We start from the raw sequence: 56,874 nt of genomic DNA, 5'->3' as shown, positions 1-56,874 counted from the left end.
CCGGTTCTCATGTGCGGCGGCTCTGGCACCCGTCTATGGCCGATTTCGCGGTCCAGTGAGCCAAAGCAATTTCATGCTCTTTCTGGGGACGAAAGCCTCTTCCAGCAGACGGTTCAGCGCTTCCGCACGGAACAGTACGCCGAACCCCTTATCGTCGTGAACACCAATCACCGCGATCTTGCATTGCGTGAGATTGGGCAGTTGAGCAAGGGGGCGGCACGGCTCCTGGTCGAGCCATGCGTTCGCAGCACAGGGCCGGCCATCGCTGCGGCTGCGGCTCTGATTGCGGAAGAGGATCCGGATCGGCTGATGCTCGTTGCACCGAGCGATCATCTCATCGAGCAGACAGAGGTGTTCACAAAGGCTGTGTCGCAGGCCGCGATGGCCGCACGTCAGGGGCAGATTGTTCTTTTCGGTATCCGTCCGACCCATCCTGAGACCGGCTTCGGTTACATCGAGGTTGGTGAGGCTTTCGATGGTGCCAGCTTCAAGGTCGCAGGTTTCGTCGAGAAGCCTAAGCGGGACGCGGCTGAGACATTGGTGGCCGGTGGCCGCCATCTTTGGAACAGCGGGATCTTCATGTTCACCGCCCGTACTATTCTGGAGGAGCTTGAACGTTACGCGCCGGATGTCCTAGCCTGTGCCCGCCGGGCTCTTTCAACAGCCCATCGTGGCAACGATACGATCCGTCTCGCCGCTGACTTCGATACGGCCCCAGTCATCTCCATCGACTATGCCGTCATGGAACGGAGCGACCGGCTGGTCTGCATTCCCGTAGCGCCTGAATGGCGCGACCTTGGTTCATGGTCAGCCCTGTGGGATGTGGGGAGCAAGGACGGCGACGGGAATGTCTCCCGCGGAGACACGCTCCTTCAGGATGTGCGGGACAGCTATGTTCTTGGCAACTCCAGGCTCGTTGCCGTCATGGGCGTCGAGAAGGTCGTCGTGATCGACACGGCCGATGCTGTCCTCGTGAGCTCCCTGGACCAAGCCCAGAATGTCGGCCGCCTCGCAGCCGAGCTTGCTGCAGCGAAGCGTCCGGAAGCGAACCTGCACAAGAGGGTACGGCGTCCATGGGGCTCCTACGAGTCCCTGCGCGTCGGCGAGACTTTCCAAGTAAAGCACATCGTCGTCGATGTGGCAGGACAGCTGTCGCTTCAGTATCATCACCATCGCTCCGAGCACTGGACTGTCGTTTCCGGCACCGCTCGCGTCACTGTGGGCGAGAAGGTCTTCGTCATGAAGGCTAACGAGTCGGTTTACATCCCCAAAGGCGATGTCCACAGGCTGGAGAACATCGGCGACGATGAGCTTCATCTGATCGAGGTTCAGTGCGGCACGTATCTCGGCGAAGACGACATCGTGCGTCTGGAGGATCAGTATGACCGCATCGTCACGATCTGACGGTCGACGTCGATTGCGTATTGCCTTCCTGTTCATGTCCATGGCGCTGACTTCAGGCGCCATGGCACAGGGCGGCAATGAAGTCTCACGTCTTGCGGAGGAAGCCCGCCAGGCTTTTCTTTCCGCCGAACAGAACGGCGTCAGCCCAAAGCAGAAGGCTGGCTTCTATCAAGTTGCCAGGGCGCGGGTGAAGCTGCTTGAGAAATTTGCCAGTCAAGACAATACAGGCTCGATGGAGCTGCGGGATGGAGCCCGCTCTGAGCTCACGCGGCTTGCGGATGATGGGCTGAGCCACGACATTCTCAGCTCATTCCTTCTGCAATCCTCCCTTGGCGATATCGCGGGCGCCACATCCGCCGCGGACCGTGTGGAAGTTGGCGTATCGCTGCATCAGATTGCTGGCGAGCAGAGGTCGGCCGCCTACCGGTCTGCCGCTTTCGTGGATCTTGCCTATGCCTATTCCAGAGCAGGCTCTCAGGATCGCGCGCTGAGATATGCCTCCCTGGCGATGGATGCGGCCGATCGGATTCCCGAGCAAGGCACACGCGGGGGAGCCTACAAGGCAGCAGCCCGTGTGGCAGCAGCGTTGGGGCCGTTGGGTGTGGATCTGGCTGACCGTGCCATCGCCCGTATCCCTCAATCGCGTGACCGTGCCTTTGCGCGCCATGAACTGGCACGAATCCAGATCAAGGGTAGTGCCTGGGAGAAGGCTCCGGACGTCAAGCTGATGGCAGAGGCCAAGCGCCGGCTGGAAGTTGGGGATCTTCCCGGAAGCACCTTTCTGGCGCTTTCCCTCCTCGACAGCAAAGCAAGAGACGACCTTCTCTCCAGCCTCATCGATGCCGCGATTTCCAAGCAGGAGGACCGGGTTGCCATTATGGCCTCACAGGGCCTTACCAGCTCGAGCAACCAGGACAAAGCCATCGGGTTGCTTGTCAGAAGTTATGTCGACCGTGGCGTCACATTCCAAGCTGCCGAAATACTCAACGCCATGCAGGACAGCCCTGGCAAGGTTGTGATTCAACTGAAACTTGCCGCTGACCTGAAGCAGTCCGGCTATGACGCAATGGCCGGTCACCTTCTGTCTGCAAGCATTCAGCAGATTGAAACATATGGCGAAGCCCAGCAACGCACCGTTCTCCCCGAACTCGTCCGGGCACTCACACAATCCGATCGTCTCGACGAAGTGCTGCGTTATGCCGGTAGGATCGAGGCTGACGCAGAAGGATCGTCCGCTCTCGGCGAGTTGGCGAAGAAACTGGCGGATCACGGCCGCGTTCCCGATGCCGAAGCCTTGCTGCCGCGCCTCGTCGATAAGGATCGTCGCTTGTACGTGCTGAGCGGCATTGCGCGGGCGAAGGCGAAGGCTGGCGACATTGCCGGCGCCATGCAGATCATTCCCGAACTTGTCGGGACGAAGGATGAAGGCCCTGTTCTCGCGTCTGTAGCCAGCGCTCACTCCCGTTCCGGCGATTTCAACCAGGCGATAGCGCTGGCCGGACGTATACAAGGCGCTGACGACCGCCTCGCGGCTCTCTCGGAGGTCTCCCGTCTGGCACGTCAGCAGAACAAGTTGGACATTAGCGACCGTGCGTTGAACGAAGCCGTCCGAGCTGCCGAGGGACTGGACACGCAATCGCGGGACAAGGCATTCCTGGAAATTATCGGCTCTCCGGCGGCAGAGGCCAATAAAGCTCTGGCTGGTCAACTCGCCGGACGCATCACAGACAATGGCATCCGCACGCGCGCCCAGCAGCTGCTCGTTGCGGCCGACGCAAAGGACTTGGTTGGCAAAAGGAGGCGTGGAGAAATCCCTGATGTTCTTCTGCTGCGCGGGATCAAGAAAGTAGAGGCTGATGAGGATAAGGCGGAGCTTGCACTCGACCTCGCCACTTTCCCGGAAGGTCGCATCCATGCTGCCGATCTGATCCGCTCCATCCAGGATAAGCGACTCCGGCAGACGGCTTTCCGGCGTCTGGCCGAACGACAGGTTGATCTTCCGATGAAACCCTCGGATGAAGAGCCCGGCATCGGCGGATCGCAGGATGTGCAGACGGTCGCATCCGTTTCCGAAGAGCCTGAGGAAAGCGCTCAAGAAATCCAGACCCGCAGGGGGCTGGCGCTTATCACGGGAGATTCCGGACAATCCTCCAGCGCAGTGGGCCAACTCCCTCGCAGCTTCGTGACGGCTGCAGACGCCAGAGCCGGTGCGCCATGGCCCACTGATGCAGTCGTCGGAAGCACCTTTGCGAACCACAACCCATACATCGCAAAGTTCTTCGAGGACGATGAGGGAGGGAGCACCCGCCTGGAGCAGGCGATCCGGTATCAAGGCCTGTCCTCGCCGCGGGTTATTGTGGTTCAAAGTGGTGTCGCTACTTTGAGCATGGTTGCGCGCCAGCTGCAGGGTACCGACGCACGGGATCTCATCGAATATGGTGCCGACGCTGTGACGGTGCGTGCACCCATCTTCGTCGCTCCCGGAGCCACGCTCATCCTGTCTCGCCTCGACAGCCTGGTCTATCGGCTCAGTGCCGATGCCGGCGCCTTCATCGTCAATGCCGGCAATGTTCATATCCTCGACGCTGAAGTTGTCGGAATTAGTGAGAAATCGGGGCAGCCGCTCTGGTCTGAGACCGACACATCCACCAAGTTCCGCCCCTTCCTTCTCACCTGGGGGGATGGGCGCATGGATGTGGCTTCGTCCACTCTCGTGGCTCTGGGCTACGATAACGCCAAATCCTTCGGATTGAGCTACTCGTCGGGACCGGAACGGGTGGCGGAACTGCGCGACCAGGCGCGCCCCACAGGCGTGGTCGTCGACAGCGTATTCCATAACCTTCATTTCGGCTTCCATTCCTTCGAGGCGGAACGCATCCAAGTCGTCGGCAACGAGTTTCGCGACAGCGTTGTCTATGCTTTGGACTCCCATGACCGTACGAGGGAGGCCATCATCGCCCTCAATACGATCTACGGCACGAAGCAGCGGCACGGAATCACCATCTCACGCGAAGTGAACGATGGGTTGGTCATTGGCAATGTGACCTTTGACAATGCCGGCTCGGGAATTGTTATCGACCGCGACAGCACGAACAACGTCATCCATGCCAACAGTTCGTTCCGCAATGCGCAGGACGGAGTGAGTGTGTTCGAGAGTTCCTGCAATGTGTTGACCAACAACTATCTCGCGGGCAACAGAAGGGATGGTCTGAAGGTGCGCAACAGCTTCGATGTGGGGGCATATTCCAACCGCATCGAGTCCAACAGCAACTCCGGTGTCAGCGCCTATATCGCCAACATCATGGCGTCGAAAGGTGGTGAGAGCCAGAACACCGATCAGGCCAGCTATCATCCGCTGACCAGCCTGTCTCTCAGGCACAATCGGTTCTCGGCCAATGGCGTCGGCATCAATGCTCAAGGCGTGTCGAGCCTGGCGATGTCATCCAACAGGTTCGTGAAGCAGTCCCGTCGTCTCCTCGGGGGTGATATTCGCGGACTGGAAGGTCAGATCCTGCGGCTTGCATCCCAATCCGATGTTCTCGTTGCAAGCACGTGCCGCCCGGCAAAGCCGGTTTCCGCATGTCGTCTGCGGGATCGGGGATTCTTCGAGGGCGGCAGTGAGTTGCAGGTTTTCAGCGCTCAAGAAGGATCCGATTGCACCGATGTTAATGGAAGCGTCCAGCACCGTGCCTTCTCCAGCACACCTCAAGGCACATAGAGGCAGCATGAAATCGGTTCTCATCGTCCTTCTTCTGAATGCCCTGACGATCGGTTCGTCTTACGCTCAGACCAAGGGGCAGGGGCTCTTCGACGTGGAACTTCGCAGGGCTGCACTGGCGCAGCCGGCTTTCACGAGCGTGCGCGCAGCCTGCCTTGCCATACCACGCGATCCGGCGTGGAGCAGCCTCAAGCCTGTCGAGAGCCTCAAGGCAACTGAAGGTTATGGGACTGACGGGGCTGCCAATAGCTATGCCTGGGCCGTTATGGTGCTTAGCGGTCGGGCTCTTGCAGGCGATGTAGCGTCGGAAGCTTCTCTGCGCGATCTTCTTCTCGCCTGGGCCAGGGCCAAGGCTTTTGCCAATACGGAGGTCGAGCACGACGCCTATTATGCCCTGAAGCGCGTCCTATTGCCCACTGTCGTGGCCTACTCGGTCCTGCAGCGCGGATTGGATGAGGGGCAGAAGCGAGAACTCTCCGAGTGGATCGACCCTCTGGTCCGCAAAACGGATAAAACCTTCGAAGGTATCGTCGACCGCAACAATCATCGTTATCTCGCAGACAGCCTGCTGATGGCATGGGGAGCCGTCATCAAGGACGAAGCGCTTTACGCCAAAGGACATGACCGATACCGCGCAATTCTCGCGGAGGCACGTCCTGATGGAAGCCTTGCCCTGGAGACCAAGCGAGGCGCCAGGGCTCTCTGGTATATGCGCCAGTCTCTGGCGAGTCTGACCGTGATGGCCGAGGTGGCTGCCACGCGGGGCACGGATCTCTACGAGCTTCGAGCGGGAGAGGTAAACTTCGACCGCATCGTGTCATATCTTCTCAACGGCATAGCGGAACCCAACGTCGTTATGGCCTATGCGTCCGAAAACTACATTCCTGGCGGTGAGACAGACCCCCGCCGCCAGGACCTGGGATTCATGACGAAACGCAGTCACGGACGGCACTACATGGCCTGGGTCGAGCCCCTGATGGCACGGGATCGGGCAGGCCTCGCGACGAAAAGGCTGAAAGCATTGTTCGTTCGCAACATTCGTTCGGATCGACCGCTCATCGATGAGTTTGTCGGCGGCAACGCGACATGCTTCTGGGGACGCTGATGACCAAATCTCAACCGCTTCTCGTCAGCACCGTCGCACTCTTCGCTCTTCTGCTGTCCTCCGCAGTTCAAGCTCAGGACCCGGCAAATGCCGAGCTCCAGGCTCGCCATCGTGCCGCAATGGCCAAGATGGAGGAACTGAGGCAGCGGACTGACCCCGCCGCTCTCGTCGAGCGGGCGCAACTGCTCCAGGATGGCATCCCGATCAGCGAAGCCAATCCTCTCAAGGCCCGTCGTCTTGACGAGGCAGAGCGGCTTTACGACCAAGCGCTTGCGGTGCCAGGAGTCCACTGGCCCTCCGCCGGCGTGCGCCAGGCAAAGCTGATTTTGTCGCGCGACAAGGACCAGCCTTCCATCCAGAAGGCGATAGACCTGCTTCGCCGGGCCGCTGCAATGCAGAACCACGAAGCGGCATTCCTTCTGGCCGGTTTGATGGAAGCCGGTATTGGTGGAAAGCGCGATATCGAAGCGGCTAAGAATCTGTACCAGATCGCCCTGCGTTCCGAGCATGGTCCCTCGGGCCTTGCTCTCGCGCGCCTGGAGACCGATCCAGCAAAGGCGACTGTGTTCGCAACGCAAGGATTGCGGCTGCTCTTCCAGGAGGCCAGGCAGGGTTCGGCCGAAGCGGCGAGAACATTGGCCGATCATTACCGCACGACGGGCGATGGACCGGAGCGGCTGAGCGCTGCTATCGAGTGGTATCAGCGAGCCATCGAACTTGGTGATGCGGAGGCCGCCCTGCGACTGGGTCGTCTGCGTGTCGACCCGAAGTCGCCGCTGCGGCAGCCGCAGGAGGCCCGGAACGCATTCGTGAAGGCTGCCGAGCGCGGCTCGATCGAGGCTGCCATGATCCTTGCGGAGGATCCCTACAATGGTGCCGCTCTCGGCGTTCAGAACAGTGTTGCGGAGTTGTGGCTCAACCGTGCCATCGAGACGAAGGCACCGCGCGCATTGGTTCTGGCTGCGGAGATCCGAAGCCAGTACGGTGAAGAGGGCCGCGCGGCTGCCAAGAGCCTCCTTCAGGAGGCTCTGCAGCGAGCTGATGACGATGTGACGGCACTCCTGGCACTTGGTCGCCATGTTCGCGATGGGGTTCTGATCGACCGAGACGTTCCGCTGGCCCTGAAGCTCTTCGACAGGGCATCGATCAGCGACAACACGACGGCCTATTATGAGTACGCCCGCACCGCATTAAGCCACCAGGATGCGATAACAGAGGGAACGCTCCAGTCGGCCATCGACCGTCTCAGGAATGCGGCGGAGCGCGGCCACATCAAGGCGTCCGTCGCCATGGGGGACGCGCTGCTGCGCGGGCAGGGGATCCCTGAATCCCAAGCCGCAGCCATGGAGTGGTACCGGCGAGCCGCCGAAAGCGGGTCTCCCGCCGCTTATATCCGCCTTGGGGATGTTTACGCCGGTCGCTCCGCAGGGCTGGAGGCTCCGCGAGCCCTGGAATGGTACCGCAAGGCAGCAGAAGCCAATAGTTCAATCGCGATGGTTCGCCTTGGCAAGATGTTCAATGAGGGCAGGGGGGTGCCGCAGGATCAGGCGCTCGCCGCCACATGGTTCAGTCGCGCGGCCGCCGCTGGCAGCGGCGCCGCCATGGTCGAGTTGAGTTCTCTCTACTCCCGGGCTGGCGGGCCGGGGCATTTCAACCTGGCTCGGGATGCGCTCGAAAAGGCAATCCGCGCCGGTGATATTCGTGCGCCCATTGCCTTGGCAAAGCTCTATCTCGTCCGTGGAGAGCGTACACTTGCCGAGATGACCCTCAAGAGGTCCGCAGATGGCGGCAGCGCCGAAGCTGCACTGAACTTGGCTGAGCTCTATCTTTCCGGGCAGGCGACGGCGGAGCAGCTGAGCGCCGCGCGCCGATGGCTCGCCTTTGCCGAGAAGTCCATGGCAGGAGATGACGACCAAGCCAGCCGGATTGCTTCGATGTATCTTCGGCTTCCGGATGCGGGATCCATCGAGCATGGCTCTTCCGCGCTGGAAGCCCTGGTCCGGAAGAACAACGCGGACGCGATGACGCTGCTGGCAACCGCCCTTCTGCAGGGATCTGGCATACAGCGAGATCCCATACGGGCCGAGGCATTATTCCGCCGCGCCATTCAGCTCGGGCACGATGGGGCGCGCTTCATTCTCGCCAAGGCCTATCGAGACGGCGAAGGATTGCCGCGCGACCCTGCACGGGCATTCGCACTCTATCGCGAGATCTACAGCGAGGAACCAGGCGATACGAAGATCCAGATTGCTTTAGGCGACGCCTATGCGCGTGGTGAAGGCGTCACTCCAGACAGGCGTCTGGCTGCTGAATTCTACGCGCAAGCAGCCCGCCAGGGAGATCCGGACGGGCAGGTCAGGCTTGGAACCGCATACCTGTATGGCGCGGGCGTGGATCGAGACAGCCAGAAATCGGATCACTGGTTCTCCCGAGCGGGCGACGCCGGGGTGATCGAAGCAAAGGTTCAACTCGGCAACGCGAAATTGTCGGGTCTTGCGGCAAATGTCGATGCCGAGGGGGCGTTCGCATCGTATCTGCGCGCTGCGGAGGCGGGCTCGCAGCCGGCCATGATCGAGGTGGCACGCGCATTGATGAAGGGCTTCGGCACTCTTGCGGACCCAGCTCTGGCGAAAATGTGGCTGGAGCGCGCTGCCGCTCTGGGATCGCCGGACGCGATGTTCGAACTGCACCGTCTTTATGATCTCGGGACGAAGCCCAATGCCCGTGAGGCCGAGCGGTGGCTCAGGCAGGCAGCGCAGAGCGGCCATGCTGCCGCCATGTATCGTCTCGCGATCCGCTCTCAGCAAGGAGCGTCCGAGCAGGACAAGGCAACGGCGCGGGAGTGGTTCGAAAAGGCCGCTCAGGCCGGGCATTCGCAGGCTGCCAAGGCTCTTCAGAGGCTCGTCGCTGCGGCGGCAGAGCCAGAGTGAGAGGCTGACGACGTGACGATGATTACAAGGCAGCGGGCCATAGGACAGATTCAGGCAGAACGGAGCGCAACAATGACGATTCTCATCCGTTCTGCCAGCACGAAAGTAGGAAGCGTCATGGTGCAATCGTTGGCGACTCTTGCCGGCACGGCATTGGCCACGCTCATCGTACTCGCAGGTTCTGCCGAAGCCCAAGTCCCATCATCTCAGTCGCTGGCCCCGACATTCGATTTCAGCAAGATTTGCTCGCCTGCTCCCAAGCCGCTCCTGACGCGGGATTGGAGCAAATGGAACAAGTCTCAGCCGGTTGCCGACCCTGAGGAGATGTATGACGCGGCCATTGCATACGCGGAGGGAAGTTCCACCCTCAACCGCGATCCCGTGACGGCTAAACGCCTGCTCGAGGACTTGACCGATCGGGCATGGCCAGGGCGGGGACGGGCTCATTTTCGCCTCGGCAAGCTGCTGCTGGATCCCGTTGCGGGGCCTGTCGATTCTGAACGCGCCGCGACACACCTTGCGACCGCCTCGTCCATGCTGAACATGGATGCGTCTGTTCTCCTGGCCGAGCTTCATGAGCAGGGCCGGATCAGCGGCGCCAGTCTGGCGGAAGCGGAGCGTCTCCTCCGTGCAGCGTCTACGGCGGGTCATGTAGACGGTCTGATCGGGTTGGCGCGGCTGCAGCGCAGCGGACGCCTCGATTCGGCGCCTCAGGCTGGCGCCAACGACCTCGTCAATCTGGCTTTGCAGACCCTCCAAGGCGAACTGAGCAGAGGGCGGTGCTCCGCTCTCTCTCGCATCGGTCTCATCCTCAGCGACGAAAGCCTCGTTCCGGGTGGCGTGCAGGAGGCTGTCAAATGGTTTGAGGCTGCTGCCCGCCAGGGCGATACCAGCGCCGATCTCGCTCTCGCCGAGATCTATCTGCAGGACCGCGTCAAGGTTGCGCCGGACCGCTTCATCTATCACCTTGAGCGGGCTGCGGAAGGCGGAAGACCCCGTGCCATGACTTTGCTGGGCGAGCGCCTGATGCTGGGAGATAAAGCGCCCAAGGATGTGCCTAAGGCGGTGAAATGGTTGGAGCGTGCCGGTCTCAATGCCGATTCAGAGGCCTATAAGCTTCTTGCGCGACACTATCGTGGAGAGTTCGGGGCTCTCCAGGATCTGCCGAAGGCCGCAGATGCTCTTGCAAAGGCAAGCCGACTTCCTAATCACAGTACAAGCATTCTTGTGGGCCTCGCGCGCCTTTATGCCTTTGGGGTGAATGGCCAGCCTGATATCAAGGCGGCGCTGACCTATTACCGTCAGGCAGCCGACAGGGGCGATGTGGGAGCCCTGACCGACATGGCGAAACTCCTGTTGAACTATCCGCAGGAGGGGCGGCCAGAGGACCCATTGCGGCTGCTCAAGGAAGCGGCTGCCCGCAATCATCCTGAAGCCATGGGTGTTCTTGCGGATCTGTATTTCTGCAGCGCGATCGTTGCCCCCGATGCGTCCCAAGCCCGGGCATGGTTGGACCGCGCAGCGGAAATGGGGCATGTGCGCAGCATTCTGGCGGTCGCGTCCCAGAACGCTTCCGACCAGACGACAGCTCAGAAGAATGCAGCAGCTCTCCTGCGCGCCGCGGAGCGAGGTGACCGAGAGAGCATGGTTCTGCTGTCTCATGCGCTCCGTTCGGGCAATGGTATAAAGCAGGATATTCAGGCTGCCGACCGCTGGCGGGATGCAGCGCTTGCACCAGGAGAGGGACGATCCCGTGCGCTGCTCCTTCTGGCCCGCAGAATTCTGAACGGTGAAGAAGGAAATCGGGATGTCGATGCAGCAAGAGCGCTTCTCGATCACGCCGTGCAGGAAGGTGAGCCGGGCGCTCAGATGGAACTCGGACGTCTTCTGATTGGGCAGAGAGAAGACAAGGAAGGTGTGTTGCGCGGCCTGCGGCTTCTCAAGGCGGCTGCAGTCTCAGGAAACACAGCTGCCATGCTGGCTCTGTCGGAGGCTCCGGCTGATCTGCTTTCTTCGACTGGAAGGACCTCACAAGAGTGGATAAAGACAGCCGCAGAGGCGGGCAGCGCTCGCGCTGCCGTCGCGCTTGCTTCGGCTGCGAAGGAAGAGACGGACAAAGTCGCTTGGCTTTCACGTGCCGAGGCGCTGCCGGTCTGCGCAGCACGGGATATGATCGAACTTGCACAGGCCTATCATAAAGCACCTGTTCCTCAGCGTGCAGAGCGCGCACGGTACTGGATGGAGAAAGCCCTTGGCAATCTTCAGGGCGGCCTGAAGGATCCTGCCGTTTCGTTCATGATGGGCCGAGCCATGATCGATGGCGTCGGTGCAATGGACGATAGAGCGGCGGCTCTCACCCACATCAAGCTTGCTGCCGATGCCGGACGGGCCGATGCAATGCGGTATCTGGGGCGAGGCTACATCTCCGGGCAACTCGGTGAGCGTAACGTGCAGATCGCGGTGAACTGGTTGTCGAAGGCTCTGCGCAACGGTGATGGCAGCGTGGCCGCCGATCTATCTCGCCTTGCTGCCATTCCCGGTGGTGAGGGAGCTGAGGCGATTGCGGTTCTGAAGGAAAGCGCGGAGGGCGGCCTTGCGCCCTCCATGCGTGAATACGGCCGCAGCTTGCAACTTGGTTTGGGAATGGCTCCACAGCCGGAGGTCGGCGCCTCCTGGCTGCGGAAAGCTGCAGAAGCTGGTGATACCGCCGCAATGAAAGAACTTTCGCGCGCCTATGCCTCCGGCTACGGCGTCGAACTTTCAGCGCGCTCCAGCACGGAATGGCTGCAACGGGCCGCACAAGCCGGCGATGCCGAAGCCATGCAGGGCCTGAGCCTCGCCATGACTCTCGGCTTCGGCACGGACGTTGATCCGGTTGCAGCACAGCAATGGCTGAAAACGGCCGAGGGAGCGGCCCGCAAGTGAGTTGAAGTTCGGAACGTGGAGCCGGTGTAACCGTCTTTACAGGGCGGTTAGGAGAGACAGATGATGAGAGCAGCCCAAATTGTAATTCTGAGCTCCCTGGTGGCAGTCACCGCGCCAGCCGCGTTGGCAGCTTCGAATTCCGGCAACGGAGCGCAACCAAGATCATCGCAGGCTGTTGTGCCGGCTTCACCGCCCACTCAGGCGCAACTCCGGGCCATGTCCACCGTCCGCCTTTTGAAGCTCGGTCAGAAGGCGCTGACCGTGGAAATCGACACGCAGGACTTCGTAACCGGACTTGATGCCGTCAAGATTGCGTCCGCGCGCGGAGATCGCGAGGCGACCCGCCTCATGGCCAAGATCATGGCTCGTCATCAGGTTGTTCTTGGAGCAGACGACCGCGCAAAGCTGGAACGGCGTTTCCGCTTCGAGGCTCTGCGAGGCGCATCGAGTTCGGTTCTCGCCGTGGCCAACATGTATGACCAAGGCGACGGTGTTCCGGCAGATACGAAGAAGGCGGCAGAATGGTATCTGTGGGCTGCACGGGTCGGGCACGAACGTGCCATGGCCCATGCGGCCTATGCCTATGGTACGGGACGCGGATTGGAGCGCAACGAGGCGACAGCTCTCAAATGGCTCGACGGCGTCAATGAAGGGCGCCAGCGGAGCACCCTTCTTGAGATCGGGTGGGCTCTTGTCCTGGGTACGGAGGGCGCGAAGGATATGCCGGCTGCTCTCCGGTTCTTCGAACGCGCGGCGCAGATCAAGCCTGGTGCGATCTATCAGGTTGCTCTCGATCTCGAAAGGGGAACACGTGGCGTCCAGGATCGCGAAGCCGCGGGTCATCTGATCCGTATTGCCGCCGAGCGCGGCGATAGTGGCGCTGCGACTCATCTCGCCAACGCGCTCTCCAGCAGCACAAATGTCGAGGATCAGCGTAGAGCGGTGCAATTGTATGGGGTCGCCGCGCAGGATAAAACCAACCTTGCCGCCGGGCAGAGTCTTTCGCGCCTGCTGGCTCTGCGACCCTCGAAGGACCTTGTCTCCGACATCTTCGTGGCGCTGGAAAAGGCAGCTGCCGCGGGCAATACGGAAGCACTCATCGGGCTAGCCTACGCTTACTCGGAAGGGCTCGGATCCGATACCTCGCCAGAGAAGGCCGCCGCCCTGCTGCAGGAGGCCTCGAACGCGGGACATCCAGAGGCCAAATATAAACTAAGCCTCATGTATAAATCGGGTGCAGGCGTCACGACCGATCTCGGCAAGGCGGTTGAACTCATGACAAGCGCACGGGACAGCGGCTATCCTCTCGCGGCCGTCGCGCTCAGCTCCATGACGGAGCCGGCCACGACAAATTCTGTCGAAGAGCCTGCCAAAGCTCCGGGTCAGGCGAGCGAAGCTGCCGTGAAATGACCTGTTGCTAGCCTGTGTTTAGAGGCATGCCCCTAAACGGAGCCACCGATAAAGCAAGAGGGATCGCGGATCACCTGGGTTCAGGCGAATGTTGCTGAATGAAGGTAGCATCTAAGCAAATATTCCGTCTTAGAAAGACTTGTATTGGGTGCTTGGCAGATGATCTTATTGGAGATGGTGTGCGCAGAGTAATGTGAACGATGTATGGGCTGGTATTGTATTTCTACCTCCTAAGCATAGTTCTTTACCTCTTTATCAGGGATGGTTGAAGGAGCGCGATTTTGTACACTTAGAGGTAATCTCTGCGGAAAGGCACATCGCATGTCGAACCTGTTGCCAGTCACTACCGTCTTGAGCTGCAAGAATTCGATGCTCCGCGAAGGCTTGAAGCACATTCTCTCCAGTACACGGTTCAAGCTGCACTCGGAGGGAATGACCCGCGACGAGATCATTCTGGATCAAAATGCGCCGGGTTCGTCTTTCCTGGTCATTCTCGATGCAAATCTCTACCCGGCAATGCTGGCTCATGGGATAGCTTCTATCAAGGAGCAGTATCCTCAGGCGCGCGTTGTGGTTCTCTCCGACAGCTTTAACCTTGATGATATGAAGTCGGCATTCCAGTCGGGAGCGGACGGCTACTGCCTTGCGACGACAGGGTGCGAGGCTCTTATCAAGTACCTCGATCTTGTCATGCTAGGCGAGGTGGTTTTCCCATCAGCGGCATTCCTCAGCGCGATCTCGGACACCCGGGACCAAGCAGAGAATAAGGAACCGTTGGCGATCACGGTTCTCCCCGCTCACCTTCCTCTGGGCCTCGAGTCCCATGACTCGCCCATACGGACGCTCTCAAGCAGGGAGTCCGAGATCCTGCAGTGCCTTATGCAGGGAGCGCCGAACAAGGTGATTGCACGCAAGCTCGATGTCGCAGAGGCAACAGTCAAAGTGCACATCAAGGCCATTCTCCGCAAGATCCGGGTCGCCAACCGAACGCAGGCTGCCATGTGGGCCGTCAATCATCTTTCTGGTGGAAGCGAGGCTCCGTTGCCAGCCTCCAGTGAGAGATTGGCAGCACACGGGTTGCGCTGAACTGCCTCCAAGGCTTGATGACACAGGTTGGGTGTCGCATCGGCGGTTGCCGAATGCGACACCTCTTAGAAGGAGCCTGAGCAAGGTTTCTTCTGGCTCGCCCATGATGGCAGCCACGCATGGCCGAAGATGTCTGGCCATCCAGAGCGCGCATCCTGATTTGTACTGACGCACCTGATGGCCCGCAGTTAAATTAGATCTCCTGACGGCTGCAGAGTATCCATAGAGAGCGAATATAACCTCTCATGATGTCGATACTTAATTATATTGAGTGTCTCTTGCCGCCTGACTAACGCCACAGGCATCCGCACTCTGCTCTTGTAATATTATTTCCATTTTATACCTTTTGATGAACGATTGTTAAAATGTTTTGAATGGGTATTGATTGCTTCTAATAAGATTATAAGCTACATAACTTAAGGGAAATTTTACTTTTTGCTTCACCGAATCAAGACCAGAAAGGCATCTGCGATGCGGAACACCTACGATCTTGATAGTCTTCCGCATCCAGGTGCCTCTTCGGCCAAGGATGTCGCATACTCGAGGTATATGGAACTGGCGCGTTCGGTTGAGCCCTCTTCGGCGGACCATATCGCAACAAGGTCTATCAGGACATTTCTCGTCGAGCCCAACGCCCTGTTGCGAGAGGGCTTGAGAAGAATTCTCTCTGAAACCGTCTATGCTCCCTCGGTTGCAGCTGGAACCTTCGATGAGGTCAGCTCCCAATGCGGGCCGGACAGCGGCACGGTTGTCCTCATCGCGGATGCAAGCCGCGATCATGAGGGGCTTTGCCGCCAGGCGAAGCTGCTGAAAGAGCAGAACCCGAATGCAAAAGTGGTGATGCTGGTCGACCAGTATGACCTGAGCCACGTGCTCACCGCTTTCCGTTCAGGAGCAGATGCCTACCTCAAGAAGTCCATATCCTATGAGGTGCTCGTCAAATCGCTGGATCTCGTTCTCCTGGGGGAGGCCATCTTCCCCGGTGCGATCATCGACCTCCTGCGCGAGCAGGACGCCCGCGTCGAAGAGAGCAGGCAGGCATCGGCCGCGGATGGACCTCAAGAGCTGAGCCCTCCGGCAAAGGGCCTGTCCGTCCGTGAGACGGTTATCCTGCGCTGCCTGATGGATGGCGACTCGAACAAGATCATCGCGCGTAAATACGACATCACGGAAGCCACTGTGAAGGTTCACGTGAAAGCCATCCTGCGTAAGATCCAGGCCAAGAACCGAACTCAGGCGGCGATCTGGGCAGCGAGCCATCTGTCTGCGAGCCGGGGGGCAACCGTCAGCTGATTGGTTCGGTTGCTGGGTTCGTCGTTTAAGGGAGCCAACGGCTCCCTTTCTTTTTGGCACAAGCAACAGAGCTTCGAAGAGCCTAAAGCATTGGACGTGAATTTGAACTCACGTCTGATGCTTTAAGTTTTTGGTCTGGCGCATCTTTTTAAGCAGAACCGGTATCCACTTTTGCGGTCGATGCTCTAGGCCAAGCGGAGCACCTCGACGCGGGTCGGCGCCTGATCCTCCAGAATCATCGCAGCTCCCTTATCGGCAATCATCAGCGTGGGTGAATTCGTATTGCCGCTCGTGATTGTCGGCATGATCGATGCATCGATGACGCGAAGGTTCTCGATGCCGCGGACCCTCAGGCGTGCATCGGTCACGGCCATCGGATCGCTGTCGATACCCATCTTGGCCGTGCCCACAGGGTGGAAGATCGTTGTGCCGATGTCCCTGGCACCCTTAAGGAGTTCCTCGTCGGTCGTGAGTGCCGCACCTGGCTTGTACTCCTCGGGGCGGTACTTCTGAAGCGCCGGCATGGAGACGATCTGCCGGACGAGGCGAAGGGCATCCACGGCCACCCGCTGGTCTTCTTCCGTCGAGAGGTAGTTCGGACGAATGGACGGGGCTTCTCCGGCGGTGCTGCTTCGGATCTGGACGGTGCCGCGGCTGGTGGGCCGCAGGTTGCACACGCTCGCCGTAAAGGCCGGGAAGGGATGCGGATCCTCGCCGAACTTGTCGAGCGACAGCGGTTGGATGTGGAACTGGAGGTTTGGAGTGGCGTAGTCCGGCGAGGAGCGGGTGAACGCTCCCAATTGCGAGGGCGCCATGGTAAGCGGCCCTTTACGGAAGAGGGCATATTCGAGTGCCATCTGTCCCTTCTTGAACAGGGAGCGGTACTCCTCGTTGAGGGTCCGTACGCCGCTGACCTTGTAGATGGGCCTCAGCTGGAGATGATCCTGCAGGTTCTCGCCGACGCCTGGCAGGTGGTGGACGACGTCAATTCCGTGTTCCTTCAGGAGGGCACCGTTGCCGACCCCGGACAGTTGCAGGAGCTGCGGTGACGCAATGGCGCCCGCAGACAGAATGACCTCCTTGCGGGCCAGGATCCGCCGCAGATTGCCGTTCTGCAGGATCTCCACGCCGATGGCGCGCTTCCCCTCGAAGAGAATACGCGTGGCATGGGCGTGCGTCTCGACCTTCAGATTGGGGCGCGACAGGGCCGGCCTGAGGAAGCCGCGGGCGGACGACCAGCGCCGTCCGTTCTTCTGATTGACATGGAAGTAGGAAACGCCCTCGTTGCTGCCCGTGTTGAAGTCGCTCGCTCGGGGGATGCCGGCCTCGACGGCGGCTTCGATGAATGAGTCGAGGATCTGCCACTGCATGCGCGGTGCCTCGACCCGCCATTCTCCGCCCGCGCCGTGATGCTCCCCAACACCGAGGTAATGGTCCAGGTGATGGCGGAAGATTGGCCGCACATCGTCCCAGCCCCATCCTTCGAGTCCCAGTTGGCGCCAATTGTCGTAATCCTCACGCTGGCCGCGCATGTAGATCATGGCATTGATGGCCGAGCAGCCGCCCAGGACCTTGCCGCGCGGGTAGTTGAGGATGCGGCCATTCAGGCCCACTTCCGCCTCTGTCTTGAACATCCAGTCCGCGCGCGGATTGCCTATGGCAAAAAGATAGCCGACCGGAATGTGGAACCAGATCCAGTTGTCCTTGCCGCCGGCCTCGAGGAGGCAGACCGCATTGCCCGCATCCTTGGACAGGCGATTGGCCAGAACGCAGCCGGCCGAGCCGGCACCGATGATGACGTAATCGAATGTTTGGCTGTCTGGCATGATCCAGCTCAATCAAGTGGGCCGGCGCTCACGGCAGGAGCGCCGGCAGGGTTCCGATGCCCCTTGAGTTACGCGGCGCCTTTCTGCCTGCGCTTCATGAGCTCCAGGATTTCGCCGACGATTCCCCGGCGGAACAGCAGCACGCAGATCACGAAGATGATGCCGATCAGCACGGTCACGGGGAAATTCCAGGCCGCAAAATATTTCTGCAAGGCGATCACCAGGCTGGCGCCGACAACCGGGCCGATCAAAGTGCCGATGCCGCCGAGCAAGGTCATGAGAATCACCTCGCCGGACATCTGCCAGTTCACGTCCGTCAGGGTCGCGAACTGGAAGACGATCGCCTTGGTGCCGCCCGCTAGGCCCGCCAGGGCCGCCGACATGACGAAAGCGCCGAGCTTGTACCGGTCGACCCGATAGCCGAGCGAGACCGCCCGCCGTTCGTTCTCGCGAATGGCCTTGAGGATGTTGCCGAAGGGCGAATTGACGATGCGCCAGATGATGAAGAAGCCGAACAGGAAGATCGCCAGGGTGACATAGTACATCGTCAGCGGCTCGTTCAGGTCGAGGATGCCGAGCAGGTATCCGCGCGGCACGCCCTGAATGCCGTCCTCGCCGTGGGTGAAGGGCACCTGCAGGCAGATGAAGGCGAACATCTGCGACAGGGCGAGGGTGATCATGGCGAAGTAGATGCCCTGGCGACGGATGGCCAGGAAGCCCATTAGGAGACCCATGACGGCAGCGCCCGCCACGCCGAGCAGGATGGCGGCCAGGGGCTCCCACCCCCACACCTTGGCCGCATGGGCGGTGAAATAGGCGGCTCCGCCGAAGAAGGCAGCATGGCCGAAGGAGAGCAGCCCCACATAGCCGATGAGCAGGTTGAACGCGCAGGCGAACAGCGCGAAGCAGAGTATGCTCATCAGGAGCACGGGGTAGAAGAAGAACGGCGCCGCCAGCAGGGCCGCAATGGCGATCGCGCCCAGCACCTTGGAGGAGGTGCGCAGCTTCGGTTGCTCTGCGATATATTGGGTACCGACAGCCATGATGTTACTCCTCCCGCCCGAAGAGACCCGCCGGCCTGACGAGCAGAACGATGGCCATGATTACGAAGATAACGATGCTTGAGGCTTCCGGGTAGAACACCTTGGTCAGGCCTTCCAGAATGCCGAGCACATAGCCCGTTATGATGGCGCCCAGGATCGAGCCCATGCCGCCGACCACCACCACGGCAAACACGACGATGATGAGGTTTGTGCCCATGAGTGGGCTGACCTGGTAGATCGGCGCGGCCAGCACGCCGGCAAAAGCGGCAAGCGCGGCTCCCAGGCCGTAGGTGAGCGTCAGAAGCAGCGGCACGTTCACGCCAAAAGCCTGAACGAGTGTGGCATTCTCGGTTGCCGCACGGAGATAGGCGCCAAGCTGGGTCTTCTCGATGAGAAGCCACGTGCCGATACAGATGACAAGGGAGGCGACCACCACCCAGCCGCGGTAGATCGGCAAGAACATGAAGCCCAGGTTGACACCCCCTGACAGTTGCGAGGGCGCGGCATAGGGTTGTCCGGCTGCCCCGAACCAGTGACGGAACGCGCCTTCGAGAATGAGCGCGAGGCCGAAGGTCAGGAGAAGGCCATACAGATGGTCAACACCGTAGAGCCGGCTCAGCATGGTGCGCTCGATGACGACGGCGACCGCCCCGACGACGAGAGGCGCCACGATGAGGGCGAGCCAGTAGTTGATGCCGAGATAGTTCAGGAGCAGGTAGGCCACAAAGGCACCCAGCATGTACTGCGCGCCATGGGCGAAGTTGATGACCCGAAGCAGGCCGAAGATGACCGCCAGGCCGAGGCTTAGCAGGGCATAGAAGGAGCCGTTGATCAAGCCGATGAGGATCTGGCCGTAAAGCGCCGGGGTGGGAATACCGAAGATTGTGCTCATGATGCTCTACACCCCAAGAACTTCGTGAAGCTCGTCCATGCGCGCATCGAGTTCGTGCCCTGGGAACGAGTTCACCATACGCCCATCCTCCATGAGGTAGAAGCGGTCAGCCACCTTCTTGGCGAAGCGGAAATTCTGCTCGACCAGTAGGATGGTCATGCCGCGTTTCTTGAGTGCCATGAGCACGTCGCCGATGCGCTGGACGATCACAGGCGCCAAGCCCTCTGTGGGCTCGTCGAGAAGAATGATCTTCGCGCCCGTGCGCAGGATCCGGGCGATGGCAAGCATCTGCTGCTCGCCGCCGGACAGCTTCGTGCCCTGGCTCGAGCGCCGTTCATGGAGATTAGGGAAGAGGGTGTAGATCTCCTCCACGCTCATGCCGCCGTCCGACACGGTCGGGGGAAGAACCAGGTTCTCGGAAACGCTGAGGCTCGCGAAGATGCCGCGTTCCTCCGGCACATAGCCGATGCCGGCCTGCGCCACCTTGTGCAGCGGCAGGCTGAGGAGATCCTTGCCGCGCAGCCGGATGATACCCTCGCGGCGACGCAGGATGCCCATGATTGCGCGCAGGGTCGTGGTCTTGCCGGCGCCGTTGCGGCCGAGCAGCGTGACGGTTTCGCCCTCGCGGATGTCGAGGTCGACCCCGTGCAGGACATGGCTTTCGCCGTACCAGGCATTAAGCCCGCGGACTTCGAGGAGAGGAGCGCTACTCATGCTCGGTTCCCATATAGGCTTCGCGCACGCGCGGATCCTGGCTGACGGTATCGTAGGACCCGTCGGAGAGGATCTCGCCGCGGGCCAGAACGGTGACGCGGTCGCAGAGATCGGCGACGACGTTCAGGTTGTGCTCGACCATGAGCACGGTGCGGTTCTTGGCAATCCGCCGGATCAGGTCGGAAATACGGCCGATATCCTCATGGCCCATGCCGGCCATCGGCTCGTCGAGCAGCAGCATGGCCGGGTCGAGCGCCAGCGTGGTCGCGATTTCGAGCGCACGCTTGCGGCCGTAGGACAATTCGGAGGCTGTCAGGTCTCTGTAGGATGAGAGGTTCACCGCATCGATCAACTCCATCGCCCGCTCATCGAGGGTCGAAAGGGCGTTGGACGAGCGCCAGAACTGAGTCGCGAGGCCGGACGGGCGCTGCAGCGCAACGCGCACGTTGTCGAGCACGGTCAGATGGGGAAACACCGCCGAAATCTGGAAGGAGCGCACAAGACCCAGGCGGGCGACCTCGGCCGCCTTCAGCCGGGTGATGTCCTCGCCTTTGAACGTGATCTGCCCGCGGGTGGGCGTGAGAAACTTGGTGAGAAGGTTGAAAACCGTCGTCTTGCCCGCGCCGTTGGGGCCGATCAGGGCATGGATCGTGCCCTCGTTGACGGACAGGGTCACGTCCTTCACGGCGAGGAAGCCACGGAACTCCATCGTGAGTCCGGTGGCGCTGAGGATAGGTTGCGTACTGACCATAGGGTTCGGCCGCTACTCTCTGGATAAGGCGATGGTTGGTTCAGACATCATGCGCGATGCCGCCAGCTATCGCCAGACAGCAATAGAGGCAGGGCAGCGTTGCATGCTGCCCTGCCTCGTTCAAGGCGCTTACTGCGTGACCTGGCAGCCGCTGTCGGCAACCTTCATGTAGGCGCTGTCGCCAGGGATTTTGGCGAGCTGCTTGTACATGTCCCAGTCGCTCTTGCTCTCTTCCGGCTTCTTCACCTGGAAGAGGTACATGTCGTAGACCATGCGGCCGTTCGGCAGCACCTTGCCGTTCTTGGCGAAGATGTCCTGAACGGGCATCTCGTGCAGGAGCTTGGCAACCGGCTCGGTCGCATCCGTGCCAGCCTTCTCGACTGCCTTGAGGTACTGCAGCACGGACGAGTAGGTGCCCATGTGGATCATGTTCGGCATGCGGCCGGTCTTGTCCATGAACTTCTTGGCGAAGGCGCGGTTCTCGTCGCTCTGATCCCAGTACCAGCCCTCCGTGAGGGTCAGGCCTTGGGCGGCCTTGAGTCCTAAGCCCTTCACCTCGGCCAGCGTGAAGAGAAGCGCCGCGAGACGCGTGCCGCCCTGGGTGATGCCGAACTCGGCCGCCTGCTTGATGGCATTGGCGGTATCGAGGCCCGCATTGGCCATGCCGATCACGTTCGCGCCGGAGCTCTGCGCCTGGAGCAGGAAGGACGAATAATCGGTCGCCGCCAGCGGATGGCGCACGGCGCCGACCACTTGGCCGCCCTTCGACTTCACGAACTTCGAGGTCTGGTCTTCGAGGGAGTAGCCGAAGGCGTAGTCGGCGGTGAGGAAGAACCACTTGTTGCCGCCGTTCTCCACCAGCGCGCCGCCGGTGCCGACTGCAAGGGCGTGGGTGTCATAGGCCCAATGGAAGCCGTAAGGAGAGCACTGCTTGCCGGTGAGGTCGGTCGTGGCCGCACCGGTCGTCATGGTAATCTTCTTCTTGTCCTTGGACAGGCCCTGAACGGCCAAGGCGACCGAGGAGGTGGTCAGCTCCATGATGGCATCGACCTTTTCGGTGTCGTACCACTGACGGGCGATGCTGGCGGCCACGTCAGGCTTGTTCTGGTGGTCCGCGCTCACGATCTCCACCGGAACGCCGAGAACCTTGCCGCCGTAATCCTGCACCGCCATGCGGGCAGCTTCGACGGAGGACTTGCCCCCGAAATCGGCATAGACGCCGGACTGGTCGTTCAGGATGCCGATCTTGACCACGCCGTCGGAAGCCTGCTGCGCATAGGCCGAGGAGGCCAGGGCGGTGCAGCTGAGGGCAAACAGAAGCTTGTTGAGGATACGCATCGATTTCCTTCCCTTTATTCCCAAGGCAGATTGGTTCTGCCCTTGCTGGAGCCGCAGCATAAGGCCTGCGGGCGATGGTCAGAAAGGTACAGACACTTCGGTCGCGATCAATGAGAAGGGCGTTCATCCTTAAGTCGCAGAAGCTTTTGATCTTTTATCTATGTTCCACGCTGCGATCAGGATGATCCCGGAAACGTGACTGTTCTCGCGGCAACCCGGCTCCGCATTGCCCGCAGTTCCCAAGTCAAGGGGCGGCCCTTATATGACTTTCAACATTTCCGTCGTTCTTTATCAGCTGGAGCTCTGCCATGACTGCGCATGCGAAACCTGTGGACCGTGGTGCCTTGGAATTGCGGGACCCGTCGCTTCTGGTGGACCGGGCCTATGTGGCCGGCGAGTGGGTAGCAGCCCCGGATGGGCGCACCTTCCCGGTCACCGATCCCTTCGACGGAGCGCTGATCGTCAATGTCCCCGATCTCGGCGTGGAGGCTGCCCGCAAGGCCATCGACACCGCGCATACGGTGCAGAAGGAATGGGCCAAGCGCACGGCCAAGGAGCGCAGCGCCATTCTGCGCCGCTGGTACGACCTCATCATCGAGAATGCCGACGATCTGGCTCTCATCCTCACCACCGAACAGGGCAAGCCTCTGGCTGAGGCCAAGGGAGAGGTGATCTCGAACGCGGCCTACATCGAATGGTTTGCCGAGGAAGCCAAGCGCATCGACGGCGACGTCATTCCCGGCGCCAGCCCGAGCCAGCGCATCCTCGTGCTCAAGCAGCCGGTGGGGGTATGTGCGGCCATCACCCCGTGGAACTTTCCCAATGGCATGATCACCCGCAAGGTGGGACCGGCGCTGGCCGCCGGCTGCACCATGGTGCTCAAGCCTGCAGCGCAGACCCCGCTCTCGGCGCTGGCGCTCGCCGTGCTGGCCGAGCGGGCCGGGGTACCGAAGGGCGCCTTCTCGGTGGTCACCACCACGGACGCCAAGCCCATCGGCGAGGAGTTCTGCCACAACCCGAAGGTGGCCAAGATCACCTTCACCGGCTCCACCAATGTGGGCCGTTGGCTGATGAAAGAGGCGGGTGACAGCATCAAGCGCCTGTCGCTGGAACTCGGCGGCAATGCGCCATTCATCGTGTTCGACGATGCGGACCTGGACGCGGCCGTGGAGGGCGCCATGGCGTCCAAGTTCCGCAATGCAGGCCAGACCTGCGTGTGCGCCAACCGGATCTACGTGCAGGAGAGCGTCGCCGAAGCCTTTGCCGCAAAACTCGCCGCGAAGGCCAAGAGCCTCAAGCTCGGTCGGGGCACGGAGGCCGGCGTGGCCATGGGGCCGCTGATCGACGAGCGCGCCGTAACCAAGATGGAGGAGCATGTGGCCGACGCTCTCGCCAAGGGCGGTCAGGTGCTGGTGGGCGGCAAGCGCTCGGATATGGGCAGCACGTTCTTCGAGCCGACCGTGATGACGGGTGTCACGCAGGCGATGAAGGTGACGAAAGAAGAGACGTTTGCGCCCCTGGCGCCGATCATCACGTTTGCCGACGAGGCCGAGGTGATCGGAATGGCCAATGCCACGGAGTTCGGCTTGGCCTCGTACTTCTATGCCAAGGACATGGCTCGCGTGTGGCGCGTGGCGGAGGCCCTGGAGAGCGGCATGGTCGGGGTGAACACGCCTGCGCTCGCCAACGAAATGGCGCCATTCGGCGGCGTGAAGCAGTCGGGCCTGGGCCGCGAGGGCTCCAAGTACGGCATCGAGGGCTTCCTCGAGATCAAGTACATCAACATCGCCGGTCTCTGACGGCAAACAAAAAAGCCCGGCTCAGCCGGGCTTTTTCTTGCCTGGAGGTAGGGAGAGCCTTTTAGCCTTTTGCCTTGAGCAGCAGATCGGCGAGCTCCGCAAAGCCTTCGCCCGAGTGGCCCGCCGTGATGTAAGCGGGTTTGTGGGTCAGCCGGTGCGCGAAAGCCTGGATGTTGGCCACGCCGACGCTGAACGGGAATGCTTCGAACATGGGTTCGTCATTGGGGGAATCGCCCGCGTAGACCACGGCGTTTTTCGCCTGCTCCCAGTCCATACCGAACATGTCGGCCAACAGGGTCTTGGCCATGCTGAGCTTGTTGTACTCGCCGAACCAGCCGTTCACGTGAATCGAGCTCACCTTCGCCTGTGCGCCGGCCTTCTCGAAGATGGACACGATCCGGTTCACTTCCGTTTCCGGCAGAGCGGGCACGTCCTCGCAGAAGTCGATGGCCAGATCCGCCAAGCGGTAGGCCTGGTCGCTGGCAAGCGCGCAGCCCGGTACGGTGCCCAATACCTCTTTCTCGATGGCATCGAGCCTGATCCGGTTCTGCCTCAGCTCCTCGGGGCTGGCCCAGAAGTGCTGCTGCATCTTTTTCCGCTCGCGATCGTAGCGGAAGTAGAAGGCGCCGTTCTCGCCCACCACCGCATCCACCGGCCACATGCGGGCGATGTGATCGCACCAGCCCGCCGGACGACCGGTGACCGGGATGACGATGAAGCCTGCACGATGCAGCTCTTCAAGCGCCCCATAGGCCTTCGCCGTCAGCAGTCCCTCCGTGGTCACCGTATCGTCGATGTCGGTCAGCACCACGCGAATAGAGCGTGCCGCCGCCAGCGGAAGCTGCGAGAGAGGCTTCATGTCACGAGTTCCAGGATAGAGGGGCAGGAGAGCGGCATCGTTAGGGGCATCCTTGTTGAAAGCAGCTGTCATCGGAATGGTGAGACGGCTAACGGTGGTTCTTTAAGCACAAGCGAGGGGCAGCCTCCAAGACCTTTGATCGGTGCTCTCGACAGGCTTCACGGGCGCGATTTCTCACGTAAAGTGACCTCATGCACAATGATCGCGACATCCTCCATGCCTTGTTCGAAGCAGCCCTGCAGGCGGCGCTTCCCGATGGAAAATTCGACGGCCGCCTTCCTGAGAAGCCAAAGGGGCGGACCATCGTGCTCGGGGCCGGCAAAGCGTCGGCCCGTATGGCGGCGGCCTTCGAGGAGGCCTGGGCCCGCACCGGCGGAACCTGCGAGGGGCTTGTGGTCACCCGCTACGGACACGCAGTGCCAACACAATCGATCGAGATCGTGGAGGCGGCCCATCCTGTTCCCGACGAGGCCGGTCTGCAGGCGGCGAAACGAATTCTTGCGCTCGCCCAGGAGGCGGGACCGGACGATCTTGTCGTCTGCCTGATGTCGGGTGGAGCCTCGGCGCTCCTGTCCCTGCCGGCCGAGGGCGTGACGCTCGCCGACAAGCAGGCCCTGAACCGTGCCCTGCTGAAATCCGGTGCGCCCATCGGCGAGATGAATCTCGTGCGCAAGTCGCTCTCGGCCATCAAGGGGGGCAGGCTGGCAGCAGCCGCAGGCCGGGCGCAGCTCGTCACCTACCTGATCTCCGACGTGCCGGGGGATGATCCTGCCAGCATCGGATCGGGCCCGACGATCCCCGAGAGGATCGACCCGGAGGTCGCCCTTGGGATCCTGCTCCGGTACAACATCGATGTGCCGAGCCATGTGGTGCAGACCATCCGAGCGAGTGCTGTCACGGAGCCTGTGGCGGGTGGTGCTGTTCATATGCTGGCGACCCCCAAGATGGCGCTCGATGCAGCAGCCGCCAAGGCGCGTGAGTTGGGCCTGAACACTCTCGTTCTCGGCGATGCCCTGGAAGGAGAAGCGCGCGAGGTCGGGCGCGTCATGGCCGGCATTGCACACTCGGCGCTCATGCATGGAGAACCTGCCCGAGCGCCTTGTGTCCTCCTGTCGGGCGGCGAGACCACCGTGACGGTCCGCGGCCAGGGACGTGGCGGCCGCAACGCCGAATTCCTGCTGTCCCTGGCTCTTTCCCTGAAAGGCGAGAGCGGGATCTCTGCCATTGCGTGCGATACCGATGGCATCGATGGGTCGGAGGAGAATGCAGGCGCCTGGTGCGATGGCAGCCTGATCGAGAGCGCCCGGGCAAAGGGCATCGACCTCACCGCCCATCTCGAGCGGAATGACGCCTACACGGCGTTCGCGCAGCTCGACAGGCTCGTTGTGACAGGGCCGACGCTGACCAACGTGAATGACTTTCGCTGCATTCTCATCCGTCCATAACAGTCGGAATGTCTTCAGATGGAGTAGCTGAGTCCCGTCGTGTTCGTTTCCGGCACGATCAGGCTCACCTTGGTGCCGCGCTTCTCGCGACTGTCCACCTCAAGGTTTCCGCCATGGAGCTTGAGGATGTACCAGGCAAGGCTTAGGCCCAGGCCAGTGCCGGGCAGCTTCTTGGCATTCCGGCCGCGAAAGAAAGGCTGCAGAATGAAAGGCAGATCCCGCTCCGAGATGCCGATGCCACGATCCTTGACGGTGATCCTGACCATGCTGTCTTCCCCACGGGCCGTCACGTCGATCTGCTGATCCGGCCGGGAATACTTCATGGCGTTCGACACGACGATGACGAGCGCCTGTTCCAGCAGAACCTGATCGCCGATGATCACCTCGGGCAGGTCCCTGATATCGAGATGAATGGGCCGGTCGGGTTCCTGACCTCCCTGTTCGCGACAGACCCGCTTGATGAGTTCCAGAGGGTTGAACTCGCTGGGATTGAGCACGATTCCGCCGGCGCTGGCGCTGGCGCTGGCGCTGGCGCTGGCGCGGGTGTAGGATAAGATCGTCTCCACCAGCTCATCGAGCCGCAGGCTCGCCCGCCAGATCTTCTCGGCTCTGGTTTGAACGTCGATGGGGCTGAGCCGGTCGGCCCGTCTTATGAGCCCCTGCGCCAGAGCGTTGATCGTCGACAGGGGCGTCCGGAGCTGATGCGCCAGCAGTGCCAAACGATCCAGTGGAGGCGCCTTCCCACGCGTTCCCGAGCGAGACGCAGCATGACGAAGGGATTTCAGTGACGATTTGGATGGTCGAGCAGCGGACACGAACACGCAACCTATAACTTTATAACGTAATCTTACGAGTCGTTCCGAATTAGAGCGCTAATATCCGATGTCCATCCCCCGACAAGCGTTCCACGGCGCCGATGTGCCGTGGAACACATATCTATGTAATGATTGCACGTGTGAAGGTAAAAGCGTGGCGGTGTCGCTGAGCGCGCAGTAGAAGGAATAGCAAGAGTTTCCCATCTTTCTTCCGCGTTGCGTTTGCTTCGCGTGATGGCAAAGTCAGTTTGCTCGATAAACATTGATGATATCGATATTCTGCAAGAACTATTGGTGTCTATAGGCGTTGATATCTCAGATGGTAACACTGGGAGACAGACATGGATCGCGATCGCAGCGAAGGCAGCATGAAGAACATCAAGGGTCGGGTGAAGGAAGGGCTCGGCAAGGCTCTTGGCGACTCGAAGATGGAAACTGAAGGCAAGATGGATAAGACCGAGGGCAAGATCCAGAACACCATTGGTGGGATCAAGGATTCGCTCCGCAAGGACACCTGATCCTCGGGACGTTGATAAAAGGCCCGGCATTGCCGGGCCTTTGTCATGCCGGCGGGCCGGCCTTGCGGATCACGAAGCTGATCGCGGCGTTCTCCTGCCGTTGATCCTCCAGAATGTCGCCTGTTTCGCGGATCAGGTTCGGAACATCAATGCCGGCCAAGGGGTCCGTGCAGACGACCCTCAGCAGGCTGCCGGGCTGCATGGCATGAAGGGCTTTGCGGGTGCGCAGGACCGGCAGGGGGCATTTCAGGCCGGACAGATCAAGCTCGGTCATTGCCTCGCCTCCTGTAAGGCCAAACTCTCTGCATGGCTCAGGTCCTCGGGCGTGTTGATGTTGAAGAACGGATCGATTGGGTCCACCGGCCACGACACTTCGGCATGCCCATGATCGTTCAGCCATTCCCTGATGCTGCGCATGCCCCTTTCGACAAGAGAATGCCGCAGATCGTGTCGCAATGAGATCGGCCAGAGGCCCACGGCGAAATGGGTCTGTGAACCCGAGGCGGCACAGGCGATGGGCTTGCGGCTTTCCTCGCAACCCTCGTGCAGCCGCAGCACCAGATCCCCCGGGAGGAAGGGCGTGTCGGCCGGTGCGCTTACAACCCAGGCGATGTCCGGCCGATGAGCGGCGCTCCACTCGAGAGCGGCCAAGATTCCGGCAAGCGGCCCCGGATGGCCTAGAATGGAATCTGGGACGACGGGAAGCCCCATCTGAGCGAACAGGTCAGGATCGCAGTTGGCGTTTAGGATCACCCTCCTGCATTGCGGGCCAAGGCGCTCAACCGCGTGCTCCACCAAGGGCCGCCCTGCAAGAGGCAGAAGAGCCTTGTCGTTGCCGCCCATGCGCCGCGAGAGCCCGCCTGCCAGGATGACGCCGAGGGTCGGAGGAGGCAGGCTCATGCCGGGTACGCTCACTCGATGACGATCCGCGGGGCAGGGCGCGCGGCAGCGCCACCCGAGAGGGCGGTCCAGACCTGCTGCGCGATGTCTCGATAGGTTCCGGCATGCGGTCCTTCCGGCTCCGCGACGACCACGGGCCGGCCGGCATCGGACAGCTCACGGATCGTCATGTTGAGCGGGACCTCGCCGAGGAACGGCACGCCGAGACGCGCCGCCTCGTCCCTTGCTCCCCCGTGACCGAAAATATGCGAGCTCTGCCCGCAATGGGGGCAGACGAAGGTCGCCATGTTCTCGACGATGCCAAGGATCGGGATCTCCACCCGCTTGAACATGGACACCCCACGCCGGGCATCAATGAGGGCGAGATCCTGGGGGGTGGACACGATGACAGCACCGGCGAGGGGTGTCGCCTGGGCCATGGTAAGCTGCGCATCGCCCGTGCCCGGCGGCATATCCACCACGAGTACATCGAGATCGCCCCAGGCGACCTCCCGCAGCATCTGGGTGATGGCCGACATCACCATGGGGCCGCGCCAGATCATGGCGGCTTCTTCCTCCACCAGGAACCCGATGGACATGACCTTGATCCCATAGGCCTCCATGGGCTCCAGGATCCGGTTCTCCAAAAGGCGGGGCTTGCCGTGGATGCCAAGCAGCTTCGGCATGGAAGGGCCGTAGATATCCGCATCGAGCAGGCCCACTTTCAACCCGAGCGCCTTCAGGCCGAGGGCGAGGTTGCAGGCGGTGGTGGACTTGCCGACCCCGCCCTTGCCCGATGCCACCGCGATCACGTGTTGCACGCCCGGAATGCGCTGGTTCTTGGGCTGCGCTGCCGAGCGGGGGCGCTGGGGCGCACCAGAGGCGGTTGCCGAGGTGCCCGAACCGGCCGGCCGGTCGGCCGTCAGGCTGGCAAAGACGCCTTTGACTGCCGGCAGGCCTTGGACGGCCGTCACCGCAGCCTGGCGCACGCGCTCCATGTTGGCAGCCTCGGACGGATCGATGGTGATTGAGAACATGACCCGGCCGGCATCGTCCACGACGACGTCGGACAGGCGTCCCGATGCCGCGAGGTCGGTTCCGTTCGCGTCGACTGGGACAGTCGATAGGGCCTGCAGCACATGCTCACGGGTGATTGCCACTTCGTCATCTCCTGGGCCGTTCAAGGCGTGGTTCTAAAGCATCGTGCGGACCCAGCGGGCCGCGCTAGCGAAAAGTGGACCCGGTTTTCCGCTCCGAACGATGCTCTCGATTATAGAGGAAGCATCGGATTGGTCCCAAAAGTGCAAGTCCACTTTTGGGTCCGATGCTTTAGTGACATCTATAGGCTGCCGGGCGGTTCGTTAAGGCATTCCCGCCGAGAAGAGGCGGTATTCCGAACCAAAGCCCACCTTGTCCGTTGTTCACCCGATCCCTCGGGAGCCGGCTCGACCGGCCGAGTGGCTGCCTTCGCCAATCGCATCCCGGGCGTACGACATCAATCGAGGAGACGAGAATGCACCAGCACGGCCATAACGACCCGAATGCTGCGAAGCTTTATGAACTGATCAAGGACGTGAAGATCGCCATGATGACCACCGTCGACACCGACGGCACCCTGCACAGCCGGCCTATGCACAGCCAGGACGCTGATGAGCATGGCGACCTCTGGTTCTTCACCCAGATCCAGTCTCCCAAGATGACGGAGATCTCCCGCGACAACGAGGTCAACCTCGCCTACAGCGACCCGAAGACCCAGACCTATGTGTCGGTGTCGGGCAAGGCCGAGATCGTGCGCGACAAGGCGAAGATCGAGGAGAAGTGGTCCGAGCCCCTGCGCGCCTGGTTCCCGAAAGGCACGGACGATCCGCAGATCGCCCTGATCCGGGTGCATCCCGCCAAGGGCGAGTACTGGGACAGCCCATCCTCGACCTTGGTGCATCTCTACGGCTACGCGAAGGCCGTCGTGACGGGCGAGTCGCCGAAGCCAGGCGATCAGGCAAAAGTCAACTTAAGTTGATCATGCTCGCAAGGCAGTGAGTAGTCGGGGCCGCTTCGCGGCCCCTTTTCTTTGTGTTTACTTCATCTACCTCTACGTCATAAGCTTGAGCTTATTGAAGACCGGCCAATGCCCAAGACGGAAACAATCCGCGCAACGATCATAACAAAGAACTGCAAGGGGGCGCTTATGGGAGGAAACGATGAAGTCCATCCTGCTTGCTGCTGGTTCCATTGTTGCTCTTGCGTCCCCCAGCCTTGCCCAGCCCGCCGCTCAGCCTTCAAGCAATCTTGAGAAGCTGACTTCATTCCAAAGTACGGGAACCGAAGAACCAAGGCCCATCGCTCAGGAGGGCCGCCGCGCGGATGCGCTGCGACGCAATCTTGAGAAAATTCAGCTTCCAGCGGGCTTCAAGATCGAGCTCTACGCTGTCGTGCCTGATGCGCGCCATATGGCTGTGGGTCCTAATGCCAGTGTGGTCTTCGTCGGCACGAGAAAGAACAACGTTTACGTTGTGACGGATCGCGACAAGGATCGCGTTGCCGATGAGGTCAAGCAGTTCGCTCCGTCGATTGCGATGAAGATCCCGAACGGCGTCTGCTTCTCCCGAGACGGCATGCTCTATGTGGTGGAGCAGAACCGGGTGCTGCAGTTCCCCGCTGCGGAATTCTTCTACGAAGGACCGGATGTCGCCGCCTTCGTCGTTGCAAAGCAGGGAGACCTGATTCCGCCTGCAGAGGAAAGCTTCAACCATACGGCGCGGGTCTGTCGGATCGGGCCTGATAACAAGCTCTATGTTGCCCTGGGCCAGCCTTTCAACGTGCCGGCGAAGGAGAAGCTCGATCTCTATAAGCGCACGGGCATCGGCGGCATCATCCGCATGGATCAGGACGGCAAGAACCGCGAAGTTTATGCAACGGGTATCCGCAACTCCGTCGGCATGGATTTCAACCCGGCCGACAAGTCCCTGTGGTTCACCGATAACCAGGTCGACGGCATGGGCGACGATCAGCCTCCCGGCGAGATCAACCGGATTGCAAGCCAGGGGCAGAACTTCGGCTTTCCTTATTACGGCGGCGGCACGGTCCGCACGGTGGAGTACAAGGACGATCAGGTTCCGGCAGGCGTTGTCGGGCCGCAAGCGGAGACGGATCCTCATGCGGCCGATCTCGGCATGATGTTCTATACGGGCCGCATGTTCCCTCAGACCTATCAGGGCGGAATCTTCACGGCCCAGCACGGCTCCTGGAATAGAACTAAGCCGATCGGCGCGCGTGTGATGTTCACCCCGGTTAAGCCGGACGGCACGGCGGACAAGCCGCAGGTCTTCGCGGAGGGGTGGCTCACGGAAAATGGCGAATATCTCGGCAGGCCCGTGGACGTGGCCATGCTGCCTGACGGGTCTCTGCTCGTCTCCGATGACACCGCCGGTGCCGTCTACCGCATTTCTTACGAAGGCCGATAAGACCCCTTTGACAGGCGCGCCTCTGGTGCGCCTGTTCGCCCTGGAGATCATCATGAAGTTTTTTACTGCTCTGGTGGGGCTCGGAGCGTTTCTCTCGATGCTCGGGCCAGTTGGTGCGGAGGCCGGCGATGCGAAGGCAGGGCGCCAGAAGCTTACCACCTGTCAGGGCTGCCATGGGCTCGATGGCCTCTCGAAGAACCCGGAAGCGCCCAACCTCGCAGGCCAAGTCGAAAGCTATCTCGTCAGAAGCCTCGCCGCTTACAAGTCCGGAGAGCGTAAGAACGAGTCGATGAACATTGTAGCAAAGGAGTTGTCCGACGAGGACATCGCCGATGTGGCAGCCTATTACGCCTCGATTCAGGTCGATGTCCTGCCCCCTTAAGCTGTGGCTGCCCCCACCCTTGTCACCGGGCACCCTTTCATCATGGGCAACGCTTCGCTATTGTCCTGCTCCCCGTGAGTGGCAAGGAGCAGGCGATGGTCGACATCGCGACCCGCGTCTACAACCATACCTGGAAGATCGATCCGATCGTCCGGTCGGTTCTGGATACGGATTTCTACAAGTTGCTGATGGCGCAGACGATCTTTCGTCGCCATCGCGACGTGCAGGTGACGTTCGGCATTCACAACCGGACCACGCGCATTCGCCTGGCCGACATCATCGATGCCGGCGAGTTGCGCGAGCAGCTCGATCATGTGCGCAGCCTGCGCCTGACCCGGGGCGAATCCACCTGGCTGCGGGGCAACACCTTCTACGGCAAGCGGCAGATGTTCTCGCCGGAGTTCATGGACTGGCTCGAGACCTTCCGCTTTCCGGAATATCTGCTGGAGAAGGAGGACGGCCAATACGTCCTGACCTTCCACGGACCCTGGATCGAGACCACCATGTGGGAGATCCCGGCGCTAGCGATTCTCAACGAGTTGCGCTCGCGGGGTGTCCTCAGGGGAATGGGCAAGTTCGAGCTTCAGGTGCTCTATGCCCGCGCCATGACCCGGGTGTGGGAGAAGATCGAGCGGCTTAAAGGCCTGCCGGACCTTTCCATCGCGGATTTCGGCACCCGCCGCCGCCATGGCTTTCTCTGGCAGGATTGGTGCGTGCAGGCCATGATGGAAGGGCTCGGGTCGTCCTTTCTCGGAACGTCCAATTGCCTGATCGCCCTGCGCCAGGAGGTGGAGGCTGTGGGCACCAATGCCCACGAGCTTCCCATGGTCTATGCGGCGCTGGCGGAATCCGACGAGGAACTCGCCCGGTCCCCTTACGACGTACTGTCGGACTGGCAGGAGGATTACGAGGGCAATCTGCTCGTCATCCTGCCCGACACCTATGGCACCACGAACTTCCTGCAGAATGCGCCTGACTGGGTACCGTCTTGGACAGGCATTCGCGTCGATTCCAAGGACCCCATCGAGGGCGGCGAGGAGGCCATCGAATGGTGGCGCCAGCGCGGGCAGAACCCGCGCGAGAAGCTCGCGATCTTCTCCGACGGACTCGACGTGGACGTGATCGAACGCATCCACCGGCATTTCCGTGGCCGCATGCGCATCGGCTATGGCTGGGGCACGCTGCTCACGAATGATTTCCGTGGGTTGGCCCCTGAGGGAAAACTCGACCCGATCTCCATCGTCTGCAAGGTCATCTCGGCCGATGAGCGGCCGACGGTGAAGCTCTCCGATAATCCGACGAAGGCCATGGGGCCGAAAGCGGAGGTCGAGCGTTACAAGCGCATCTTCCACGTGGGCGAACAAGCGGCGAAACCGGTTCTGGTGTGACGAGCATGATCATCGATCTCAACTGCGATATGGGCGAAGGCTTCGGCCCCTGGCCGATGGGAGACGACGAGGCGATGCTCGACATCGTGTCCTCCGCCAACATCGCCTGCGGCTTTCATGCGGGCGATCCCTCCATCATGTTCCGCACGGCGGAGATTGCGAAGCGCAAGGGCGTGGCCATCGGGGCGCATCCCGGCTTCAACGATCTGCATGGCTTCGGCCGTCGCATGATCCGTGGCGATTCCCCTGCCGAGATTGAGCGGATGATCGCTTACCAGATCGGTGCCATGCAGGCCGTGGCTTCGCTTGCCGGCCACAAGGTCACGTATGTGAAAGTGCATGGGGCGCTCAACAACATGGCCAATGAAGACGAGGACCTCGCTCTCGCGATTGCCCGCGCCATCAAGGGCGTCGATGCGAGCCTCATCAACATGTGCATGCCGGGCCTTCTGATGGAGAAGGCCTCCCACACCATCGGCATTCCTGTCGTGCGCGAGATTTTCGCCGACCGTACCTACGAGGACAACGGCACCCTCACCAGCCGCAAGAAGCCCGGTTCGGTGCTGCACGATGCCGAATTCGCCGCGGAACGCATTCTGCGTGCTGTCCAGGACAGGGCCATCACGACGGTTTCAGGCAAACGCATCCCGGTCGAGATCGACACGATCTGTGTTCATGGTGATGAGCCGAGCGCGGTCGCCATGGCGCGAACCGTTCGCGCGAAACTGGAAGCGAACGGCGTCAGGATTGCGCCTTTCGCGGCTTCCTGAACCTGATGAAGCGCCGCCTCTTTTAACGCCTGAAAGCTCTGTCAAGGAATGGCTGCAAGGCCGCCAGCGTTTCCTCTGGCGCTTCCTCGGCGAGATAATGGCCGCAATCGATAGCGCGGCCTTCTACGTGATCGGCCCAGTCGCGCCATACGGCTGGCACGTTGTACCATTGGTCGAGACCGTTCTTGCGACCCCAGAGGGCCTGCACCGGACACGTGATCCGCCGGCCCGCCTTCTGGTCTTCTTCGTCGAGACGCATGTCGACGGTCGCGCCGGCACGGTAATCCTCGCACATGGCGTGGATCGTGTCCGGGTTGGTGAAGCAGCGGCGGTATTCTGCAAGCGCTTCGTCATCGAACATCGAGCGCCCGCGGCGAAGATAGATCGCATCCGGATCCGATGCGATCAGGCGTTCCGGGAGCGGATGAGGCTGCGCAAGGAAGAACCAGTGCCAATAGCCCATGGCGAAGGCCATGTCCGTGCGCTGGAAGTGCTCAGCGGTCGGGATGATGTCCAGAACGGACAGGGCCACGATCCGCTCCGGGTGATCGAGCGCCATGCGGTAGGCGCAGCGTCCGCCGCGATCGTGGCCGACAACGGCGAACCGCTCGAAGCCGAGGGCCTGCATGACCTCCACCTGATCGCGCGCCATGACGCGCTTGGAGTAGGGCTCATGCTCATCGTTCGTCGGAGGCTTGGAGCTGTCGCCATAGCCGCGCAGATCGGCGCAGACGATTGTGTAGCTCTCGGCAAGCTTCGGAGCCACCCTGTGCCACATGACATGCGTCTGTGGGTGCCCGTGCAGCAGGAGCACAGGCGGGCCGTTTCCGCCGACCCGCAGGTTGATGACCGCTTCGGATGTCTCGATCCGACGATGGGTAAAGGTCTCGAACATCGGGTGAGTGTCTTACATTTTTCATGTCGAAACCAGAGGGCGCTTGCAAAGCCGCGGGGCTGCGTGCAAGCCGCAGCCCCGTCGTTCAAGGCAGAGATGAAATGGATCGAAGCCTCACCAGGAGCGGCGCTCTCCGTTGTCGATGTGGATGATGCCATTGCCATACATCTTCAGGCCCCCAACCTGCGGGTGAGATCGCAGGTAGGCCATGACCCCCCGCACGCGGGTGCGGACCCTGAAGTCGATGGCCCGGCAGGAGAGGTGAAGAGAGTGGCGGGCGCCGCCGGCGCGCCAGTTGCGTGAGCGGTTGCGATGCGTGGACTCGACGCTAACCGGACCGAACTTCTCCGCGACAGACGCGACGACCTCGCGCAGGTTGCCGGGGACGCAGTTGGTCGGGGCGCTCGCTCGCAGCGTGATCGCGCCATGCGAGACCAGAGAAGCGAAACCGGAAAGGGTTCTCGCACTCGGCAGGCTTCCCGTCGTCTTGGGATCGTTGAGTTCGTTCTGTGAGGGGAGGCTGGCATATTGCGCCGGCGGAACAAGCCCTCCGTCACCGTCTCCAGCTTTGAGCGCAGCTGGCGACAGCCCAGAGAGAAGCGCGCCGGTCACGAGAGCGAATCTGGACGCATGGCGAAAGCGGCAGGTGATGCTCATCGGGTTCTCCCGTTCTGAGCCCCTACAAGAATGTCATGCCGCCGAACTGGTCCTCCCAGCGGCATTCCCTTGTGAGTTTATTGGTCAGCTAACTGACGGTTGCGCGCTAAACGCAGGGAAAGCTACCTAAAGGAAGCTTGGCACTAAGCAAGTGTGCGTGGGTGGTATCGAGAGCTTCGACTGAGGTGCATGGTTGGCAAAGCTTTAACCTGCAAGGAATTCAGCGTGTGGGGAAATTTGGTGTTAGTTCTGAAATAACAGAGCTTTAACACTTGCAGTCTGTAAGTCTGATACACACATTTCGCCCGTTGGACCGAACGAACCTGTGGTCCTCTGGAGACTGGAATGAACGCTGCCCGAAGTGCTGTTTTCGATGCGATCAGGACTGCCGGCCCACGCCGGGAGGATGCGATCGCGCGCATCACGCTGGTTGCAAAATTGATGGACAGCGCCTTTCTGGTTCCGGGCCTGAACCGGCGCGTGGGCTTCGACGCCATGCTCGGCCTCGTGCCGGTCGTCGGCGATGCGCTCTCCGCGGCAATCTCGAGCTATATCATCTGGGAGGCACGCCAGCTCGGCCTGCCACGCTGGAAGATCGTCCGCATGATCGGCAATGTTGCGATGGACACCGCCATCGGCGCCGTTCCGTTCGCAGGCGACGTGTTCGACGTCTTCTTCAAGGCCAACGAGCGCAATCTCCGGATCATCCACGAGCATCTGGGCACGCCCAAGAGGGGGCCGAAAGAGATCGACGGGATCGCGGTCAGGGTCGAGGAGCGCTGAATGAAACGGCTGCTGTGGGTTCTTGCCTGGATTGCCGTGGCGTTCTGGTCCCTGTTCGCCTGGGGCGCCTATGGGCTCCTTGATTTCTTCGGCGGCGTTGCTGCCCGCAATGCCGACATCGTCACGGGACACCCCGAGTCGGTCGAGTGGCTGTCCTGGGCTCTGATGACCCTGAGGGGCTTGGGCCTTGGCGCCATCGTGTTCGTCTGGGGACTCGTGTCGCTGCTCATCCTTGCCGTTCCGGCCGTGCTGGGACTGTTTTTCGGCGGCTCAAGACCTGAGCAATACCGTGACGAATGGCGCGGGCCTCAGGTCGATCCTCGCATCTCGGGCTCATTCCCACCCGCGTCCGGGCAACCTCCGGTCCAGCGGATCGAGAGGCGCTAAAACAAAAGGGCGAAGCGGCATCCGCTTCGCCCTTTCAGTTTGATGGTCTCAGCGATGGCTTGAGATGAACTGCTTGAAGCGCTCGGATTTCGGAGCGCCGAACACCTCCGCCGGTGCGCCTTCCTCCTCCACCACACCCTTGTGCAGGAACACGACCCGGTTCGACACATCGCGGGCAAAGCCCATTTCGTGCGTGACCACCAGCATGGTGCGGCCCTCCTCGGCGAGCGAGCGCATGACGCGCAGCACCTCGCCGACGAGTTCCGGATCGAGCGCCGAGGTCGGCTCGTCGAAAAGCATCACCTTCGGGTGCATGGCGAGCGCCCGTGCGATGGCGGCGCGCTGCTGCTGGCCGCCGGACAGGTGCGAAGGATATTGATTGCGTTTGTCGACGATGCCGACCTTCGCCAGCAACTCCTCGGCCTCGGCAATGCATTCGGCCTTGGGGCGCTTCTGCACATGGATCGGCGCTTCGATCACGTTCTCCAGAACGGTCATGTGTGACCAGAGATTGAAGCTCTGGAACACCATGGCGACGCGTGAGCGGATGCGGTCCACCTGACGCTGATCGGCCGGCTCCATGCCCTTGCGGGTTTTCTTCAACCCGATGGTCTCGCCCCCGATGCGGATCTCGCCGGAATCGGGAATCTCCAGCATGTTGATGCAGCGGAGCATGGTCGACTTGCCGGAGCCGGAGGCACCGAGGATCGAAATCACGTCGCCTTCGCGGGCGCTCAACGATACGCCTTTGAGAACTTCGAGCGATCCGAAGCTCTTGCGGAGATTCTGCACGGAGACGGCCGGGGCCGCCTCGGACGACGCAAGGTGAGACGACAAGGATGCAACTCCGTTAGACATGGGCGGCCTCCAGACGCGGCTCGATGGCCGGAGGACGGCGCAGATGCGGCGAGAGCCACCATTCGATGGCCATGATGATGCGTGTGATGATGAAGTTCAGAACGAGGTAGATCAGGCCGGCGACCACGAAGACCTCAACCGCGCGGAAGCTTTGCGAGATCAGTTTGGCGGCCAATCCGGTCACTTCCATCATGGTGATGATCGAAGCAAGCGACGTGGCCTTCACCATCAGGATGATCTCGCTGCCATAGGCCGGAAGAGCCTGACGGACTGCGATTGGGAATATGACGCGGCGGAAGAGCAGGAAGCCCGACATGCCGCAGGCCCGCGCCGCCTCGACCTGATTGTAGGGAACCGACTGCAGCCCGCCGCGGATGATCTCGCTGGCGTAAGCCGCCGTGTTGAGCGTAAGGGCGAAGACCGCGCACCAGTAGGGCTCGCGGAAGAAGGTCCACAGGCCCCATTCCTGCAAGGCAGGACGGAACTGCCCCAGGCCGTAATAGATCAGGAAGATCTGCACGAGCAGGGGTGTGCCGCGGAACACAAAGACATAGGCCTGCGCCGGCCAGTCGAGCACCTTGAGGCCCGACATGCGCATGAGCGCCAGAAGCATGGCGAGAACGGCGCCGAGGCCCACAGCCATGAAGGCCAGGTTCAGGGTCAGCGGCACGCCGCCGATGAGCGTCAGGAAGGTATCCCGCATGAAGGCGAAATCCATCACGAAGCCCTCCGCATGCCGCGCATCGAGTGGGTCTCCGCGCGTTGGAACAGGTAGGTCGAGACCCAGGTGATGAGCAGGTAGAGGATGGCCGCCGTGAGGTAGAAGTCAAACGGGCGGCGGGTGGAGCCGGCCGCGATGTGAGACTGGCGCAGGAGTTCGACGAGACCGGTGACCGAGATCAGCGCCGATTCCTTCAGCACCAGCTGCCAGGTATTGCCGAGGCCCGGAATGGCGTAGCGCAGCACCTGCGGGGCGATGATGCGGCGGAACATGAGCCAGCGGTGCATGCCCACGGAGCGCGCCGCCTCGATCTCGCCGCGGCTGACCACCTGATAGGCGCCGCGGAAGACCTCGGCCTGATAGGCGCCCGACACGATGCCGATGGCCATGGCACCCGTGGCGAAAGCCGGCACGCCGACGAACCCGTCGGCTCCGAACAGGCTGCCGATGGCGCCGAGCGCCGCGCTGCCGCCGAAATAGAACAGGTAGATCACGAGAAGATCGGGAATGCCGCGCAGGACAGTCGTGTAACCGTCCGCGAGGCTGCGGATCACCAGATTGCCGCCGATCTTGCCCCAGGCCACCAGGGTGCCGACAACGGAGCCCGCGAGAAAGCCGCAGATGGCGACCGCAATCGTCATTCCCGCTGCGGTGAGGAGAGCCCATCCCCATCCATTGGGACCAAACCCGACGAGCTCGAAATAGCTCAATTGCTGCACGCGTCGTAACTTTCTTGAATATGTCTCCCCGCTGTGGAAGGCAGCGGGCGAGACAGCATCTTTAACATCCGGCCGTCGACCGGATCATATCCCGGGTCTGCGGAGCAGGACTCGGGACTGCATTTCCGGCACGCCGTTGTCAGACTTGCGGGGTCGCGTCAATCTTGAACCACTTCTCGGACAGCTTCTTGATCGTGCCGTCCTTGATCGCAGCCTGGATGGCCTCGTCGAAGCCTTTCTTGAGCTCCGTGTCGTCCTTGCGCATGCCCACCGCGACTCCGCGGCCCAGCACGCCGCCGCGCATGCCTGTGCCGACGATGGCCATATCCTTGAACTCGGGCTTCTCCTGCGTGGCCTTCAAGGCTCCATGGCCGGCGAAGATCGCATCGATGCGGCCGGCGGTCAGGTCGAGGTCATGCTGCTCCGTTGTCTTGTATTCGCGGATCTCGACCGTGTCCTTGAGGTACTGCTCCAGGAACTGCGAGTTCACGGTCGAACCCTGAACGCCGATGGTCTTGCCCTTGAGCAGCGGCTTCCAGGCCTCGATGGCCTTCTTGGCGCCCTCGGGGTCCTTCTCGAAGCTCACCGTCGTTCCGGTTCCCGCCAGCTTGGCGAGAGGCGAGTCCTTCATCACGCCGAAGCCATGGGGAGTGGCGGCATAGGGGAGCGAGAAGCTGATCACTTCCAGGCGCTTGTCGGTGATGTTCATGCCCGCCATGATGGCGTCGTACTTCTTGGCATTCAGCGCCGGGATGATGCCGTCCCAATCCTGGGCCACGATCTCGCACTTCACCTTCATGCGACCACAAAGTTCGTTGGCGAGATCGATCTCATAGCCCTCGAGCTTGCCGCCCGCGCCCGTGAAGTTCCACGGGGCGTAAGCGCCCTCCGTGGCAATCTTGACCGTCTTTTCCTGAGCGGCCGCTCCGCCGATGGCGAGAGCGGAGGCCAGAAGCCCGAGACCCAAAGTCTTGAACAGTTTCATCGTCATCCCTCTGGTCAGTTTCGACTGATCCGTTTGTCGGGTGAAAGGCTGCTCCACCGAGCCGAGCCCTTCATCCTGCGCGTCAAAGCTAACATTCAAAAGCCAAGCCGGTGCAAGCCCTAAACATGTTGAATAAGGCGGCCAAGGTGGCAATTTCGGTCGCAGATGGCGTGTGTTCATACAAAAAAGCGCGGCCGGAGCCGCGCTTTCGAAGAGACGTGTCAGAGATCAGACGCGCGGGGTGGTGTCGATCTTGAACCACTTCTCGGATAGCTTCTTGACGGTGCCGTCCTTGATCGCAGCCTGGATGGCCTCGTCGAAGCTCTTCTTGAGCTCGGTCTCGCCCTTGCGCAGGCCGACGCCGACGCCGGCGCCGAGCAGGCCACCGGTGATGGACGGGCCAGCCAGGGTGTAGTCCTTGTTGAACTCGGGCTTCTCGAGGGTGCCGATGATGGCCGTCGCGTCGGCGAGAACGGCGTCGATGCGGCCTGCGGCCAGATCGAGGTCGTGCTGCTCGGTGGTCTTGTACTCGCGAATTTCAGCCGTACCCTTCAGGTACTTGTCGGCGAAGTTGGAGTGGATGGTCGAGCCCTGGACGCCGACCGTCTTGCCCTTCAGGAGCGGCTTGTAGGCCTCGATGGCCTTCTCGGCGGCAGCCTGCTGGGTGCTGAGGTTGAAGGCCTCGCCCATGCCGGGCATCTTGGCCAGCGGCGAGTTCTTCGCCACGAGGAAGCCGTTCGGAGAGTTGGCGTAAGGACCGGCGAAATCGATGGTCTTCTTGCGCTCTTCCGTGATGCTCATGCCGGCCATGACGGCGTCGTACTTCTTCGCCTGAAGGGCCGGGATGATGCCGTCCCAATCCTGGGCGACGATCTCGCACTTCACCTTCATGCGCGCGCACAGGTCATTAGCGAGGTCGATCTCGAAGCCCTCGAGCTTGCCGCCCGCGCCCGTGAAGTTCCAGGGAGCATAGGCGCCTTCCGTGGCGATCTTTACCGTCTTCTCCTGAGCGGCTGCTGCACCGATGGCGAGAGCGGAGCCGAGAAGAGCCAAGCCGACGGTCTTAACGAATTTCATTGTCGTTCCCTTAGTTTTATGGCGCCGGTTTGAGCCGGAGCCTAACTTACCGCAGCCCTCAGGGCCGCGCCGTGACGCAGTAACGGCCAATCCGGCAAAAAAGGCAAGGGGATGCGGGCAGGCCTTACACAACCCGTAGCCGGATCTCGCCCAAGCCCTCGACGGCGCCAATCATGGTCTGTCCTTGCGTCACTGCCCCACCCCATCCGGGGTGCCTGAGAAGATCATATCCGACAGATCGGCCTTCTGCTTAATCCGGCAGTTCCCATAAGAATGCGGCGGGTCCATTGGACCCGCCGCATCGTAAGGTCAGGCTGGAAGCCGATTAGCGGCGACGTGCGGTCGCGCCGGGAAGGCGACGGGAATCCGCAAGGTGATGTTCGATGTGCGGAACCACCGAGGCTGCGAACTGGCGCAGCGACGGGTCGTTGCCGGCCTGAGCATAGCCCGAGTGCAGGGCGAGAGCCTCCTGATGGCCCATACGCTGAGCCTGTCCGTAGAGACGGTCGAACTGCGGACCGGAAGTCGAAGCCATCTGGTTCAGCATGGCCATCTTTTCCGGGGGAAGCGGAACGCCGAGGCGGATCGGGGTCACCGAGCCGGTCGACTGCACGTCAGCCGCACCGCCGGCTGCCGCACCGGTCGTTGCGCCAACGCCGGCGCCGACTGCCGCGCCCACCGGGCCGCCGACCAGGGCACCAACGCCAGCGCCAGCCAGAGCGCCGGTCGCCGTTCCACCAGCCGTGCCAGGGGAGCCGCTCGATGCAGCACCAGCCGTCGCACCGGCCGTTGCGCCGATGCCGGCGCCAACGGCTGCACCCACAGGGCCGCCGACCAGGGCGCCGATGCCGGCGCCAGCCAGGGTGCCGCCGAGCGATCCGCCGATGAACTGACCGTTCTCAGAATAGACCTGACGGCCGCCGTTCAGGGCCTGGCTCGTCATGGAGTGATCTTGGATCATCTGCTGGGCGTAGCGGCGGACGACCGGATTGCGGGAGCGCTCGAGGGCGAGCTGGCTCGTGGCAATCTCGAAAGCATCCGATTGAGCCGCCATCATGCGATAGCTCTGGCTGTCCATGACCATCTGGGCGGAGGCCGGGGCGGCCGAAACGGATGCGAACAACGCCGCGAGGGCAACGTATTTCTTCATGAGATGAACTCCTGTTTTCTCGGGTCGCAGAACACCGTGCGCAGCCCGACAGGCTTGCGAAGTTCATGGGTGGCTGCTGCACCCCTTCAACGAGGAGCGATCTAAGCGGTTCCAGGAAAGTGAGGGATTGCGCGAAGAAAATACGCTGCGAATACTAAAGCTTAGCTCTTTCTACGCTCGTCCCGCATGGGGATTAACTTGTGTTAGTCGAGATTGTCCGGAGATGAGGCTTCTGGTCTAGCCCTGCTCGTGGGGCTGACGAATGCGGGCGAGCGAAAGCATGCCGAGGCCACCGACCGTTCCGTCGGGCTTCAAGCCCCTTCGTTCCGCCATCAGGAGAAAGCCGGTTTCATCCCGGCCGATCGTGAAGAGGTGATAGCCGGCCGTGTGGGTCAGGGTTCCGCCGCGGGCCGAGGCCGAGGGTGCGCCGATCACCGGGATCGGGCCGCGCGGCCCGTCGAGATGGGCCAGCGATCCCACATGGTTGTGGCCGTGGAGCACGAGCTCCGCACCGGCGCGGCAGAGCATCTTCTCGAAGCGTTTGGCATCGGTCAGGTTGCGGCCCGGGTCCGCCCCGCCCACATGCGGCGGGTGATGGATAAGGACGATCCGGAAGCAAGCCGGATCCTGACCCAGATCCTTGAGGATCTCCTCGGTGGCCTTCATCTGCCGGGAGCCGATCCGGCCCGATGCCACGAAGGGCAAGGTCGGGATTGCGGACGACAGGCCGATGATGGCGATGGATCCGTAGCGGCGTAAGTAAGGAAAGCTCGCCTCGCGGCCGTCATCGCCCCGCGTCCATGGGGCGATCTCCTTCATGAGCCCTTCCAGGGAGCCACGAACGTAGGCGTCGTGATTGCCCGGCACGAAGGTCACGCGCGACGGGTCGCCGAGCTCCTCCATGAACACCCGGGAGGTCTTCCACTCGTCCGGCAGGCCGATGTTGCAGGTGTCGCCCGTGCAGGTGATGTGGTCGGGCTTCTGGGCATGAATGTCGGCCACCAGCGCGGCCAGGAGCTCCATGTCGTGCATGTCCTGCCGGCCGCCGCGGTGCCAGTTGTACCAGCCGGTCAGGCGCTTGTTCAGGAGCTGCTTCAGGCGCGGCCGGGGCAGGGGGCCCACATGGGGGTCGGTCAGATGGGCGATGCGGAACATGGCGGCCGGGTTCATGCGAGTGGACATGAGAACTCGCGCGGCCGCCCCGCCCCGTCAAGCGCTGCCGATGAAGATACCGGCGAGGAGCACCAGCACGCCGCCGACGATCACCTGGTAGGTGGCGCTCCAGAACGGCGTCTCCATGTACTTCGTCCGGATCCAGGAGATCGCGACGAGTTCCACCGCCACCACGAGAGCCGCGATGCTCGTGGCCAGGATGAAGGCATTGGGCCAGGAATCCGGCACCAGATAGGGCAGGGTGTGGCCGATGCCGCCGGCCGCCGTCATGAGGCCGCAGATGAGACCGCGCAGCCAGGGCGAGCCGCGTCCGGTGATCTCGCCATCGTCGGAGAGAGCCTCGGTCAGGCCCATGCTGATGCCGGCGCCGACAGACGCTGCGAGCCCCACCAGAAAGGTCTCCCAGTTGTTCTGGGTAGCAAAGGCCGCGGCGAAGAGAGGAGCCAGCGTCGAGACGGAACCGTCGATGAGGCCGGCGAGCCCCGGCTGCACATATTGCAGCACGAAGAGGCGGTGGCGGGCATGCTCCTCGGCGGCCTGCGCATTCTCGGTCAGATGGGCGGCATGGAGTTCGCCGGCTTTGCGCTCGTGTCCGCGCTCGATGTCGGCCAGCTTGGTGAAGAGTTCCCTCAAGGACACGTCGAGGGTCTGCCGGGCGGCCTTCTCGTAGAAGCTCGCCGCCTGCAGTTCCATGACCTCCGCCTCGCGGCGCATCCGGTCCAGATCGAGATGGGGGCTCCACCAGACGGCGCGGCGCTTCAGGAAGCCGCGCACGTCCTCCCGGCGGATGGGGGGCAGATGCTCGCCGAAGCGGGAGCGGTAGAAGCCGTAGAGGGAGTTGCGATGCTCGCGCTCTTCCTCGGCCATGCCGTCGAGGATATCGGCCGAGGCGGGGAAGTCAGGACGAAGGCGATCCGCAAAATGCTGATAGATCCGCGAGTCTTCCTCTTCGCTCGCAATGGCGAGCGCAACGACCTCGCGTTCAGAGAGTTCGGACAGGGACTTCATGGCGGCTCCAAATTAGAAATATTCTAAAAGAGAGCCGCGCCATAGCCAAGTGCCCTGTCATTGCAGACAGAGGCCCGTCCGAACTCAGTATTGAGCGCCGGGGATCAGCGTCGAATAGACCGTGCGGTCATCGAAATTCAGAGCGGGCGACCAGGAGAAACGGGCGGAGCGGTTCAAGCGGGACAGAATGAAAGCGAGAAACATTGGAACACCTTTGGTTGCCGCTGTCTTAGACCTTCGTATTATGCGGGTCACGCGCCAAATTGAGACCACTGCCATGCGTTTAATGAATGACTACATTCATCCTCCGGTAATCTTGTTGTGATGGCATGGGCCGATGTCTGACTCCGCGCCGTCACGGAAAGCCTCGCGCCTCCTGTCCCTGGGGCTGCACACCTATTGGCGCTTCTCACGAGGCATGACCCTGGGGGTCCGTGGCGTGGTGCTCGACTCCCAAAACCAAGTCTTCCTGATCCGCCACACCTATGTGCCGGGCTGGCACCTGCCGGGCGGAGGCGTCGAGACCGGCGAGACGGCCCTTGAGGCGCTCGACCGCGAGCTGCGCGAGGAGGCTTGTATCGCCATGGACGAGCCTCCCAGCCTGTTCGGCGTGTTCTTCAACAACCGGATCTCCCGGCGCGATCACGTGCTGGTCTATGTGATCCGGCGCTTCACGGTGCTGCAGGCCAAGCAGCCTGACCGGGAGATCGCGGAAGCGGGGTTCTTTCCCCTCGACCGCCTGCCCGAGGAGACGACCTCGGCGACCCGCAACCGACTGGCGGAAATCCTCGAAGGCCAGCCTCCATCGCCGCATTGGTGAAGAGGGCTTGGGTGAAGAGCGTTTGCGCCGCGTTCCCGACGCTGCTATGGCCTAGTCGACAAAGGAAACGCCGAGCCCCATGAGCATTACCCGGATTCTGCGACGACGACACGGCTGACATCCATTTAGCCGCCTGATCTCTTTTCGTCCTTCGCGCTTTGAGTCCGTTCATGACCGAGCTCTCGCTCCAGATCCGCACCGAACAACCCATCGATTCCGAGGCCATCGAGCGCCTGCACGAGCGCGCCTTCGGCCCGGGCCGCTTTGCCCGCACCGCCTCGCGCCTGAGGGAAGGGGCGTCCCACCTGCTCGACCTGTCTTTCACCGCCATGGTCGGCACGCTGCTGGTCGGCTCCATACGCCTGACGCCCGTCGTGGCCGGTGAGGAGCCGGCGCTGATGCTCGGGCCGCTGACGGTGGAGCCGGCCTTCGAGAACCGCGGCATCGGCGCGGCCCTCATGCGCCGGTCGCTGGAGGCCGCCAAAGCCAAGGGACACACCCTGGTGCTGCTGGTCGGCGATGAGCCCTATTACAGGCGCTTCGGCTTCAAGCACATCCCGCCGCAGCACCTGCAGCTTCCGGGTCCGGTCAATCCGGGACGCTTCCTGGCTTTGGAGCTCGAAGAGGGGGCGCTGGCTCGCGCCAAGGGGCTGGTCAGCACGGTTCCTGACACGAGCCGGTAGAGCGCAGCCTCTCCGCGTCATGGTCGGCCTTGTGCCGGCCATCTTGGTGCTGTGAGTCTCGGCGTTTCATTCAATCGGGATCACCGGCACAAGACCGGTGATGACGTGGTGGTGGTTTGAGGCTCGCTTACGCCCTTCGCCGCCCCTCGATCAGCCAGGCGGCCAGGGTCGAGCCGATCAGCAGCACCAATCCGATGAAGCCGAGTGCCATCGGGAAGACCGACACGCCGCGCACGATGGCGCTGTCGCTCGGCCTGATGCCGATCCAGTCGCCGCCGGCAAAGCGGGAGCCCGAATGCACCGCGATGATGCGGGGCAGGGTGATGCTCTGATCGCCCGCCACGGCCACGCGACGAACGGACCCGCCCGTCGCCTGCGCGATGGGCTCGAGAGACTCGGTGTTGCTGAACACGTCCATCAGCTCGCGCGGATTGGCCGGTCCGATGCTGACGAAGGCGATGAGATCGCCCGAGCGAACCGTATGCAGCCCAAGCTCGCGGCTTGCCGCCTGCGCGGTGAACAGGCCGGGGCGCGACTCGGCCAGTGCCACGCTGCTCTCCTGGCCGCTGGGCGTGATGACGGTCACCGGACCGGCCGTCTCCGCCATGGTTTGCCGTTCGATGCGGATGTCACGTCCCTGCGCGCTTGCCCGCAGGGCCTCCTCTTCCAGGGCCGGCTCCTTCATGAGCCAGTGGGCGAGGCGGCGCAGGAGGTCGAGATGTGGACCACCCTCCTGATAGCCTCGGGCCCAGAGCCAGGCATGGTCGGAGAGTAGGAGCGCCACACGGCCCTTGTCCTCCCGGCGCAGCACCAGGAGAGGCAGGTCATTGGCGCCCGACATCAGGGTCGAGCCCGACTGCACCTGCGAGCCGATGATGCGCAGCCACTCGCCCCAGGCGGGCGGCGATTGCTCCGATCCCGGCAGGTCGCGGGTCACGGGATGGCGGTCGCCGGTATCGGTGATCTCGGCCTTGTAGGGCTGCTCGATGATGCTGCCGTTGGGCTGGCCTGGAATGATCGGTGAAAGCCGCGTCTGTGCCAGGCTGCCATAGCTGGCGAATTCCGGACCCGCCGCCACGAGGATCGCGCCGCCCTCGCGCACATAGCGCACGATGTTCTCGAAATAGCTCGAGGGCAGGATGCTCTGGTTCGCGTAGCGGTCGAAGATGATCAGGTCGAATTCCTTGATCTTCTGCTGGAACAGCTCGCGGGTCGGGAAAGCAATCAGCGACAGCTCGTTGATGGGCGTTCCATCCTGCTTCTCCGGCGGACGAAGAATCGTGAAATGCACGAGGTCCACATTGGCGTCCGACTTCAGCAGGTTGCGCCAGGTGCGCTCGCCCGCATGGGGCTCGCCGGAAACCAGCAGCACGCGCAGCTTCTCGCGGATGCCCTCGATGGGAATGACCGCGCGGTTGTTGGCCTGGGTCAGCTCGTTGGGCAGCCCTTCCACCTCAAGCTCGACTACGTTGGTGCCGCCATGCTCGATGCGCACGTCGAGGGAGAAAGCCGTATCGGCCTGGACCTGCTGGCGCGCGAGCACCTGCCCGTCGCGTCGCACGGTCACGAGGGCCGATCCGGTGCCGCCGCGCTCCATCACCTGGGCGCGGATCGTCTGGTCCTTGCCGACGATGCCGAAACGTGGAGCCTCCAGAAGCTTGATCTGCCGGTCGCGCTCGTCGGGACGGCCGGTGATCAGCGCGTGTAGAGGCGCCCTGAATCCGAGCCCTTCCACGTTGGGCGGGATGTCATGAACGACGCCGTCGGTGACGAAGATCACGCCGGCGAGCCGATCCGGCGGCACGTCGGCAAGCCCGTTGGAGAGCGCCGAGAACAGGCGTGTGCCGTCGTCGCCGCTGCCATCGTCGGCCTCGATGAAGCGAGGGTCGACATCGGCCAGCGAGCCGAAGCGGCGCTCCAGTTCGGCCCGCACCTGATCGGTCATGGGAGAGCGGTCGCCCAGGGTCTGCGAGGTGGATCGGTCGACGACCACCGCCACGATGTCCTTCACCTTCTCCCGGTCCTCCTGCACCAGCGCCGGGTTGGCGAGCGCGAGCAGAACGAGGCCGAGGGCAACGGCACGCAGGATCGCCACAGGCCCGCGCGTGACGAGCGCCAGGATCGCCAGAAAGGCAACGACCGCGCCGAGAGCCCAGAGCGCGTAGTCAGGAATGAGAGGAGAGAAGCTGACCGAAAGCAAAGGCAATCTCCCCTTACTGCCCGAGGCGTTCGAGCAGGGCCGGCACGTGCACCTGGTCGGCCTTGTAGTTGCCGGTCAGCGCATACATGACGATGTTGACGCCGCTGCGATACGAGAACTCCCGCTGGCGCTGGTCGCTGCCGACCACAGGGTAGAGCCACTCGCCCCGCTGGCCCACGGCCCAGGCGGCCGCGAGATCGTTCGACGTGATGATGATCGGCGAGACGCCGTCGCCCGACCGGGCCGGGCGGTTGGCCTCGCCCTCCGCCTGCGGCGGCAGGGCTTCGACCCAGGTCTGTCCGGTGGAATAGCGGCCGGGGAAGCTGTCGAGGATGTAGAAGGTCTTGGTGAGCACGTGATCGACCGGCACAGGCTCGATCTCCGGAATGTCGAGGCCCGCGAGCAACCGGCGCAGATACTGCCCTTCGGCTGTAGGCGCGCCATCGAGACGATTGCCGAAAGCATCGCGCGTGTCGAAGATCACGGTGCCGCCGCCCTTCATGAAGGCATCGAGACGCCGGATCGCAGCCTCGGACGGAATAGGCCTGCTCGCCACGATGGGCCAGTAGATCAGCGGATAGAACGCTACCTCGTCCCGAGAGAGATCGATGCCGATGGGCTCGCCCGGCGACAGGGCGGTGCGCTGGCTCAGCACCTGCGTCAATCCGGTGAGGCCTGCCTTGCTGGTGTCGTCCACCTGCGTATCGCCCGTGATCACATAGGCAAGCCGCGTCACGAGGGCGGGGCTGGAGCTTTCCATTGTCATCGACGACCGGCGCTCCTGCGCGCTCGCGTCCGAGACGGGGTTGAGAGCCAAGGTCGAGCCCAGGACGATCGCCGCCGCAGCACCCGCCTTGCGCAGACGGCCGGAGAGGTTCGACAGATGACCGCCGAGCCAGAGCGACGCGATGGTGTCGGCGACGAGCAGCAGCAGGGCCAGCATGAACAGCGGCATGCGCAGATCGACGGTCTGGGCTCCGGCCAGCGGAGCGATCCGGGCGTTCAGCGGAGCGAAGTTCAGGGGCGCTAGGCGATCGCCCGGCAGGAGCGCGTTGACCGCGAGGCTCGAATCCACCGGGCCGTAGAAACCCGGTGGGTGCTCGCCCCGCGCACGCTCGGCATAGTTGCGCGTTACCGCGCGGGCATTGGCCGGCGGCGAGATGTAGATGCCATAGCCATCGAGGGTCAGACGGGGCGCCACGGTCTCGTTCTCCGCGTTGCGGGATTCCGCGTTCACATCGGTCGGTGCGCCGGCGAGAGCCGTGGTCCGGCGCAGCATGTCGACGAACAGACCCGACAGAGGCAGGTTCGACCAGGTGGTGTCGGCGGTCACGTGGAAGAGCACGATCATTCCGTCGCCGCGCTTGTCGGCCGTCACGATGGGCGTGCCGTCGGCCAGCGACGCCCAAGTCTTGGCCGGTAGGTCGCCGTCGGGCTCCGCGAGGATCTGGCGGCGAATGCCGATCTCCTCCGGCACAGTGAGGCCGAAGAAGGGGCTCTCGCGAGTGAAGGGCGCAAAGGTTTTGGGAGTATCCCAGGACAGGGTGCCGCCAAGGCTGCGCCCGCCACGGCGCAGGCGCACCGGAACCAGCTCGTCGTTGCCGGCGGACAGCCGCGAACCCGCAAAGCGCAGCAGCATGCCGCCCTGTTCCACGAAGGCCGTGACCTTGCCGAGCGTCTCGCGGTCGAGACCGCCCACATCGGCCAGCACCAGCACGGAGACCTGCTCGTCGATGAGCTGGTTCACCGAATCCGCCACGCCGCCGCGGCCGGTGCGGATCTCGGAATAAGGCGCGAGCGCCCGCTCGATGTAGTAGAGCGGCGAGAGGAGAGGCTGGGCCTGGTCCGAAGTGCCGCCGAAGACGAGACCGACGCGACGGCGCTTGCCGCGCTCGTCGAGCAGGTGCACGGCTCCGGCCGAGCCCTCGCCGAGGATCTCGATGCGCGCGATGGCATTGCGGATCTCGGTGGGCAGATCGAACGCCACAGAGGTCTCGGTCGCATTCGCCTCGAAGGAAAAGCGCATGTCGGCGAGCGGCAGGCTCTTGAGGTCGAGAACGCGGACGGTGCCCGAGTCGCGTCCGTTCGGTTCGGGGCGGACCAGCCGCACATTCATCTGGCCGCTGGCATTCTCGACGCCTGCGACCGCAAGGGCCGGAGCCCGCTCCGCTTTCAGCACGGTGATCCGCTGACCGTCCGCCATGGGAGCCAAACCATCGATGAAGCCTTGCCCGTCAACGCCCGCAACCCCATCGCTGATCCAGACAATGTTGGCGTCCGGCGTTGCTTCCAGAAAGCGCCCGATGGACTCGAGATGCACCTGGCGGTCCTGCCAATGCGGCAGGGGCTTCAGGGAGCGCAGGCGCTCGAGCGCTGCGGCGGGGCTGGCAGGCTCGATGCCGGCGGGTGTTTCCGCCGTGGCCACAAGGGCCACCGTGCGCCCGTCGCGTCCTGCCGCCTCGATGCGCTCGGAGGCCAGGTTCATGCGCTCGCGCCAGTCGTGAGCGGCGGCGAAGCCGTTGTCGAGCACGATCAGAAGCGGCGAGCGGCTGTTGCCCTCGGCCAGGGGATTCCAGATCGGCCCCGAGGCCGCGAGGATGAGAAAGGCCGCCAGCAGCAGCCGCAGGAGCAATAGCCACCATGGCGTGCGGGCGGGCATTTCCTGCTCGGGGCGCAGGTCCGCCATGATCCTGAGCGGCGGGAAATCCACGCGCTTCGGCTGCGGCGGCGTGATGCGCAGGAGCAGCCAGATCGCCGGCAGCGCGGCCAGTGCTGTGAGAACAAGTGGAACGGTGAAGGTGAGGGGGAGGCCCAGCATCGCTTTAGCGCCCTCCCACACCGGCACCACGGGAGGTCGCCACCAGCGTCATGAGGCGAAGCGCCGCTTCGCTCGCCGGTCGGTCGGTCCGGTGGATGGTCAATGTCCAGCCGCGGCGGCGGGCCAGTTCCTGCAGCTCCGCCCGATGCTGCTCAAGCCTTAAGCGATAGGCCTTCCCCCAGGATGTGGCATCGCCGATCCGGAGCGATAGGCCGTCTTCCAGGTCGTGCAGAACCGCCTGCCCCTGGAACGGGAAGGTCTCCTCGACGGGGTCGACGATCATCACCAGATGCCCGCGTGCTCCGCGGGACGAGATGCCTTCGACCATGGTGACGATGTCGCGCGCAGGCGACAGGAAATCGCTGATCAGGATCGCTTCGTGCTGTGGCGCGACGGGAGCCTGCGGGGGCAGGTCCTCCTCCAGGGAGGCGCGGTCCGCCACCAGGGTCTGGGCCATGGTCTCGGCGATACGCCGGGTGGCGCGCGGCGACATCAGTCCCAGCATGCCCACGCGCTCGCCGCCCTCGACGAAGCAATTGGCGAGCGCCATGCCGAGCACGACGGCGCGCTCGATCTTGGGCGCCTGGGCAAGGTCGGAGGCGTAGCCCATGGAGGCGGAACGGTCGATCCAGAACCACACGGTCTGGGCCGTTTCCCACTCGCGCTCGCGCACATAGAGGCGGTCGTCGCGGCCCGAGCGGCGCCAGTCAATCCGCTGCGCGGCCTCGCCTGCCACGAAGGGACGAAACTGCCAGAAGGTTTCGCCGGTGCCGGAACGGCGGCGGCCGTGGATGCCGTGCGCGAGATTGGCCGCGACACGCCGGGCCTCGAGCACCAGGCGCGGCATCCGGTGAGCGAGGGAGAGAGCGCTCTCGGTCTCGACGCGGCCCGGCGAGCGGGCGCTTTCGGGGAGGACCCGGACACGGGCCATGGCGATGATCCTAGCCTGCCAGCCGCGAGGTGAGTCGGCCGATCACGCTTTTGATCGTGTCTCCGTCCGCACGGGCCGAGAAGGTGAGCGCCATGCGGTGCTTGAGCACGGGCTCGGCCAGGGCCGCCACGTCGGCCAGCGAGGGAGCCACGCGGCCCTCGATGAGCGCGCGGGCACGCACGGCCAGCATCAGGGCCTGGCTGGCGCGGGGGCCCGGACCCCACAGGATCTTGTCGCTGACACCCTCGATCCGTTCCGCTTCCGGGCGGGCCGAGCGCACGAGGTCGAGGATCGCCTCGATGACGCTCTCGCCCACGGGCAGGCGGCGGACGAGGCGCTGCGCGTTCATGAGCGTCTCGGCATTCATGACGGCGCTAGGCTTGTGATCCTCCGCGCCGGTCGTCTCGATGAGGATGCGCCGCTCGGCCTCGCGGGTCGGGTAGCCGACGTCGATCTCCAGCAGGAAGCGGTCGAGCTGAGCCTCGGGCAGGGGATAGGTGCCCTCCTGCTCGATGGGGTTCTGCGTTGCCAGCACGTGGAAGGGCTGCGGCAGGTCGTGACGCTCGCCGCCCACGGAAACATGATGCTCCTGCATGGCCTGCAGCAGGGCGGACTGGGTGCGGGGGCTGGCGCGGTTGATCTCGTCGGCCATGAGGAGTTGCGCGAAGACCGGGCCCTTCACGAACCGGAAGGAGCGGCGGCGGTCGGCGCCCTCGTCGAGGATCTCGGAACCCAGGATGTCGGAGGGCATCAGGTCCGGGGTGAACTGGATGCGGCGGGCGTCCAACCCGAGCACGGTGCCGAGCGTGTCCACGAGCTTCGTCTTGGCAAGGCCCGGAACACCGACCAGGAGGCCGTGGCCGCCGGCCAGGAGGGTGATCAGGGTCAGGTCCACCACCTCTTCCTGGCCGAAGATGACGGTGTGAATGGCCTCCCGGGCACGGCCGACAGTCTCAAGCGTCGCCTCCGCGTTGCGGATGATCGCGTCGTCCAAGGCGGTGGGCGCTTGAGCAATGCTGGCCGTCATGAGGTCATTCTCCCTCTACATTCGCGCGTGCCCCCGGTAGCTAGTCTGCCTTCGATCCCGGTCGAGTGGCAAGGGTCGATGCGCCGCAGCGTTGAACCCGAGTGGAGTGGACGAGACAGGCGGGGACTCTATGCTCTAGGAAGTAACCATCGGCAGCCGTTCGTCGATCCCGGAAACTGAAATTCCTGTTCACGCTTATGTCATGATGGATCCTTCGTCTCTCACACCTGGAAGCGCCCTGGCCCGCCTGACGCAGGCGCTCGGGTCCGATTCAAAGCGGAAAGGCCCACCTCCGGTCGAGCGGTGGAACCCGGCCTATTGCGGTGAGATCGACATGCGCATCGCGGCCGACGGCACATGGCATTACATGGGCTCGCCCATCAATCGGCCCGCGCTCGTGAAGCTGTTTTCGACGGTCCTTCGCAAGGATCCGGAACGCTACGTGCTGGTCACACCGGTCGAGCGAGTGGGGATTGTTGTGGAGGACGCGCCCTTCCTGGCCGTCGAGATGGCCGTGGAAGGTGAGGGGGAGGGCCGGCAGATCGCGTTCCGCACCAATGTGGACGATCTCGTGCAGGTCGGGCCCGATCATCCCCTGCGCTTCGAGCAGGACGCGAATGGCGGCATCAAGCCTTACGTGAAAGTTCGAGGGGAGCTGTGGGCCCTGGTGACGCGGAGCCTGACCCTCGATCTGGTGGCCATGGGCGAAGAAAAGACCGTGGACGGGGCGGCAACTTTCGGGATGAGCGCAGGCGGCGCCTTTTTCTCCATCGCTCCCGCGTCCGAGCTGGGCGCTGCTTGATGCGTCTTGCCCCTTACGACACACCGGACTTCCTGACGCTCGCCACTGAGCGCCTGCTGCCTGAGCCGCCGCATGCGGAGGAGGCGCTGACGGATCCTCGCGGCGATCACAGCCTCGACGAGGTGCCCCTGGTCTACCCGCTGACGCCGAAGCCTGCCGCGGTCCTGGTGCCGGTGGTCATGCGCGAGGAGCCGATGCTGCTTCTGACCGAGCGCGCCGCGCATCTGCGCCAGCATTCGGGGCAGATCGCCTTCCCGGGCGGGCGGGTCGATCCGACGGACGCATCGGTCCTGGATGCCGCCTGCCGCGAGGCCATGGAGGAGATCGGCCTCGACAGCCGCTTCATCAGCCCGCTCGGCTATCTCGACCCCTACCTGTCCACGACCAACTATCTCGTGATGCCGGTGGTGGCGCGGGTCTCGCCCTCCTACACGCTCAACATCAATCACGACGAGGTGGCCGACGCCTTCGAAGTTCCGCTCGGCTTCCTTATGAACCCTGAGCGCCACGAGCTTCATTCCCGCGAGTTCAAGGGGCGTTTGCGCCGCTACTATGCAATGCCCTATGAGGGACGCTACATCTGGGGTGTGACGGCGGGCATTATCCGCAATCTTTATGAGAGGCTCTACGGTTCATGACACGGGCAGTCGTTCAGGGTGTGGTGCTGTTCCTGCTGCCCTTCGTTTTGTTTGGAATTTATCTTCTCATCCGCCGGCGCAATCCTCTGCTTTGGACGCATTGGAGCAGCCAGTCGCTCTGGCTCACGATTGCAGGCTTGAGTTTCGTGGTTCTCTCGCTGATCGCGACCGGGCTTCTGGACGAGCGCCAGACGGGCGCCTATGTGCCGACGCACGTTGAGAACGGCCGCGTTATCCCGGGGCATTTCCAGTGACGGAAGCCCTCGATCGTCAGGCCCTGGCGAGCCTTCTTCATCGCCGTGAACTGCGCCGTCTCCTGGAGGTCTTCAACGATGCGGCCGAAGAGACCCGCATCGTGGGTGGTGCCGTGCGCAACGCCCTGCTCAGACGGCCCGTCACGGAAGTCGATTGCACAACGACCATGCTGCCCGACGCCATCATGGGGCGGGCGAAGCGGGCCGGGTTCAAGGCGGTCCCCACGGGCATCGAGCATGGCACGATCACGGTGATCGTCGACGGCGAGCCCTTCGAGATCACCACCCTGCGCGAGGATGTGGAAACCGACGGGCGCCGCGCGGTGGTGCATTTCGGGCGCGATTTCGTGCGGGATGCCAAACGGCGGGATTTCACCATCAACGCCCTGTCCCTCGGGCTCGACGGGCAGCTCTACGACTATACCGGTGGCGCGGCGGATCTGGCCGCCCGGCGCGTGCGCTTCATCGGCGAGGCCCGGACCCGCATCCGCGAGGATTACCTGCGCATCATGCGGTTCTTCCGCTTTCACGCGGAATATGCGCAAGGCGACCCCGATCCTGAGGGGCTGGCCGCCTCCGGCACCGAGCGGCAGGGGCTCGCGATCCTCTCGAAGGAGCGGATCCGGCACGAACTTCTCAAGCTCCTTGTGGCGAAACGGGCCGAGGAAACGATCCGGGTCCTGGCCGATCATGGTTTTCTCACCGGCCTGCTTGGCGGGATTGCAGAGTTCGGCCGCTTCGACCGCGTCACAGCGGATGACCGGGACAACCCTGTCCCGATCTGGCGTCTGGCGGCCCTCGCCGTGATGGTGGAGGAGGATGCGGAACGCCTGCGGGAGCAGCTTCGGCTATCCAATGACGAGCACAGGAAGCTTGCCGCCTTTGCCGGGCTTCTCAACCTTCTCAAGACCTGCGCTTCGCCCCTCGATGCCGGGGCCATCCGGCGCCTGGTGGCAGGCCATGAACCCGATGCGCTCGGCATTGTCCTTGCGGCAACAGCCGGAGAGCCGTCTCCCGTCGTAAACAAGGAGGCTCGGGAGGCGCTCACTCGATACCGAAATGGCACCGAGCCCGTGCCGGTCTTCCCCCTGCGTGGAGCCGATCTCATCGAGGGGGGCGTTCCGAAGGGGCCGAAGATTGGCACAATACTCGCCCGAGCCCGTCAGGCTTGGCTGGCGGAAGGCTGCCGGACGGATGCGGAATACGCCAGGGGCCTTCTGAACCGGGTGATGGAGCAGGCCTAGGTCGCCATTGTCCTGGGCGAGATGAAGTGCAGATCCGGGTTCGGGTTAAAAACAATTCGCGGGTCTTTCCCCTCCCCCCTTTGCGGGGGAGGGTGGCGAACGGAGTGAGCCGGGAGAGGGGCAGTGCTCGATGTCTCACGGCCCCTCTCCCGACCTGCTGCCGCAGGCCACCCTCTCCCGCAAAGGGGAGAGGGCGTGCAGTAGTCATGTTCTCATTTTGTTCTTGACTTCTGTCCTAAGCTCGGCTATAGCTAAGGACATCCTCGTCCAATGAGGGGCGCGCTCGCGAGGCG

The 56,874-nt window shown here is 62.7% G+C and carries 49 protein-coding genes (1 of these 49 only partly in view); 24 read left to right on the top strand and 25 right to left on the bottom strand.

Going from position 1 to position 56,874, the window contains the following annotated elements:
• The 8 genes from JKL45_RS19120 to JKL45_RS19085 form a co-directional block, all read left to right on the top strand.
• Nucleotides 1–1,404, top strand: partial view of a mannose-1-phosphate guanylyltransferase/mannose-6-phosphate isomerase gene (locus JKL45_RS19120; RefSeq protein WP_201863179.1) — the 3' portion only. 15 nt of this gene lie to the left of the window's left edge; 1,404 of the gene's 1,419 nt are visible here — the last part of the coding sequence; the start codon falls outside the window, past its left edge; it ends in the stop codon at nt 1,402–1,404.
• Nucleotides 1,382–5,122 carry a right-handed parallel beta-helix repeat-containing protein gene (locus tag JKL45_RS19115; protein ID WP_201863178.1) on the top strand — a complete coding sequence of 1,247 codons (3,741 nt, stop codon included), beginning with the start codon at nt 1,382–1,384 and terminating at the stop codon, nt 5,120–5,122. Before JKL45_RS19120 ends, JKL45_RS19115 begins: the two co-directional genes overlap by 23 nt.
• A 7-nt stretch (nt 5,123–5,129) precedes the next feature.
• Nucleotides 5,130–6,227, top strand: coding sequence for an alginate lyase family protein (locus tag JKL45_RS19110; protein WP_201863177.1), 1,098 nt, complete (start codon nt 5,130–5,132; stop codon nt 6,225–6,227).
• A complete protein-coding gene (locus tag JKL45_RS19105; RefSeq protein ID WP_201863176.1) occupies nt 6,227–9,157 on the top strand; it encodes a tetratricopeptide repeat protein in 2,931 nt (976 codons plus the stop codon). Before JKL45_RS19110 ends, JKL45_RS19105 begins: the two co-directional genes overlap by 1 nt.
• Before the next feature lie 72 nt (nt 9,158–9,229).
• Nucleotides 9,230–12,082, top strand: coding sequence for a tetratricopeptide repeat protein (locus JKL45_RS19100; protein ID WP_201863175.1), 2,853 nt, complete (start codon nt 9,230–9,232; stop codon nt 12,080–12,082).
• Nucleotides 12,083–12,298: 216 nt separating this feature from the next.
• Nucleotides 12,299–13,492: a tetratricopeptide repeat protein gene (locus JKL45_RS19095; RefSeq protein ID WP_201863174.1), complete on the top strand. Its 1,194-nt coding sequence runs from the start codon at nt 12,299–12,301 to the stop codon at nt 13,490–13,492.
• Nucleotides 13,493–13,924: 432 nt separating this feature from the next.
• Entirely contained in the window at nt 13,925–14,578 is a 654-nt protein-coding gene (locus JKL45_RS19090) for a LuxR C-terminal-related transcriptional regulator (protein WP_201863173.1), read from the top strand.
• A gap of 651 nt (nt 14,579–15,229) precedes the next feature.
• Nucleotides 15,230–15,871, top strand: a complete 642-nt coding sequence (locus tag JKL45_RS19085) for a LuxR C-terminal-related transcriptional regulator (protein ID WP_201863172.1) — start codon at nt 15,230–15,232, stop codon at nt 15,869–15,871.
• Nucleotides 15,872–16,056: 185 nt separating this feature from the next.
• On the opposite strand, the gene JKL45_RS19080 is transcribed toward JKL45_RS19085, so the two are convergent.
• The 6 genes from JKL45_RS19080 to JKL45_RS19055 all read right to left on the bottom strand — a co-directional run bounded on the left by JKL45_RS19080 (nt 16,057) and on the right by JKL45_RS19055 (nt 22,435).
• Complete coding sequence (locus tag JKL45_RS19080) at nt 16,057–17,697, bottom strand: GMC family oxidoreductase (RefSeq protein WP_201863171.1); 1,641 nt, start codon at nt 17,695–17,697, stop codon at nt 16,057–16,059.
• 68 nt (nt 17,698–17,765) lie between these two features.
• Nucleotides 17,766–18,740, bottom strand: coding sequence for a branched-chain amino acid ABC transporter permease (locus JKL45_RS19075; protein WP_201863170.1), 975 nt, complete (start codon nt 18,738–18,740; stop codon nt 17,766–17,768).
• Nucleotides 18,741–18,744: 4 nt separating this feature from the next.
• Nucleotides 18,745–19,632: a branched-chain amino acid ABC transporter permease gene (locus JKL45_RS19070; RefSeq protein ID WP_201863169.1), complete on the bottom strand. Its 888-nt coding sequence runs from the start codon at nt 19,630–19,632 to the stop codon at nt 18,745–18,747.
• A 6-nt stretch (nt 19,633–19,638) separates the two neighbouring features.
• On the bottom strand, nt 19,639–20,346 hold the full coding sequence (locus JKL45_RS19065; RefSeq protein ID WP_201863168.1) for an ABC transporter ATP-binding protein: 708 nt from the start codon (nt 20,344–20,346) through the stop codon (nt 19,639–19,641).
• On the bottom strand, nt 20,339–21,097 hold the full coding sequence (locus tag JKL45_RS19060) for an ABC transporter ATP-binding protein (protein WP_201863167.1): 759 nt from the start codon (nt 21,095–21,097) through the stop codon (nt 20,339–20,341). The genes JKL45_RS19065 and JKL45_RS19060 overlap by 8 nt, the downstream gene beginning before the upstream one ends.
• 129 nt (nt 21,098–21,226) lie before the next feature.
• The gene (locus tag JKL45_RS19055) at nt 21,227–22,435 is read right to left on the bottom strand and encodes an ABC transporter substrate-binding protein (RefSeq protein ID WP_246498683.1); all 1,209 of its coding nucleotides are present in this window, start codon (nt 22,433–22,435) and stop codon (nt 21,227–21,229) included.
• A 308-nt stretch (nt 22,436–22,743) separates the two neighbouring features.
• Between JKL45_RS19055 and JKL45_RS19050 the strand changes: the two genes are divergently transcribed.
• Entirely contained in the window at nt 22,744–24,234 is a 1,491-nt protein-coding gene (locus JKL45_RS19050; RefSeq protein ID WP_201863166.1) for an NAD-dependent succinate-semialdehyde dehydrogenase, read from the top strand.
• Nucleotides 24,235–24,295: 61 nt separating this feature from the next.
• On the opposite strand, the gene JKL45_RS19045 is transcribed toward JKL45_RS19050, so the two are convergent.
• Nucleotides 24,296–25,093, bottom strand: coding sequence for an HAD-IIB family hydrolase (locus tag JKL45_RS19045; RefSeq protein ID WP_201863165.1), 798 nt, complete (start codon nt 25,091–25,093; stop codon nt 24,296–24,298).
• Nucleotides 25,094–25,284: 191 nt separating this feature from the next.
• On the opposite strand from JKL45_RS19045, the gene JKL45_RS19040 reads away from it, so the two are divergent.
• Nucleotides 25,285–26,538: a glycerate kinase type-2 family protein gene (locus JKL45_RS19040; protein WP_201863164.1), complete on the top strand. Its 1,254-nt coding sequence runs from the start codon at nt 25,285–25,287 to the stop codon at nt 26,536–26,538.
• Nucleotides 26,539–26,552: 14 nt separating this feature from the next.
• Here JKL45_RS19040 and JKL45_RS19035 read toward each other — a convergent pair whose 3' ends face one another.
• Nucleotides 26,553–27,257, bottom strand: coding sequence for a sensor histidine kinase (locus JKL45_RS19035; protein ID WP_201863163.1), 705 nt, complete (start codon nt 27,255–27,257; stop codon nt 26,553–26,555).
• Nucleotides 27,258–27,694: 437 nt separating this feature from the next.
• Here JKL45_RS19035 and JKL45_RS19030 point away from each other — a divergent pair, with 437 nt between their 5' ends.
• Nucleotides 27,695–27,871, top strand: coding sequence for a CsbD family protein (locus JKL45_RS19030; protein ID WP_201863162.1), 177 nt, complete (start codon nt 27,695–27,697; stop codon nt 27,869–27,871).
• Nucleotides 27,872–27,914: 43 nt separating this feature from the next.
• Here JKL45_RS19030 and JKL45_RS19025 read toward each other — a convergent pair whose 3' ends face one another.
• From JKL45_RS19025 to JKL45_RS19015, 3 genes are read right to left on the bottom strand one after another with little or no spacing between them, the layout of a single operon-like run.
• Nucleotides 27,915–28,145, bottom strand: a complete 231-nt coding sequence (locus tag JKL45_RS19025; protein ID WP_201863161.1) for a sulfurtransferase TusA family protein — start codon at nt 28,143–28,145, stop codon at nt 27,915–27,917.
• Nucleotides 28,142–28,771, bottom strand: coding sequence for a molybdenum cofactor guanylyltransferase MobA (gene mobA / locus JKL45_RS19020; RefSeq protein ID WP_201863160.1), 630 nt, complete (start codon nt 28,769–28,771; stop codon nt 28,142–28,144). The genes JKL45_RS19025 and mobA overlap by 4 nt, the downstream gene beginning before the upstream one ends.
• A gap of 11 nt (nt 28,772–28,782) precedes the next feature.
• The gene (locus JKL45_RS19015) at nt 28,783–29,910 is read right to left on the bottom strand and encodes an Mrp/NBP35 family ATP-binding protein (protein ID WP_201863159.1); all 1,128 of its coding nucleotides are present in this window, start codon (nt 29,908–29,910) and stop codon (nt 28,783–28,785) included.
• Between the two features lie 353 nt (nt 29,911–30,263).
• Here JKL45_RS19015 and JKL45_RS19010 point away from each other — a divergent pair, with 353 nt between their 5' ends.
• The 5 genes from JKL45_RS19010 (at nt 30,264) to JKL45_RS18990 (ending at nt 34,751) form a co-directional block, all read left to right on the top strand.
• Nucleotides 30,264–30,767: a pyridoxamine 5'-phosphate oxidase family protein gene (locus JKL45_RS19010; RefSeq protein ID WP_201863158.1), complete on the top strand. Its 504-nt coding sequence runs from the start codon at nt 30,264–30,266 to the stop codon at nt 30,765–30,767.
• A gap of 181 nt (nt 30,768–30,948) precedes the next feature.
• A complete protein-coding gene (locus JKL45_RS19005) occupies nt 30,949–32,211 on the top strand; it encodes a PQQ-dependent sugar dehydrogenase (protein ID WP_201863157.1) in 1,263 nt (420 codons plus the stop codon).
• A 97-nt stretch (nt 32,212–32,308) separates the two neighbouring features.
• Nucleotides 32,309–32,593 carry a c-type cytochrome gene (locus JKL45_RS19000; protein ID WP_376771051.1) on the top strand — a complete coding sequence of 95 codons (285 nt, stop codon included), beginning with the start codon at nt 32,309–32,311 and terminating at the stop codon, nt 32,591–32,593.
• Nucleotides 32,594–32,688: 95 nt separating this feature from the next.
• The gene (pncB, locus tag JKL45_RS18995; protein WP_201863155.1) at nt 32,689–33,981 is read left to right on the top strand and encodes a nicotinate phosphoribosyltransferase; all 1,293 of its coding nucleotides are present in this window, start codon (nt 32,689–32,691) and stop codon (nt 33,979–33,981) included.
• Nucleotides 33,982–33,986: 5 nt separating this feature from the next.
• On the top strand, nt 33,987–34,751 hold the full coding sequence (locus tag JKL45_RS18990; RefSeq protein WP_201863154.1) for a LamB/YcsF family protein: 765 nt from the start codon (nt 33,987–33,989) through the stop codon (nt 34,749–34,751).
• 22 nt (nt 34,752–34,773) lie between these two features.
• Here the strand turns inward: JKL45_RS18990 and JKL45_RS18985 are convergent, their stop codons facing one another.
• Together JKL45_RS18985 and JKL45_RS18980 are read right to left on the bottom strand one after the other, a co-directional pair.
• On the bottom strand, nt 34,774–35,646 hold the full coding sequence (locus JKL45_RS18985) for an alpha/beta fold hydrolase (RefSeq protein ID WP_201863153.1): 873 nt from the start codon (nt 35,644–35,646) through the stop codon (nt 34,774–34,776).
• Between the two features lie 114 nt (nt 35,647–35,760).
• Nucleotides 35,761–36,303, bottom strand: coding sequence for a D-Ala-D-Ala carboxypeptidase family metallohydrolase (locus JKL45_RS18980; RefSeq protein ID WP_201863152.1), 543 nt, complete (start codon nt 36,301–36,303; stop codon nt 35,761–35,763).
• A gap of 345 nt (nt 36,304–36,648) precedes the next feature.
• On the opposite strand from JKL45_RS18980, the gene JKL45_RS18975 reads away from it, so the two are divergent.
• Both JKL45_RS18975 and JKL45_RS18970 read left to right on the top strand, forming a co-directional pair.
• Nucleotides 36,649–37,086, top strand: a complete 438-nt coding sequence (locus tag JKL45_RS18975) for a DUF4112 domain-containing protein (RefSeq protein ID WP_201863151.1) — start codon at nt 36,649–36,651, stop codon at nt 37,084–37,086.
• Nucleotides 37,087–37,473, top strand: coding sequence for a hypothetical protein (locus JKL45_RS18970; protein WP_201863150.1), 387 nt, complete (start codon nt 37,087–37,089; stop codon nt 37,471–37,473).
• Between the two features lie 48 nt (nt 37,474–37,521).
• Here JKL45_RS18970 and JKL45_RS18965 read toward each other — a convergent pair whose 3' ends face one another.
• From JKL45_RS18965 to mbfA, 8 genes are all read right to left on the bottom strand, one after another.
• The gene (locus JKL45_RS18965; RefSeq protein ID WP_201863149.1) at nt 37,522–38,331 is read right to left on the bottom strand and encodes an ABC transporter ATP-binding protein; all 810 of its coding nucleotides are present in this window, start codon (nt 38,329–38,331) and stop codon (nt 37,522–37,524) included.
• The gene (locus JKL45_RS18960; protein WP_201863196.1) at nt 38,324–39,049 is read right to left on the bottom strand and encodes an ABC transporter permease; all 726 of its coding nucleotides are present in this window, start codon (nt 39,047–39,049) and stop codon (nt 38,324–38,326) included. The genes JKL45_RS18965 and JKL45_RS18960 overlap by 8 nt, the downstream gene beginning before the upstream one ends.
• Entirely contained in the window at nt 39,049–39,771 is a 723-nt protein-coding gene (locus JKL45_RS18955; protein ID WP_201863148.1) for an ABC transporter permease, read from the bottom strand. Before JKL45_RS18955 ends, JKL45_RS18960 begins: the two co-directional genes overlap by 1 nt.
• Before the next feature lie 139 nt (nt 39,772–39,910).
• A complete protein-coding gene (locus tag JKL45_RS18950; protein ID WP_201863147.1) occupies nt 39,911–40,756 on the bottom strand; it encodes a lysine/arginine/ornithine ABC transporter substrate-binding protein in 846 nt (281 codons plus the stop codon).
• Between the two features lie 228 nt (nt 40,757–40,984).
• The gene (locus JKL45_RS18945; RefSeq protein ID WP_201863146.1) at nt 40,985–41,833 is read right to left on the bottom strand and encodes a lysine/arginine/ornithine ABC transporter substrate-binding protein; all 849 of its coding nucleotides are present in this window, start codon (nt 41,831–41,833) and stop codon (nt 40,985–40,987) included.
• A gap of 325 nt (nt 41,834–42,158) precedes the next feature.
• Nucleotides 42,159–42,983 carry a DUF4142 domain-containing protein gene (locus JKL45_RS18940; protein WP_201863145.1) on the bottom strand — a complete coding sequence of 275 codons (825 nt, stop codon included), beginning with the start codon at nt 42,981–42,983 and terminating at the stop codon, nt 42,159–42,161.
• Nucleotides 42,984–43,220: 237 nt separating this feature from the next.
• Nucleotides 43,221–44,138 (bottom strand): metallophosphoesterase family protein, encoded by a 918-nt coding sequence (locus JKL45_RS18935; RefSeq protein WP_201863195.1) that lies wholly within the window; start codon nt 44,136–44,138, stop codon nt 43,221–43,223.
• Nucleotides 44,139–44,192: 54 nt separating this feature from the next.
• Nucleotides 44,193–45,164, bottom strand: coding sequence for an iron exporter MbfA (mbfA, locus tag JKL45_RS18930; RefSeq protein ID WP_201863144.1), 972 nt, complete (start codon nt 45,162–45,164; stop codon nt 44,193–44,195).
• A gap of 337 nt (nt 45,165–45,501) precedes the next feature.
• Here mbfA and JKL45_RS18925 point away from each other — a divergent pair, with 337 nt between their 5' ends.
• Both JKL45_RS18925 and JKL45_RS18920 read left to right on the top strand, forming a co-directional pair.
• Nucleotides 45,502–45,984 carry an NUDIX domain-containing protein gene (locus JKL45_RS18925; RefSeq protein WP_201863143.1) on the top strand — a complete coding sequence of 161 codons (483 nt, stop codon included), beginning with the start codon at nt 45,502–45,504 and terminating at the stop codon, nt 45,982–45,984.
• 170 nt (nt 45,985–46,154) lie between these two features.
• Nucleotides 46,155–46,667, top strand: coding sequence for a GNAT family N-acetyltransferase (locus JKL45_RS18920; protein WP_201863142.1), 513 nt, complete (start codon nt 46,155–46,157; stop codon nt 46,665–46,667).
• Between the two features lie 127 nt (nt 46,668–46,794).
• Here JKL45_RS18920 and JKL45_RS18915 read toward each other — a convergent pair whose 3' ends face one another.
• The 4 genes from JKL45_RS18915 to JKL45_RS18900 are packed head-to-tail and all read right to left on the bottom strand — an operon-like array spanning nt 46,795 to nt 53,643.
• Nucleotides 46,795–48,867: a hypothetical protein gene (locus JKL45_RS18915; protein WP_201863141.1), complete on the bottom strand. Its 2,073-nt coding sequence runs from the start codon at nt 48,865–48,867 to the stop codon at nt 46,795–46,797.
• A gap of 13 nt (nt 48,868–48,880) precedes the next feature.
• A complete protein-coding gene (locus tag JKL45_RS18910) occupies nt 48,881–51,685 on the bottom strand; it encodes a DUF4159 domain-containing protein (protein WP_201863140.1) in 2,805 nt (934 codons plus the stop codon).
• Nucleotides 51,686–51,689: 4 nt separating this feature from the next.
• Nucleotides 51,690–52,616: a DUF58 domain-containing protein gene (locus JKL45_RS18905; RefSeq protein ID WP_201863139.1), complete on the bottom strand. Its 927-nt coding sequence runs from the start codon at nt 52,614–52,616 to the stop codon at nt 51,690–51,692.
• A 10-nt stretch (nt 52,617–52,626) separates the two neighbouring features.
• Nucleotides 52,627–53,643, bottom strand: a complete 1,017-nt coding sequence (locus JKL45_RS18900) for an AAA family ATPase (RefSeq protein ID WP_201863138.1) — start codon at nt 53,641–53,643, stop codon at nt 52,627–52,629.
• A gap of 202 nt (nt 53,644–53,845) precedes the next feature.
• Here JKL45_RS18900 and JKL45_RS18895 point away from each other — a divergent pair, with 202 nt between their 5' ends.
• From JKL45_RS18895 to JKL45_RS18880, 4 genes are read left to right on the top strand one after another with little or no spacing between them, the layout of a single operon-like run.
• The gene (locus JKL45_RS18895; RefSeq protein ID WP_201863137.1) at nt 53,846–54,445 is read left to right on the top strand and encodes a DUF1285 domain-containing protein; all 600 of its coding nucleotides are present in this window, start codon (nt 53,846–53,848) and stop codon (nt 54,443–54,445) included.
• Nucleotides 54,445–55,083: a CoA pyrophosphatase gene (locus JKL45_RS18890; RefSeq protein WP_201863136.1), complete on the top strand. Its 639-nt coding sequence runs from the start codon at nt 54,445–54,447 to the stop codon at nt 55,081–55,083. The genes JKL45_RS18895 and JKL45_RS18890 overlap by 1 nt, the downstream gene beginning before the upstream one ends.
• Complete coding sequence (locus tag JKL45_RS18885; RefSeq protein WP_201863135.1) at nt 55,080–55,337, top strand: DUF6111 family protein; 258 nt, start codon at nt 55,080–55,082, stop codon at nt 55,335–55,337. Before JKL45_RS18890 ends, JKL45_RS18885 begins: the two co-directional genes overlap by 4 nt.
• Nucleotides 55,334–56,581, top strand: coding sequence for a CCA tRNA nucleotidyltransferase (locus tag JKL45_RS18880; RefSeq protein ID WP_201863134.1), 1,248 nt, complete (start codon nt 55,334–55,336; stop codon nt 56,579–56,581). Before JKL45_RS18885 ends, JKL45_RS18880 begins: the two co-directional genes overlap by 4 nt.
• Nucleotides 56,582–56,874: the final 293 nt, after the last annotated feature.

Origin of the sequence: Microvirga soli (assembly GCF_016734765.1) — a bacterium.
GTDB lineage: Bacteria > Pseudomonadota > Alphaproteobacteria > Rhizobiales > Beijerinckiaceae > Microvirga > Microvirga soli.
Note: the sequence above shows the minus strand (reverse complement) of the source record. Positions and strands in the feature narration are given on the sequence as shown.

What these genes read in the sequence shown, in the direction of transcription:
- JKL45_RS19115 (WP_201863178.1), top strand. Translation starts at nt 1,382, where the DNA reads ATGACCGCATCGTCACGATCTGACGGTCGACGTCGATTGCGTATTGCC.
- JKL45_RS19110 (WP_201863177.1), top strand. Translation starts at nt 5,130, where the DNA reads ATGAAATCGGTTCTCATCGTCCTTCTTCTGAATGCCCTGACGATCGGT.
- JKL45_RS19105 (WP_201863176.1), top strand. Translation starts at nt 6,227, where the DNA reads ATGACCAAATCTCAACCGCTTCTCGTCAGCACCGTCGCACTCTTCGCT.
- JKL45_RS19100 (WP_201863175.1), top strand. Translation starts at nt 9,230, where the DNA reads ATGACGATTCTCATCCGTTCTGCCAGCACGAAAGTAGGAAGCGTCATG.
- JKL45_RS19095 (WP_201863174.1), top strand. Translation starts at nt 12,299, where the DNA reads ATGTCCACCGTCCGCCTTTTGAAGCTCGGTCAGAAGGCGCTGACCGTG.
- JKL45_RS19090 (WP_201863173.1), top strand. Translation starts at nt 13,925, where the DNA reads ATGACCCGCGACGAGATCATTCTGGATCAAAATGCGCCGGGTTCGTCT.
- JKL45_RS19080 (WP_201863171.1), bottom strand. Translation starts at nt 17,697, where the DNA reads ATGCCAGACAGCCAAACATTCGATTACGTCATCATCGGTGCCGGCTCG.
- JKL45_RS19075 (WP_201863170.1), bottom strand. Translation starts at nt 18,740, where the DNA reads ATGGCTGTCGGTACCCAATATATCGCAGAGCAACCGAAGCTGCGCACC.
- JKL45_RS19070 (WP_201863169.1), bottom strand. Translation starts at nt 19,632, where the DNA reads ATGAGCACAATCTTCGGTATTCCCACCCCGGCGCTTTACGGCCAGATC.
- JKL45_RS19065 (WP_201863168.1), bottom strand. Translation starts at nt 20,346, where the DNA reads ATGAGTAGCGCTCCTCTCCTCGAAGTCCGCGGGCTTAATGCCTGGTAC.
- JKL45_RS19060 (WP_201863167.1), bottom strand. Translation starts at nt 21,097, where the DNA reads ATGGTCAGTACGCAACCTATCCTCAGCGCCACCGGACTCACGATGGAG.
- JKL45_RS19055 (WP_246498683.1), bottom strand. Translation starts at nt 22,435, where the DNA reads ATGCGTATCCTCAACAAGCTTCTGTTTGCCCTCAGCTGCACCGCCCTG.
- JKL45_RS19050 (WP_201863166.1), top strand. Translation starts at nt 22,744, where the DNA reads ATGACTGCGCATGCGAAACCTGTGGACCGTGGTGCCTTGGAATTGCGG.
- JKL45_RS19045 (WP_201863165.1), bottom strand. Translation starts at nt 25,093, where the DNA reads ATGAAGCCTCTCTCGCAGCTTCCGCTGGCGGCGGCACGCTCTATTCGC.
- JKL45_RS19040 (WP_201863164.1), top strand. Translation starts at nt 25,285, where the DNA reads ATGCACAATGATCGCGACATCCTCCATGCCTTGTTCGAAGCAGCCCTG.
- JKL45_RS19030 (WP_201863162.1), top strand. Translation starts at nt 27,695, where the DNA reads ATGGATCGCGATCGCAGCGAAGGCAGCATGAAGAACATCAAGGGTCGG.
- JKL45_RS19025 (WP_201863161.1), bottom strand. Translation starts at nt 28,145, where the DNA reads ATGACCGAGCTTGATCTGTCCGGCCTGAAATGCCCCCTGCCGGTCCTG.
- mobA (WP_201863160.1), bottom strand. Translation starts at nt 28,771, where the DNA reads ATGAGCCTGCCTCCTCCGACCCTCGGCGTCATCCTGGCAGGCGGGCTC.
- JKL45_RS19010 (WP_201863158.1), top strand. Translation starts at nt 30,264, where the DNA reads ATGCACCAGCACGGCCATAACGACCCGAATGCTGCGAAGCTTTATGAA.
- JKL45_RS19005 (WP_201863157.1), top strand. Translation starts at nt 30,949, where the DNA reads ATGAAGTCCATCCTGCTTGCTGCTGGTTCCATTGTTGCTCTTGCGTCC.
- JKL45_RS19000 (WP_376771051.1), top strand. Translation starts at nt 32,309, where the DNA reads ATGCTCGGGCCAGTTGGTGCGGAGGCCGGCGATGCGAAGGCAGGGCGC.
- pncB (WP_201863155.1), top strand. Translation starts at nt 32,689, where the DNA reads ATGGTCGACATCGCGACCCGCGTCTACAACCATACCTGGAAGATCGAT.
- JKL45_RS18990 (WP_201863154.1), top strand. Translation starts at nt 33,987, where the DNA reads ATGATCATCGATCTCAACTGCGATATGGGCGAAGGCTTCGGCCCCTGG.
- JKL45_RS18985 (WP_201863153.1), bottom strand. Translation starts at nt 35,646, where the DNA reads ATGTTCGAGACCTTTACCCATCGTCGGATCGAGACATCCGAAGCGGTC.
- JKL45_RS18980 (WP_201863152.1), bottom strand. Translation starts at nt 36,303, where the DNA reads ATGAGCATCACCTGCCGCTTTCGCCATGCGTCCAGATTCGCTCTCGTG.
- JKL45_RS18975 (WP_201863151.1), top strand. Translation starts at nt 36,649, where the DNA reads ATGAACGCTGCCCGAAGTGCTGTTTTCGATGCGATCAGGACTGCCGGC.
- JKL45_RS18970 (WP_201863150.1), top strand. Translation starts at nt 37,087, where the DNA reads ATGAAACGGCTGCTGTGGGTTCTTGCCTGGATTGCCGTGGCGTTCTGG.
- JKL45_RS18965 (WP_201863149.1), bottom strand. Translation starts at nt 38,331, where the DNA reads ATGTCTAACGGAGTTGCATCCTTGTCGTCTCACCTTGCGTCGTCCGAG.
- JKL45_RS18960 (WP_201863196.1), bottom strand. Translation starts at nt 39,049, where the DNA reads ATGGATTTCGCCTTCATGCGGGATACCTTCCTGACGCTCATCGGCGGC.
- JKL45_RS18950 (WP_201863147.1), bottom strand. Translation starts at nt 40,756, where the DNA reads ATGAAACTGTTCAAGACTTTGGGTCTCGGGCTTCTGGCCTCCGCTCTC.
- JKL45_RS18945 (WP_201863146.1), bottom strand. Translation starts at nt 41,833, where the DNA reads ATGAAATTCGTTAAGACCGTCGGCTTGGCTCTTCTCGGCTCCGCTCTC.
- JKL45_RS18940 (WP_201863145.1), bottom strand. Translation starts at nt 42,983, where the DNA reads ATGAAGAAATACGTTGCCCTCGCGGCGTTGTTCGCATCCGTTTCGGCC.
- JKL45_RS18935 (WP_201863195.1), bottom strand. Translation starts at nt 44,138, where the DNA reads ATGTTCCGCATCGCCCATCTGACCGACCCCCATGTGGGCCCCCTGCCC.
- mbfA (WP_201863144.1), bottom strand. Translation starts at nt 45,164, where the DNA reads ATGAAGTCCCTGTCCGAACTCTCTGAACGCGAGGTCGTTGCGCTCGCC.
- JKL45_RS18925 (WP_201863143.1), top strand. Translation starts at nt 45,502, where the DNA reads ATGTCTGACTCCGCGCCGTCACGGAAAGCCTCGCGCCTCCTGTCCCTG.
- JKL45_RS18920 (WP_201863142.1), top strand. Translation starts at nt 46,155, where the DNA reads ATGACCGAGCTCTCGCTCCAGATCCGCACCGAACAACCCATCGATTCC.
- JKL45_RS18910 (WP_201863140.1), bottom strand. Translation starts at nt 51,685, where the DNA reads ATGCTGGGCCTCCCCCTCACCTTCACCGTTCCACTTGTTCTCACAGCA.
- JKL45_RS18905 (WP_201863139.1), bottom strand. Translation starts at nt 52,616, where the DNA reads ATGGCCCGTGTCCGGGTCCTCCCCGAAAGCGCCCGCTCGCCGGGCCGC.
- JKL45_RS18900 (WP_201863138.1), bottom strand. Translation starts at nt 53,643, where the DNA reads ATGACGGCCAGCATTGCTCAAGCGCCCACCGCCTTGGACGACGCGATC.
- JKL45_RS18895 (WP_201863137.1), top strand. Translation starts at nt 53,846, where the DNA reads ATGATGGATCCTTCGTCTCTCACACCTGGAAGCGCCCTGGCCCGCCTG.
- JKL45_RS18890 (WP_201863136.1), top strand. Translation starts at nt 54,445, where the DNA reads ATGCGTCTTGCCCCTTACGACACACCGGACTTCCTGACGCTCGCCACT.
- JKL45_RS18885 (WP_201863135.1), top strand. Translation starts at nt 55,080, where the DNA reads ATGACACGGGCAGTCGTTCAGGGTGTGGTGCTGTTCCTGCTGCCCTTC.